This window comes from Peribacillus sp. NPDC101481, from assembly GCF_044767165.1.
Classification (GTDB): Bacteria; Bacillota; Bacilli; order Bacillales; family DSM-1321; genus Peribacillus.
In genome coordinates, this window is the sequence record NZ_JBIWNJ010000008.1 from 1 (window position 1) to 55436 (window position 55436).

A 55436-nucleotide genomic window follows, 5' to 3' on the forward strand; every position below is an offset into this window, starting at 1 on the left:
AATGTTTGACTTGCTCATTTGCTTTTTTGATAGTGTGTGCTCACTTAAAATTTAACGTTGGCGCTTTGTTTTGTTCAGTTTTCAAAGAGCAATTTGTTCGCCGCATCTCTTAGCGACTTTAATATCTTAACATCTTATTACTACTTCGTCAATAACTTTTTTAAAAAAGTTTTTTCATTCTTTTTCAAAAGCTTTTACGTTGCAGCAACTTTTATAATATACCAGCGTATAAATCAATAGTCAATAGATTTTTTGAATATAATTCACTTTTGAATCTCATGACTGATTCCACTTAGACAAATTCTTTTTTCCCCTCATATAGATTAGGCATTCCTCCTCGGTGCTCACCCTTTTAAACAGTCTGAAAAGGATGTTATATTTCTCGTTTATAGCTCTTTTGACCAAGTGATCGATTCTGTCATCCTGCAGATCGAATAGTATTTCATCCATCTCTCTTTTTAAAAGGTACTCCAATTCCATCTTTTCCTTGTCATTAATCAATAAACCGAGCATGGTTCACACCTCCATCAGACAGCATTCCCCATTGCCAGCATTTTTATGAATTTTCAACTGACTTTTTTGCATAACAATAATCCTCGCGCATAAATTTGAAGACAAGAGTACTTTGGACAAGGGGATGGATTAATGAAATTTTTCATGGTGCTTCAAGCCAAGAAGATCAAATATTATTCGTTAATATTACTTACGGCACTTTTTACCGCTTGGTTCCTTTTTGTACAAAACATTCTTCATGCTCCCGTTTTTTCTACAGATGATGGGCCGAAAGCTGTTTATAAAGGGGAAAAGAATGTTGCGATCACGTTCAATATCGGCTGGGGTGATGAGAAAGCCGCTCCGATAATAGAAACATTAAAAAGGGAAGAGATTAAATCCGCCACATTTTTCCTCTCGGGATCCTGGGCTGAACGTCATCCGGACATAGTAGCGGAAATTGTGAAAGAAGGATATGAAATCGGCATCCTTGGTTACGATTATAAGGATTATTCCGAAATGGAAGATCAGGAAATCATCCGGGATATTTCTAAAGCCCAGGAAGCATTTAAAAAACTTAATATAAAGAATATAGAACTTTTACGCGCTCCCACCGGACACTTTGATAAACGCCTCTTAAAGATCAGCGAGAAATTCGGATACACCGTTGTCCATTGGAGCATCGATTCAAAGGATTGGACCAATCCGGGTGTGGACCGGATCGTACAGAACATCACCAAGGCCCAAAAGGGTGATATCATCTTATTACATGCTTCAGACTCAGCAAAACAAACGAATAAGGCTTTACCGGAGTTAATAAGTGAACTTCGAACAAAAAATTTAAACTTCGTTAACGTTTCAGAGATGATTTCCAATTCATCAGCAAGCAGTGAGGAAATTCGCTGACTGAAAAAACTGCGTACTAATGGTCTCCTTGAACCTTTAGTACGCAGTTTTTATGTTTTGACTTCCTCAAGTATGGCCCGGCATACATATAGGTTATCTGCCTTCACCAAGTTCACCGGCTTTCATCTTTCCATTTGCCGGAGTTTGCTTACGCCCTCTTTTACTGGCCAATTCCTTTTGTGAAATTTCAATCAATTTGCTCAGGACCAATAATTGATAAGCATTGCAGACCAGCAATGGAAACAGCATGAAGTAAAGCCAGCTTTCATCATTGGCACTTAGGACAGGTATCCACTCCAACACCGTGAACACGACCATGAAAAACAAAGCCGGGATGAATGACTGTTTATTCGTTTGTTTCATTTTGAAATAAGCTGTAACAAGCCCCGAGGCCAATACAACCAATGCTAACACGATGTAGGAACTGATCCCCTCGCCTGAACCAAAGCTAAGGTATCGCAGGTAAACAAGATCGAAAACAACAAAAAGAATGAGTACAAGTTGAACGGCATTCCATAAGGAAGCGCTTTTAAATATTCCGAGACCAAAACGATGTATCGTTAAATAGGCAAAAAAGCCAGCTTGGCTTATGACACTGAAAATTAATCCAACACCGAATAACCAAATAAAAGTTGATAGGATGGCACTGGCATCAAAAGAAGAGAAATAAGGCTTAAACTCATTCCACCGGGCCAAGAAACCTACAACTCCGCCCGTTACACCACCTATAAGCAATGTTGTTAAAAACAATTTAACTAAATTACGGCTGTTCATTGTTTTCCTCCATACATTTCTATTTCATTTCCTTAATTGTACCAACCAAATTTGGAAAAATCCACTTATTCCACCAAGGAATAATATCGCCGATTGGAACCATATTAACAGTAAGAAGGATGAAAGGGGCCCTGCGTATGAGAGTGGGAGTTGCTTTGCTTTTCACGTCATTCTTACTCGTTTGTTCCGGTTGTGCTCAAAATGGAGCAGGCGCAGAAAAAATGGAGTATGAAGAGACAAAGAAGATGGTCGTAGATATCTTGAAAACAGATGATGGAAAAAAAGCCATCCAGGATATCATTACTGACGACAAAACGAAAGCTGAACTTATTATGGATTCGGATGACATTAAGAAATCCATTGAAGATATGGTCACTTCAGATAAAGGGAAGGAATTTTGGAAAAAGACATTTAATGATCCCGAATTCGCTTCCGCGTATGCTAAAGCATTAGAAGACGAACATAAAAAGGTATTGAAGGACTTAACTGCCGATCCTCAGTATCGTGGAATGCTCATGGAAATAATGAAAGAACCGGATATGGAAAAAGAAATGAATAAGTTATTAAAAACCAAGGAGATGCGGTCGGTCTACAAAGAGCTGATCATCGAAACCATGGAGAGTCCTCTCGTCCAGGCTAAAATGCAAGAGAAATTGGATAAAGCAGCCACTAAAGCGGCTGAGAAGGAGAAAAAGTAAAAAGAATGAAATAAGGCTGATTCCAATCGGAATCAGCCTTATTTTTATTGTAGTTTTTCAATGACTTTCTTAGCAATATCTTCGTAAATCCTGCCGAGCCTATGGTCCGCTGCGTAAATGGATGGAGCAAAGTCCTCTTCGTTCCAATCCGGCTGTTGCAGGGGAAGTTGACCTAAAACTTCTGTACGAAGCTCTTCTGCAAGCTTCTCTCCGCCGCCTTTTCCGAAGACATATTCTTTTTCACCCGTCGTTTTACTTTCGAAGAATGACATGTTCTCTATGACACCAATGACTTCGTGTTCTGTCTTGATGGCCATGGCACCAGCTCTTGCAGCAACGAAGGCTGCAGTCGGATGCGGTGTCGTAACGATGATTTCTTTACATGATGGGAGCATCGTATGAACGTCCAAAGCAACATCGCCTGTACCCGGCGGTAAGTCAAGGACCAAATAGTCCAAATCTCCCCATTCCACTTCATTAAAGAAACTGTTGAGCATTTTCCCCAGCATTGGCCCTCTCCATATGATCGGCGCGTTATCCTCTACAAAAAAGCCCATTGAGATAACTTGAACGCCAAACCGTTCTACAGGAATGATTTTTTCCCCGCGAACAACCGGTCTTTTTGTTATCCCCATCATATCAGGTACGCTGAATCCATAAATATCGGCATCAACCAGTCCGACCTTTTTACCTAAACGAGCAAGTGAAGTGGCGAAATTCACTGAAATCGTAGATTTTCCCACTCCGCCTTTACCGCTGGCGATCGCGATGAATTGTGTCTTGCTGTTAGGGCCAAGCAAGCCTTGGTCCGCTTCATCCTGAGGAATGCTTTCACGGTGCTTGGCTAACTCCTCTTCAGAAAGCTCCGCGAAACGGATGCCTACCGATTCCGCTCCGTTCGTTTTCAGTAAGTCCACAACTTCCGATTGCATTTGCATTTGCTCGGCGGTCCCCGTTTTCGCAATCGCAAGTTTAACACTTACATGATTCTTTTCAGGTTTTATTTTGATTTCTATAATTCCATTTGTCTCTTCAAGGTTTTTATGTAGAAAAGGGTCTTTAAGATCCTTTAATAAATTCAGTACTTTCTCTTCTGTTAGCAAGTCGAGCACCCCTTTGAATTTTATTTTCCCATTTTTCAGTATAACATATTACGGAAAGAAAGATTATTATCTGCCCCGCATGAAAAACCTGATTATTTTCCCATAATAAAGAGGCCTTGTACCTTACAAGACCCAGACATCACTTTTCTTCTGATAGTTTTCCCTCTGTAAAGTACCGTAAAATCCCCATATAAATCGAGCTGGCAACCTTTTCTTGATACTTATCACTGACAAGGCGTTCCCTTTCCTCGGTATTGGAAAGAAAGCCAATTTCCACAAGCGCTCCCGGCTTCTTAGCATAATTCATCAAATACACATGATTAATCGTTTTTGCATCACGCTTTGTATTTTCCAGGTTCCTGATGATTTCAGTCTGAATGAATTTTGCCACCTGTTCATTTTCTTCAAACCTGCTTGTATAAAAGGTCTGGGCACCTTTCGATGACGCTGATGGAAAAGAGTTCAAATGAATGCTTAAGAATAAGTCCGCTTCCGAATCATTGATCATTTCAACCCGATTCCGTAAGTCCTCCTGTTTTCGCTGGCGGATCCCCTTTGTATTTCCCTGTGCCAAATCCTCATCTTTCTCACGGGTCATGATGACAAGGGCACCCTGTTCCTGCAAATAGTCCCTGACCTTTAATGAAACGGAAAGGGCAATTTCCTTTTCCATAATCTCTTGTACATTTGCCCCGCCGTCCATTCCTCCGTGACCTGCATCCAGAATGATGACCTTACCTGCCAACGGAAGGTTCCAGGAGTCCCAAGAATCATCTTCAACAAATTTAAAAGTTACAATTAAAAAAAGGACAAACAATCCCATAGCGATTCCTGTATATTTCAGCTTTCTGCGCATGACCGTTCCCCTTCCATGATCTCTCTACTAAAAAGTATGGGACAAACCATGGAAATAGAACAAGGAATGGGAATTTGCCTTCCTAATGCAGTTTCATTTTATATCGTTTTTCACCAGTCTTAAAGCCGTCCAGCCACCAATCCCCTACAAATCCTTCACAGCAATAAAACAAACCCTCATCAAAAGCATTATTCGCCGTAACTTCCCGCCAATACAAAATGAAGTTAAAAAGAGTATCCACCAAAAATTTCTCTTCCTTCCAGCACCTGGACCTAACATCTTCTTCCGACTCACCATAATAGCCAAACTTACTATAGTTGGCTCCTAATAAATAAGCCTCGATGGCAACATCAAAGTAGCCCTCCTCCAAAACATCCATCAAGTCCTGTCCGAAGTAACGCTGAATCCTTCCCTTCATATCCTCGATAGAAAGTTCCCTGAGCAGCCTGCGTTCGAACTTCAATTGCCTTTCCCTTTGCATCTCCTGTAAACCTAATATCACAGCCATAATTCACCTCCGGGGCAATTCCCCATTTCCCAAAATTATTTCCCAAGACATAATTTAGTTTTAGCCTTCTATTTTGAACCATTCATTTATTCCATTGGCAAAAAATAATAAGGATAGGTTTGGCAAGTAATTTAATAATGCGTATCGATATGCAAAATGCTATCTTCCATGGTCAAAGGGCAAACTGAACATTTCGGATGATGTTTAATGGCAGAAAACTCGGAACTATCACCCATAACTCGCCACTCAGGCCGCTACCCGAGGCTGACCTTGTCGACTTGGGTCGCTCACTGCGTGTGTCTCTTTGAACCTTGATCAATACTATTTGAGATCTATTAAGATAAAAGGACATCCATGGTAAACGGATGTCCTTTGATATAACTTTTAAACTGTCCTAAATTCTATCGGTGGCGCCTACACAATGTTTTGAAATGGTTTCCCATGTTTTACTTTATATCTGTCCAGCTCTTTTCTTTAATCTACCAGCAAGCGGCACTACAATTATACCGGCTATTACGACCTGCATCACGTTTCCTGGGATGGAGCCAAATGGCTGTATCCAGTTACCATAAAGAATAACCTCGACAAAATAGTAGCCGACGATTTTTATAACCAATGCAACGGCAACGGCCATAGTGTATACCCATTCTCTCTTGCCCGGTACCTTTTCGGATATAAGGCCGGCTAGAAAGCCCATTGTACCTACGATGACGAATGTAAACGGTGCCCACGCTGCCCAACCAGAGAAAAGGTCGAAGAAGGCCATACCGAAGGCGCCTGCTATCGCTCCTGTTTTTTTGCCATATACCAAGGCTGCTATAAAAAGGGGAACGTTACCAAGATGGATCAGGCCGCCGTTACCCATTATTGGAAGCTTGATGTTGATGAACATTGTCGCTACAAGAGTTAATGCAATGAATAGCGCATTGATGACCAAGGCTTTTGTTTTAGTTGTTTCAATTGGTGAGTATGTTGAATTCATATGAAGTCCTCTTTCTTTTTTAAGTATTATCATACTCCTAAACAGGAACTTAATAAATATGGATTTTACAAAAAATTCTGTATTACATAAATAAACTCAAGTGTAAACAAATGGAACACACCCGTCACCAACGCCGCTGCGGCCTTTTACTTGGATCTGATGCTGAAAATGGGACAAATCTTTTTCCGGACAAAGAACACCCCCAACATCATTGCACCTTGTACATTAAATATATTTGATTGGCAATATAATCTGAACTAAAATGAAGCCCCTTTCTTAACCACCATATTATAATGCCTACCAATGAGGCTGTTTTAATGTCAATGTCAACATATTCAGCAGGTAGATCCTTTTTGGTATTCTTCCTTCTAATTTCTACTAATTGCTTTAACAATGAAAACAACTGGTCCTCAAACTGATTCGTTTTAAATAAAATAAGTAAATAATCCCGATGAATATATAAATAATCAAGCAATTGTGTTAGCTGTTGTTTTTCTGATAAATCTTTTGCATGTATTAAAGCAAAAATTTTATCGGAAAGCTCATTTAAAATCTCATCGGTGATTTGCGTTAGTAAATCTTGAATATCCTGATAATGCAGGTAAAATGTTGTCCGATTTAATCCTGCTTTGTCTGCGATTTTCTGAACCGTTAAATTTGAAATTATGGGGTCCTCGCGTAAGAGAGCAATGACAGCGTCCTTAAACATTTCCCTTGACCGAATTGTACGAGGATCTTCTTTTTTTGGTATAGACATTTTTAACTCCTTTATAGATTTTTCCCTGACTTTCTCAACAGCATATATTTCTATGTCGATTAGTGAACATTTTCAAAAAAACTGTTCATGGTAAGCAACATATTTTTTTGTTACCATCGATTTTATCGACACGGTGTTGAGAATGCAAGTCAAAAATGAAGGGGTTGTCGACAGAAGTGGACATAACGGAAGGAAATAAAAAAGTTTTATTAATTGTATTGATCGCTGGGTGTTTTTTATCAACATTAAATCAGACACTATTAAATGTTGCATTGAGTGGTTTAATGGATGTATTTCATGTAACGGCCGCAACTGTACAATGGCTATCAACAGGATTTATGCTAGTGAATGGTGTGTTAGTGCCGATTACTGCCTTTTTAATGAAACGGTTTACAACAAGGCAGCTATTTATTAGCTCGATGTTCTTTTTGCTCATCGGATCTTTACTTTGTGCATGTGCAGGGAATTTTGGTGTGCTGTTAACGGGAAGAATGATTCAGGCAATTGGTGCCGGGATTATTATGCCTCTAATGATGACAGTTATTTTATATTTATATCCTAGCGAAAAGCGTGGAAGCATTATGGGGACAATTGGCTTTGCGATGATTTTCGCTCCAGCCATAGCCCCTACATTATCTGGTTTTATCATTGAATATGTTTCATGGAGATGGCTATTTATTGGGTTAATGCCATTTATATTAATCGTCATAGTTCTAGCGTTCAAATATTTAATGAATGTTGCCGAGACAACAAAAGCAAAATTGGATATCATAAGTGTCACTTTATCGACGATTGGTTTTGGCTGTGTATTATTTGGATTTAGTAGCGCAGGAAGCAAGGGATGGGATGATCCCGTTGTCATTACTGCAATACTCGTCGGAATGATCGTGTCGACTTTATTCTGTTTACGACAAATGAAATCCAGCGATCCATTATTAAATTTATCTGTATTCAATTATAAAATTTTCACTCTCACATCTTTCATCAATGTACTAATTACGATGATCATGTATGCTGATTTAATTCTTTTACCCATTTACTTGCAAAACGGAAGAGGTTTTACAGCATTTGAAGCAGGTTTACTGTTATTACCTGGAGCTGTGATTAATGCCTTCTTATCCCCTGTCACAGGTAAAATGTATGATAAATATGGTGCTAAACCGCTCTTTATTACAGGTTTGGTATTTATCATTGTTTCGATGTGGGGAGTCATAGATATAAACGAATCCACAACCTATAGCTATTTAATGGTTCGTACCATTATATTACGAATTGGCTTGAGCTTTATTACCATGCCATTAAATACAGCAGGGTTGAATGCTTTACCAAGAGAATTGGGTTCCCATGGTTCAGCTGTAAATAATACCATTCGCCAATTGTCAGGTGCTATTGGAACGGCAGTTGTCATCACAGTGTATACAATGCAGGCAACTTCGCATGCCTCTGAGCTATCAATGAAAAATGAAAATATTTCAGCTATTCAACTAAAGGCATTAGCTTCCATCTTTGGCTCAAGTGATGCCTATGTTTTCATGTTAATCTTATCTTTTGTGGCATTAATTTTTGCATGCTTCATGCCGGGAAAGACCGTAATCAAAAAAAGCCAAGGTGAATCTCATAACTAAAATTATTAAATGGAGTATTTAAAATAAAGCATATCCGGGAGATCCCAGATATGCTTTTTAATATTTCCAGTGACACACTTTTCCGGGCATAAAAAAAGACTCCCAACCGAAATGGTTGAGAGTCTTTGAAACGGTAATAGAATTAACGTTTTGAGAACTGAGGTGCACGACGTGCGCCTTTAAGACCGTATTTTTTACGCTCTTTAATTTGTGCATATAATTAGGAATAAACACCAAAAACACTTTTATAATAGCTAAGGTTTCGTCAGACTTTATTTATGAAAAATGAAGTGAAATACTTTACCGTTCTATATGTTTGGTGGTCAGAATGTGGTCAAAAATTAATAATACCCTGCTAATTAAGGAGGGTATTATTTAATTAACTCAACTGTCAATTGTTATCTTGCTTTGACATAATGTCCGATAGATTTTGGTAATTCGATTACCTTTCATTTGTTTTCAATACAACAAATTGCGGTATCTTATTAGTCAATGAAATTTTATCCAGTTCATCTCGAGAAAGGTAAATGTTTTCATAGCTTTTAAAATTCATCATATTCAGCAGATAAATCAATATATACAGTATCTCCCTTATTAAAGATTACCTTATCAAATTCAAATTCAAATTCCTCATAATTTGTAACATCTAGTTCTATCTCGACTTGAATGCTTTCTATATCTTCAACAGTTTTACTGTCATATTCGGTAAAAAGATATTTTCCTGCTTCTCGATCATAAACAGATAATGTTTCATCAAGGTAATTTACCAAGATGGTATAAGAAATTTCCGCATTATAAACTAAAGTAACTTTATTATCTTGGATTGACATTACCAAAGGATCTTCGTCCATTTCAATGGCTTTAATTTCTTTAACTTCAACATCTCCAAAAAGATGGTAAGTATCAAATAATAGTTGATCGATGGAACTGTTCATGTAATCTATAAACTCATCGGAGTAATCGTCATATATTTTTTGTACATAAGTATATTTAACATCATCATTGTGGTAGACGATATCTAACATCTTTTCAAGAGATTCTACACTTACCAAGTTAGCTTTATCCTCACAATAATTCTTCATATCATTATCAGCACTTACTACATATAGATTTTGTTTGGTTTCTTTGGACCATTCAGCTAAGGAATCAAGAACAAATGCATCTGGAAATTCAGATTTTTTCTGTCCACTAAAAGGCGCTTTCAATTCAAAATATCTATCAAAAATTTCATAAACACCTTTTGAGTTAATAGATATATTTTGGACCTTTGCTTCTTCTAGGAAAGTTTTAAAACTTTCTTCAAGTTTTACCTGAGCATTAACAATTGTTTTTCTATCCCATATATGTTCATATTGGGGGGTATTCCTCAGTAATTTCCCTTCTTGTTTGAGGGAATTTATATATTGTCTTGAATGCTCTACACTCTTCTTAATATTATTATAAACTTCTCTCTCAGTAATTGAGGTGGTATATAAAATTATTAAACCGTCCTCAACAAGTTCCTTTAATGTCTTTATTCTTTTATTATTAAAGTCAAAATTCAAACCCATATATATTGATGTATCAAGGTAAATATTAAGTACTTCCATCATAATCCCCTTTAGTTAATTATCATTAGAACTACCACTAACCATTAAGTAACATTTTTGAAATAAATGAATTACAACATTACTTTGTTAAGCGCTGACCTTTTAACAAAAAATGTGCCACTAATTACATTGCAGCTCACTCATTTTTAAATTGTCTCTTATTAATACCTTTTAGATGTTACAAACTAAACTTAAGCTCTATTCGAAAAAATGATTGAGGGTTAAAACACTCATTTCCATTTATCTTTAATAACAACCCATGATTAACAGAATAATACCCATATATTATTAATTGTTTCTCTTAGTCGAAATTCAATGAAAGCTGATCCCTTCCGATAGTTTTGGCATCAGTTTCTACCTTAAAATCTTTTAATGGTAAATCCACCGCTTCAAGCATTCGTAAACAATATCGATAAATTTGGTCTGATGTTAGAGAATTAACATTAATAAAGTAATCATTATTTAGGTTTCGAGTTCTATGGAACTTATTGGAGTCCCTTGTTATCAGATTTGGGTATCGAACTATAAGCTTTTCAAACTTCTCCGGCTCCAGATACATAATTGAATTAAGGGTTTGAACTATAACATCTCTCCACGATGTTACTGAATATTTTTTTCCTAAAACATACAATTGTTTGGGAGACTTACCTATCACGTTTTCTTTTATACTAGCTTCAGCAATACTTTCATTGCCAAAATATGACCAGATTTTTAATGCCCTGTCCGCCAGGAAGTTTGCCCTCCTTTCGATGTCCTCTTTTCTCCAATTTTCTGTATCCCTAAAATACTTGTTAACCTCCAGGTGGCTTTTCTTATAATGCTCCTTTTTTTTATTAAAAATTGCATTAGAGAGTTCAGAATTATAGCCAGTTAAGGTTAAATTACCAAGAGTATCTTTATATAAATCATGTACAGTCTCCCACTCTTCCCCCAGGTGCTCTTTCCATTCAGATGTTATAGTTTGTGGCATAACGTGTTCCACAGAAACATTTAAGTCTGAGAATGATACTTGCTCCTTGTGATAATACGACTCTTCGATAGCTTGTAGGATAAATGTAATCTTTTTAATCTTGTCGCTACTACCGTATAATTTTGCATCCAATAATCTCTGCCTGAACACATGATCTTTTGGATAATCCTTGGACTGAAGTACAGCTTTAACGCCATCTACATAATTTTTTGAATTTGAATTAAGTACATGCGAATGTAATGGAGGGAAGATACTCTTTAGTCGATCTGTTGGTAAACTACAAATATAACGTCGAAGTAGAAAATTCTCGATAATATTTAAAACTTGTGCAAATTCGGTATCCTTAATTTTATCATCCTCATAATATCCGTACATGTTTAGTAACAACGGATATACAGTAGTTGTATCTAACTTTTTCAGCCGAGACAAGCTCTTTCTAATAGTTAAGTTTGATTCAGCCGTAGGTGACAGAATCTTAATATAATAATCAGAATAACGCTTAAGTTCATTTAAACTGTTTGTAGCGTTTTCCTCATCAACTATATCTTTTAAAGAGAAGTAAATATCACTTTGTTTTATAAAGGCCCCTTCTCTCATAAGATAGTGCCTTACAAACTCCAAAAGATCTACCCCTAGTGCATCCTCCATAGGCTTCCATAATGTTGCATGTACCTCGTCATGAAAATCTGTATGTATTTTCATGAAAAAGTAATTCCTTATGAGGTCTGCCTGGGTTAGTGCTTGACCACTTGCATTTAGACTCTCGAACACCAAGTAAGGATTCTCATCCGGATCCAACGTTATGCTAACAAGGGACAGGTTACTTGTAATAGCATCCTTTATTTTCTGACCGTCAAGCTCACTTTTGATTAATTTCTTTTCAAAAAACTCATATGCTTCAATAATACTATTTTTAGTATCATTTTCTTCCTTCGTACCACTAATCAATCTTTGAAATGGCTCCCTGTCTACTTGTGTAGGTAGTAGTTTAAAGTGGTCATTACTTTTTTTATACGGGTTTACGAGTAGTGTATTGTTAATTTCTTCCGATAGCTCTGCTTCTGCTTTATTCCGAAGTAAAGTCAAGATGATAAATATTGTGGTAAGTCGTTGTTGCCCATCAATAAGCAGAAATTTTGCAACGCCGTGAGGAACAGACGTTGTTGGAACCGTCACTATTGATCCAATAAAATGATCACGCGGGTTATCTGCTTCAGTAAGCTCATTAATATTCTGCCACATCTTCTCCCAGTCTTTCTTTTTCCAGCTATACGTACGCTGAAAGAGTGGCACCAGGTATTGTTTCGTCCCCTCAATAATAGATTGTAAATTTGTAACCTGTGCTTGCATGCTTTGGCCCCCATTTTTTTATCCGGTTGTTATTTCTATTATATATTATTTTACATATTTTTTAATATTCGGATATTGGAGACTTGATGTGCAAACAAGTAGCCCTTCTCTTCTTTTTTCGAATCTGTTTAAAATTGCGTTTATATAATTTTTACTGACTGTGCCATCAAAGTCACATCTTGTAGTTTCTATAACTGATGCTAGGACTACTTCTCCATTTTTATTTCGCTATTCTTAATTTCGCTATTCAATGGAATCTAAAACGGTCATTCATAAACGACGACTTAGTTTTCTATGCCAGTCCTTATAAAAGCATTAAAGCGATCTTCATTATCTTTATCTTGTGTTTGGTATGCTTTTGATGTGGTTATTTTTTTCTCCACTTACAACAGCCCATTTCCTGTGTATATAGATAATAGCTCCTTAAAACTTATTTTAATTTGGCGTCGGTCCAAACCGTCCTTTTTGGCCAACCATAGCTTGGTTAACAACTCAAACTTTTCTTCACCTCTTCCATAGTGCAGAAATCGGTGACAAGTAGCGCATAATACAGCGATGTTTTCTTCCACGTCAAGCCCAGCTTCAAAGTGGTTTTGTAAAGAGACTGGGATAAGATGATGACATTCCTGATAGTTTAAACCTGCTGCAGTACTAAACGTCACATGTGAAGGTTCAGCTTCACATAAATAGTTTGCAGCTTTAAGTGCATTTTTTGCTACAGTTGAACTCCTTCGATATTTAAGGTTAGAAGTAGAAATAGGAAGGCCAGCTATAGCCGCTCCAACCTCTTTTTGATATGAATCGTCTTCGTCATCAAAGTTTTGTTGAGACTTAAAAAGAAACGGATCGTAACTTTTCGATTGAAAAATATTCTCCCAAACAAATGAATCCATTACTCCAATGTGTGGAACATCATCGCCATCTCTAAAGATATACCAATATTCACCTGCTTGGGGGTCGAACCCAGTAGGCTTAGAAAAATAAAGCCTTAATTCCTGTCCTGTTTTTTTCGGGTACACAATTGCCAACTTTATTTTGCTCCTAATGTGATTCCGATCATGAAAAATAAATTCTTTGTGAGAGTCATAGCCAGTTGATTCAGCCCCACCTCTTCTTTCAAAGGAATCTGGATGATAAGCTGAGAAAATCACTTCTTTTTCATACCTATCAAGAGTTACACTTTTATCACCTGTTGCCTCACGGTCTGTAACCAAAGAGTAGGCACCTACTGTGGCAGAAAAATACCTATTCATTTCCAGAGTGAATTTAGACATATTTTACCTCCAGTTCATTTATTTGGAGTTGATAATTTCATATTATTCCTATCACTTCAATATGGCAATACGTTAATTTTTGTTTTTACTTTATATACCTATATTTCAACTGGTCGATATCTGGTAAATTAAATTAAGAAACATTTTTTTTCTAATTTAAATTTCTTTTTCCACGTAAACGGGTATTTAAACAAATTGAATGTTCTTTCACAAATTAATAAGTAATAAATTTGGTTTTAACCTAATGACTTTATAATTAAAGATTATATTAAGCGAACATATGTACAAGTTTTCATGTTTTTAATACAATAGGTATGAACTGCACATTATATTTTAGGTCATGGTATAATAGTTCATTTATGATGTTTTTATTTCACTCTAATAATTCACAAAACACTCCAGTATATATAGAGATTATTATTTTTTTACAGGAAGGGGGATTTAGATGTACAAAGTATTAGACCTATTTGCAGGCTGTGGAGGGTTAAGTGAGGGCTTTCTACAGGCAGGTTTTAATTTGGCGGTATCGGTGGAAATAGATGAGAAGGCATGTGAAACTCAACGTCTGAATCATCCCGAGACAAAAATAATTCAAGGTGATTTAACAAAATTAGGCCCCCAGGAACTTGCTGAAAATACCAATGAAAGAGAATTTGACTTAATTATAGGAGGTCCGCCTTGCCAAGGTTTCTCCTTGATAGGAACAAGATTAGGTACAAGTAAAAACCTTGGTGAATTTGGAGAGGACCCAAGGAATAAATTATATAAGGAATTTGTAAAGTACGTTCGGTATTTTCAGCCTAAGATGTTTTTAATGGAAAATGTACCTGGACTCTATTCCATGCAAAGTGGGGCTATTAAGGAAAACATTGAACAAGACTTTTATTTTAATGATCCTGACGGGAAATTTCTGGGCTATAACGTTAAATCGCAGATTGTCAAAGCGGTGGAGTTTGGAGTTCCACAAAATCGTGAACGGGTGATATTTTTTGGGGTACGTCGAGATATAGAGATAGAATTTGACCACCCTACTCCTGTTGTAAATGACGGGAAATTCTTCACAGTTCGAGATGCTATTGGAGATTTACCTGCCCTTGATATTAAGGATGGAGAATATGTTGTTCCGTATACTCCACAAAAAAAAGAATACTTGCGACTCCTGAACGCTAACACAAAAAAAATTAGACGTGATAATGATTTTAAGGAAGGGTACCTTTATAACCATAAATCACGTTTTCACAATGATAGGGACAGGGAGTTATTTAGGATACTAATGCCGTTTCAGAAGTTGAAAGAACTTGATCCAGACCTAATTCCAATTAGATTGCGGAATGGATTTGAAGATTTTTATAGAAAAATGGACTTTGATAGACCCTCTCCTACAATCATTGCACATTTGCACAAGGATGGTTTAGCATTTATTCATCCAGACGGAGATCAAGCACGATCAATTTCGGTTCGGGAAGCGGCACGGCTTCAAAGCTTTCCAGATAATTTTGTTTTTAGCGGGCCGGCAGGTCCAATGTTCAAGCAGATAGGGAATGCCGTCCCTCCACTCCTTGCGTATCATCTCGCAATGAATATAAAGGATATCCTTAACCAAATAAACAATAGTGTTAAGCAGTTTACCATGACAATTTAAAGATATTTAACTTAATGTTACATTCTTCTTTTACGTACTTGAAATAAAGGAAGTATACAGTTTCACGACCATCTTTTAAGATGGTCGTTTTATTTTACAAAGACTCATATGTTATTTAACTAAATTGGCTTCACGGAAGACACGCACCAATACACACCAAGTGGTGAACCAATTATTAAGCTAGAATGCGGAGACTTTCCGTAATGGATGTATTAGCGAAAATAGTATCGGAAGGCCTTTTTATGCTTCTGAAATATCCCATATTTGTGCAGTATGTTGTTTTATAAGCTCATTAATACGGTTAGAGTAGATATCAGCTTGTTCTCGGTAAGGTTCTTTCCACCGTTCCCAATTTTCTATGCTTTGACCTACTTTGCATTGTAAGCGGAAAAGTTGGCGAACACATTCCATAAATTCTTTACTATTTTGAACAAGCCACTCAATTACACGTCCTTGCTCTTGTAGTTCACTGCCCTGTTTTGCAGCCGGTGGTAACACCTTTTCTATTTTCAGGATTCTGTTACGTAGCCTCATGACGTTTCAACTCCTAACCGCTTTTCAACTTTTTGCAAACGTTCATCTAGTTCTCCTACTTCCATTGCTTTTATAATACTATTCGACAAAGTAGCAATTACTCTTGCTCGGTCGATACTTGTAGGTTCTTCCTGCATTAGTTCATTGATAACCCTTGCAAGTAACCTCCGAACGTCTTGTGGTCGTTTCAAGCGTATATTTCCTTTTAGTATGCTCATATTTTTCTCACACCCTTAAAATACTGTTATATCAAGGGCTCGCGCCTCTAATTTTGATACAAAAAGTGAGTCTTTCAGGCTTATTTTGATGTAGAACATGGTTGAAACAGAGTAAATTAGAATGTTCGACCACTACGTATTACTTTTTTGTATATCCCCTTTCCCAAATTAACCTCCTAAGGCTGCTGGAATAACCCTGCCTGCCTTTTTTAGCTTTTTATAGCCCAATAGTTCAAAGGAGGCCTTAAAGCCTGTGGGCTTACTATATGGTTCTGTTTGAATTTTTATCTATATTCAGCGGTACCCTCAACTACTTATTCGATTGTAAAATTTTTTCTATAATCGTCTGTAACAAGTTCGATAAACTTGTTGTTATTATATAATCGGCTGAAGGCTCGCTCTCCGATGGCAGTCGGTAAGTGCTGTTCGTTAAAGTTGCTGGTGTAGATTGTTGGCTTCCCTATTCGGAGGTTGATGATCTCAAACAGCTTGTTCTTACTCCAATCAAATTCATCTTTACTTCTTGCTTCTGACCCCAAATCATCCAATACCAAAAGGTCGGCTTTTCTTAAATAATTGAATATCCCTTCTTCTGTCTGACTAGCCCCTTTTTGATAGGTGGCTTTTATTTTTGAAAGAAGTGCACCTGTCGTCAGCAGCATAACTAGAAATTCCTGTTCTTTCAACGTTCTGGCAATAGCTGTTACCAGATGCGTCTTCCCCGTCCCTGGTGGGCCCATAATCGTAAGGTTGTATCTATTTTCTGGATATAATGCAGCAAATGTTTTTACATAATCCATTGCCGCCTTCTTCGCTTCAGAAACATTACCGTAGCCGTCAACCTTAAAATTCTTGAAGCCAGCATTTTTCAAGTCATCTGGAATATGCCAATATTCTTTTTCAAAACGACTAGTCAATTGTTCATGCAAACCAGTTTTATTTCTCTCTAAAACCTTGTCCAATTCCTTCTGATCAGCACACGCTTTACATTCAATCTCTCCTTCTTTATAAGCAGACCTCCACTCTTTTTGCCCGAAAATCCGATATTCTGGCTTGTTTGCTTTCCGTCTACAAGACGCACATTCTCCTTCAGACATCCTAGCCTCATAATCGTCACGGTCTTTAAGTTCCGCAACATAGTGTTTCATACATCGCCTGAAAGGATCAGGCAGAGATGATGTTGCATCTTTCATAACATACCCCCTAAAATGGAAACTCTTCTTCCATCGCTTGAATTTCCTGTAATTCTTCATCAGTTAACAGATTGTTAACATTTTTCGATTTATCGAACATATCCCTAAGGGCTGGAACATCACCATTTTTTTTGTTTCTAACCTTGGCATCAAATTTGGCATTGTACTCTTTAATAGCAGCCAATGAAAAAAGTTCAAGATTATGAAGGTTTTTCAGAATCGACTCAATATATGCCGCTGGTTTATTTGGCGTTTGCAATTTCGCTCTCTTAATCGTTTCACATATGATTTCTTCTGGTTCCTGAAATTGACTGTTTTCAATCCAATAAATAAAGCTCTCCGCCAAAATAGGTGAAGGCGTACCAAAAAGTTTTTCATATTCCAAATAAGGTACAGGTTTGTCTCTATTATCATCTTTTTCTTTAGATATTTTTTTATTTCTTTCTTGGTTGTCCATTTCACCAATGGTTTCATTGACATTTCCACCAGAGGTTGCATTGTTTGTTTCACCAATGGTTATTTCACCAATGTCTGTTTTACCAACCCATTCATCATGGTTTTTATTAAAAGAAATTTTCCTGTAGCTTCCTGATTTAATTCTTTGAAATATTACTTTTCTTTCTTCTAGCCTTTTTAACTCACGCTGTATCTGCCGAGAGTCACACCCAGTAGCCTGACTAAGAAAATTTAGTGACATAATATGCTCTTTTCTGTTGAAACCATAGGTGAACCGCCATACTACAAACAACAAACGGTACTGTGTCGGACTTAATTTAATTTTGGCTGCTTCCTCAAATATTTCATTAGCTATCTTTGTATAGCCGCGCTCCAACTGAACGTTAGCCAAATCACCTCACCTGCTTCATTTCTAAATTCCCTTTTTTGAGTTATTTCTTAACCATTCCTTTACATCCCAACGATTTAAGCGGATTACTTGCCCTCTTTGAAAAAAAGGAATTTCTTTTTTTGCTATCATGCCTCGAACTGTCGGCACACTTACTTTTAAATAAATTGCTGTCTCTTGAATGGTCATAATATCTTCATTTAAATTTTCTCCTTGCACTTCTACCAACATTTCTCTTATCACTTCTTTTAAAACAGTTCGAGTAGTAACTACTGTGCCTTCTGGTAATTCAAAACTAAAATTCATTTGAACTCACCTTCTTTCATTTCTTCTCTTTTTCTCATTGAGTACAAAAGTATTCAACTTTTTTTCCTAACGTTAAGGCAATTTGATGAATCGTTGAAAAACGGATTTTCTTTTTGTTGCCTTTTTCTATCGCACCTATGGTTTTTCTTGTAACCCCAGACTCATCAGATAGCTTAGTTATTGTCCAACCCTTTTCTGCTCTTGCTACCTGAATTTTTCTTCCATCAATTTTCAAGTAATGCTCTAGCTTTATGAGTTTAAAACATTCCATTTAAACACCCCCTCGAACTTCCCAATATGGGTACAAAATTGATATTAACATCCCAAAATGAGAAATTCAAGTTGTCTTTTGTATTCAAAGTGTGTAATATGAAGAGGTAATTACTCATTAGGGGGGACGTTACCTTGTATGGAGAGCGAATAAGGCAATTAAGAAAAGAGAAAGGAATGACTTTAAGGCAATTATCCGATAAGTTAGGCATTCCGTTCACAACACTAGGTAATTATGAACGTGAAGACAGACAACCCAATTTTGAAACGTTTGAAATGGTTGCGGATTTTTTTGACGTAAGTATTGATTACTTAGCCGGTAGAAATGAGCAAAGAACCTATGATGAATATGTTTTTCATAGTAATTTTAAAAGTATTGAGGAGCTTCTTGGCAAAGCCTCCCCTGAAATTAGAGAGGTGATAACAGATATAGTTGACCAACTATATTTAATAACACGCAGAGATTTAAAATTAGGGATAGCAAACATTAGCGAGTTAGAACATTTGCGTGAAGTTCTTAGATTTATTTTTAGTATGAAAAATAAATTTAGATGGGATAGCACAGGGGCAACTTTTAGCTACTCAGATTCAAATGAATTAGCAATAGCATATTTGAAAGAAAAGCACAAACTAGATAAACATCTTAATGAACTCTTTGAAATTTACGTAAAGAGGGATTTATGACTAGAGCATTTTTTACCTAATCGCAAGTTGTAAGTAGAAACGATTAACGTTGAAAGGATGATAAAAATGAATGGTATCTTAGGAGAAGTTGGGAAAGCATTAATCACATTACAAGCTGAAGGTGAAGTTGTCATTGAAAAGACTGAAGAACTTTTTGTTGATGAAATTGCTTACTATGTTGAAGAGACTTTAAAAGCCGTAAAAGCGGAATATAAAGTTGAAGAATTAGAGTCAAACATCAAATTGAAGATAACATTACAGTAGGTGTTTTTGTAGCATCAACCGAGTAGAAGAAGATCGGAAGCTCCACCGATAAAAGACAACCTCGAGATAGACTTATGCTATCAAGTGTCCTCGAGTCACTACTCGAGACACTACCCGAGGTATGAAGAACCCTCTAGGAGTAGGAGGGAGCATTTATTCCTTTGCTAGCATTTAGAATCTCGTAATAGGGGTTGTATATAGCAATGAGGGATTTAAACTTTTATAAATTAAAAGAGGAGAAAGAAATGGCATCATTCCAAAAGTACACAACGAAAAAAGGTCAATTGTGGATGTTTAAAATGGACATAGGCGTTAACCCAGAAACAGGGGGAAGAAAAACAACAACAACACGTAGAAAATTCAAAACGAAGAAAGAAGCACAAGAAGCTGCACGTAAGCTTGAACAAGAAATAGCAGATGGTATATTAATAAACAATAATAACCTAACTTTTGATGACATATTCAAACAGTGGTTTTTAAATCATTCCAAAACCATTAAGACCAGCACAAAGAAAAGTATTGAATCAAAATTTCGTAAGCATATCCTGCCCCGCTTCGGTAAATTGAAAATGAAGGATATCACCAGATCCTACTGTCAAAAAATGATAAACGAAATAGCTCATTCAATTACATCTGTTAATGATATTAAAATTCAAGCCAACCAAGTTTTTAAATACGCTATAAAAATGGACATTATATCAATGAACCCCTTGGAGCATGTCAGTATACCTAGACAGCAAAAAGAATTAATTAATAAGGAAAGTGAAAATGATGATCGGAATTACTGGAGAAAGGATGAGATAAAACAGTTCTTATCAATAACAAAATATGAATTAACTTTTCGTGACCATGTTCTTTTTCACCTACTAATTTATACTGGCGCACGTAAAGGGGAATTATTAGCAGTTACATGGGATGACATTGACTTTGAGGGTGGTTCCATTCGCTTAACCAAGACACTTTTTCACACTGAGGGTGAATTCATCTTTCAAACGTCAAAAACAAAAGAATCAAAGCGTTTAATTAGTTTAAGCACCAATACCCTTACTTTGCTTAAAAAGTGGCGTATACGGCAAAATGAGGCTAATCTAGCTAGTATTCATGACTGTGATGATAATAAAGTTATTTTCACCCGTGATGACGGTTCTCCACTCCGCTTAGCCTATCCAAATGAAAAGCTCGATATAGTGATAAAAAAACACAACCTTCATAGAATTACTATTCATGGGTTACGGCATACCCATGCTTCCCTTTTATTTGAATCTGGTGCAAGTATAAAAGAAGTTCAAGAGCGGTTAGGCCACTCTGATATACAAATGACCATGAACATCTATACACACGTAACAGACACCGTTAAAGAGCAAACAGCTGCTAAGTTCCAAAGATTCATGGAGCTATGATGTGGTCAAAAAATATTTTCGTGGTCAAAATGTGGTCAAAACGATTTTCAAGCATAAAAAAGACTCCCAACCAAAATGGTTGAGAGCCTTTCGAAACGGTAATAGAATTAACGTTTTGAGAACTGAGGTGCACGACGTGCGCCTTTAAGACCGTATTTTTTACGCTCTTTCATACGTGGGTCACGAGTTAGTAAACCAGCAGTTTTAAGAGATGGACGGTATTCTGGATCAACTTGAAGCAATGCACGAGCGATACCGTGACGGATTGCTCCAGCTTGACCAGTGTATCCACCACCGCTAACGTTTACTAGAACGTCGTAATTTCCAGTAGTTTCTGTTGCAACTAGTGGTTGGTTTACAACTTCACGTAATGCTGCGAAAGGAATATATTCATTGATGTCACGACCGTTAATAACGATGCGACCTTCGCCTGGTACTAAACGTACACGAGCTACTGAGCTCTTACGGCGACCAGTACCATAATATTGAACTTGTGCCAAGATAGTAACCTCCTTAGTAATTATCCGCGTAATTCGTATACTTCTGGTTGTTGAGCAGCGTGTGGGTGCTCAGCTCCAGCGTATACGTGTAATTTTTTGTAGATTTGACGACCAAGAGAATTCTTTGGAAGCATACCTTTGATAGCAAGTTCAAGCATTCTCTCAGGGTAGTTTGTACGCATTTCAAGAGCAGTTCTAGTTTTAAGACCGCCTGGATGCATAGTGTGACGGTAATAAATTTTGTCAGTCAATTTTTTACCAGTCAAGTGGATTTTTTCAACATTGATTAGAATTACATGATCACCAGTGTCAATGTTCGGTGTAAAAGTTGGTTTATGTTTACCACGTAAGATGGATGCTACTTCAGTAGAAAGGCGACCCAAAGTTTTGCCTTCAGCGTCAATCACATACCATTTACGTTCTACTTCATTAGCTTTCGCCATAAATGTCGTACGCATGGTTAACCTCCTAAAAAACTTTTTAATTTTTTATATTTATTTTCAATCACAATAAACTTCCGGGGCTTATCGTGGGATTAAAATACATACCATATTATATTAACTTCTCCCAGATTCATTGTCAAGGGAATGTTACACTAGGATAAGTTGTCTATAAAACACTCTCTGCAACTCCATAAAAAGGTCAGTGTAGCGTCAAACCGCTCCATTACTGAGTTCATCTCGTTTCCCAGTTGTAAAAAAACTGGTATCACTTCGAAAATAATTTTATTTGTAAAAAACTTTCCATAAATATAAGCCTTGGGCTGGTGCAGTTTTCCCTGCAAAACTGCGGTCCTTTTTGGCCAAAATCCCGCTCATATCATGGGGTGACATCTTGCCGCTGCCGACATCCAGGAGCGTCCCAACCAAGATACGCACCATGTTATACAAAAAACCTTCGCCAACGAAGCGGAAAACCATGTAACCATCGCTCTCTTCAAAATCCATCACTTGTATCGTTCGAACTTTATCGACCACTTCCGTTTTAGCCGAACAAAAACTTGTAAAGTCATGTGTCCCGATCAAGTAGGAGATTGCTTCCCTCATCGCCTCCCCATCTAATGGGTAGGGATAATGATAAGCGTAATTTCGCTGGAACGGATCCCGCAGTTTAGAGCGGGCTATGATATAACGGTACTCTTTCCCAGTCGTATGGAACCTTGCATGAAAATCGTCAGGCACGATGTCGACTTCCAGAACGATGATATCGGTCGGAAGAAGGGCGCTGAACGCCTTTACCCAATTTTCCGTAGGGAATGTAAGGGGCGATTCAAAGTGAAGTACCTGCCCCTTTGCATGGACCCCTGAATCTGTCCTGCCAGAAGCAGTCACTTTTATAATTGTGCCTTTATGCATTTGGGCCAAGACTGCCTCGAATTCACTTTGTATGGTGCGCTTCTCAGGCTGCACCTGATAACCAGCAAAATCCGTGCCGTCATAAGCGATCACACATTTATATTTTGGCATAGTTCTCTTCCTTATTATGAACGTAATAAAAATAACATGACCGTAAGAACACCGATTGAGACCATCAAAAGACTATCACTCATCTTCCAGTTCAATTGGCGATATTTCGTGCGACCTTCCCCGCCACGGTATCCTCTTGATTCCATGGCAGTTGCCAATTCCTCAGCCCGTTTGAACGAACTAACAAATAAAGGAACAAGCAGCGGTACAATCGATTTAACCCTGTCCTTTATCGGGCCAGATGAAAAGTCAACGCCCCTTGCAGTTTGAGCCTTCATGATTTTTTCCGTTTCCTCCATTAGCGTTGGAATGAAACGAAGGGCAATGGACATCATCAATGCCAGTTCATGTACAGGCATCTTCCACTTTTTCAAGGGCCCCAACAGCTCTTCCATTCCATCTGTAATGGATATCGGGGATGTCGTCAAAGTTAAAAGTGACGTAACAAGGATTAATAAAGTAAATCTTACTGATATGAAAAACCCTTGAATCAGACCGCCTTCATAGATTTCAAACCAACCGTATTCAAAAAGCAAATCCCCTTCTTTCGTAAAAAATATATGGAGAAGGAATGTAAATACGATCAAGAAAAAGATTGGTTTTAACCCATTGTAAAGATAACGAAGCGGTATTTTGGAAAGAATGATCAATAGGATGGTGAATACAGCAAGCAAACCGTAAGAAACGACATTATTCGCCAAAAAGACGACACAAACAAACAGGAACACGAGGAGCAATTTAGCCCTTGGATCCATCTTGTGAATCAGTGAATTTGCAGGGACATAACGCCCGATAATCATTTTATCCAGCATCAGCGGTTCCCCCGTTTCATGGCTTTATCTATTTCTATCGCTAAATCACCGATATTAAGACATGGGTGATCAAATCGAACACCAAGTTCCTTCTGGAGCTTTAGTTGAAAACGGACCGTATCAGGAACATCCAGGCCAAGCTCCATTAATTGTTCCGGCTCCGAGAAAATTTCCTGGGGGGTTCCTTTTTTGAACACCGTACCCTTATGCATGATAATGATGTCATCCGCGTACTTGGCTGCATCCTCCATGCTATGAGTCACCAGAATCGTTGAAATGCCTCTTGCTTTATGCAGATCATAAAACATATCCATGATTTCTTTGCGTCCTCGCGGATCCAGACCCGCTGTAGGCTCGTCAAGCACCAATACTTCCGGCTCCATGGCAAGGACCCCAGCGATGGCCACCCGTCGCATTTGTCCGCCGGATAAGTCGAATGGAGATTTTTCAAGAACTTCCTCATTCAAACCGACTTGCGCGATGGCTTTCCTGGTCAGTTTCTTCGCATCAATTTCAGAAACGCCAAAGTTCATAGGACCGAAACATATATCCTTTTCAACCGTTTCATCAAATAACTGATGTTCCGGAAACTGAAAAACAATTCCGACCTTTTGTCTTATTGGCCGCAAAGCCTTTTCTTTTCTTCCGGCTTCAATCGTCCGATCCCCAATGAAAACCCGACCCTTCGTCGGTTTTAAAAGAGCATTTAAATGCTGCAGTAGCGTGGATTTCCCGGACCCTGTATGCCCGATGATTGCGGTATAGGTTCCCGGCTCCATTGAAATATTGACATCATGCAGAGCTAGATGTTCAAAAGGAGTATTCACCTGATAGCGGTATTCTACATCATCGAGTGTAATTCGCATAAATCCTTCACCAACTCTTCCTCTGTCAAATGCCCATCAACTACACGAACACCATTTTTTTGTAACTCCTTGGTTAGTTTCACTGAAAAGGGAATATCCAGACCAAGAGCAATCAATTCTTCCTCTAATTCAAAAATATCCTGAGGCGATCCTTCACGATATAGCCGACCTTGGTTCATGACTATCATTCGATCAGCTTTCGCAGCTTCCTCAAGATCATGGGTTATTGATATGACAGTAATATCGTTTTCCTGCTTTAATTCCCTAACTGTTTCAAGCACTTCTTCACGGCCTCTTGGGTCAAGCATGGAGGTTGCTTCATCTAAGATGATTATGTCTGGCTGCAGGGCTATTACACCTGCTATTGCCACTCTTTGCTTTTGACCGCCGGATAGATGGTGCGGCTCTTGATTAAGAAAGGCATTCATTTTAACCTTATTTAACGCACCATGAACACGCTCCACCATAACCTGCTGAGAAACACCGGCGTTTTCTAAACCAAAAGCCACATCATCCTGAACTGTAGTGCCTACAAATTGATTATCTGGGTTTTGAAAAACCATGCCAATTTTCTGGCGTACATCCCAAACTGATTCTTCTGTCAAAAGTTGATCATTAATCGTAATGGTACCTGAGTTAGCGAACTGAAGACCATTCAGTAACTTCGCTAATGTCGACTTGCCAGAGCCATTATGTCCGACAATCGCAAGCCACTCCCCCTGATGAATATCAAAAGACACATCATCCAAGGCGTTTCGAGACTGACCCTCATATTTAAAAACAATATTATTTAAAGAAACCAGCTTCTTCACCATGTGGCCCTCCTCATTCTCGACTGCACTCGTCTAAACTAAACTCTGCTCACTCAATATAAATATAGTAATTTTCCTTCTGAAAATATAAAAAAACGCTGCACCCCTTCCACCGAAAGAATTTTCGGTAAATTAAGAGCAGCTAATAGCGGGCCTGTTACGAAAAACAGGTTATCTTATAATCGCTTATCAAAAGCGGGAAGGGATGCTTGAGCTAGACGTGAAGGCTCCCTGCATGATACAGGTTCCGCCAGCCATCGTAACACTCAATGCGAATTTCTAAAGTACAGAATTTCTATTTAAAAAAAAGAAAAAGGGCATAGAACAAGTGAGTATATTCATTTGTCCCGCCCTTTTTCATCGTTGTTATTAAACTAATTCAATAACCACGACTGGTGCACCGTCACCGCGGCGTGGACCAACTTTCATGATACGAGTGTATCCACCTTGACGTTCTTCATAACGTGGAGCCACGTCACTGAATAGTTTTTGAAGGGCATCTGTGCCATTCTCAGCGTCAGCGATTTCGTTACGGATGAAAGATGCAGCTTGACGGCGTGCATGCAAGTCACCACGTTTACCAAGAGTGATCATTTTATCTACTACAGAACGTAATTCCTTTGCACGTGCTTCAGTAGTTTCAATGCGCTCATGAATAATAAGATCCGTAGCTAAATCACGAAGTAATGCTTTACGTTGTGCGCTAGTGCGTCCTAACTTTCTGTAACCCATTAGAGATTCCCTCCTTTGTTGAAGTTCTATATTGTGTGTCTATAACAAGGCTCACAACATAATGGATTGATTCCGCCATGTTATCAGTCGTCTTTACGAAGACCTAAGCCTAATTCTTCTAGTTTCGCTTTCACTTCTTCAAGTGATTTACGTCCTAGATTACGTACTTTCATCATATCTTCTTCCGTTTTATGAGCTAGCTCTTGAACGGTATTGATTCCAGCACGTTTCAAGCAGTTGTAAGAACGAACAGAAAGGTCTAATTCTTCGATCGTCATCTCAAGAACTTTTTCTTTTTGATCTTCTTCTTTTTCAACCATGATTTCAGCATTTTGAGCTTCATCGGTTAAACCAACAAAGATATTTAAATGCTCTGTTAAAATCTTAGCTCCAAGTGCTACCGCTTCTTGCGGACCAGTACTGCCATCAGTCCAAACATCGAACGTTAACTTGTCAAAGTTAGACAACTGTCCAACACGTGTATTTTCAACTTGGAAAGATACGCGTGAAACTGGAGTGTAAAGAGCATCGATTGGAATTACACCAATTGGCTGGTCTTCTCTCTTGTTTTGAACAGCAGGAGTGTAGCCGCGGCCGCGACGTGCAGATAAACGCATACGCATATGACCGTTTTTACCAATTGTAGCAATATATAAATCCGGATTAAGAATTTCTACATCACTATCATGAGTGATATCAGCAGCCGTGATGACTCCGTCACCTTGAACGTCAATTTCCAGCGTCTTCTCTTCATCAGAGTAAATCTTAAGAGCTAGTTTTTTCACATTAAGAATGATAGATGTTACATCTTCCACGACGCCTTCAATTGTTGAGAACTCATGTAGCACTCCATCAATTTGTATAGCTGTGACAGCAGCACCTGGGAGTGAGGATAAAAGGATACGACGTAAGGAGTTACCCAATGTAGTACCATACCCACGCTCTAGTGGCTCTACGACGAATTTACCGTATTTGGTATCGTCGTTGATTTCAACCGTTTCGATTTTTGGTTTTTCTATTTCGATCATCAATAAACCCTCCTTCAAAACGTCAAAACCCCGGCAAGTAAACGAATTCACTTAAACCGAAATTCCCCATGTATACGTTCCCGCTGTGCGCAACAACTGAAAATTAATCCTCTGTAAGAACGCAAACTCAGTATTATATCCCATTATTGACAGGAATACAAAATCTATACAGAAAAATTAAACACGGCGACGTTTTGGTGGACGGCATCCGTTATGTGGAACTGGAGTTACATCTTTAATTGCAGTTACTTCTAGGCCAGCAGCTTGAAGTGCACGAATAGCAGCCTCACGTCCAGCACCAGGTCCTTTAACTGTAACTTCAAGAGTTTTCATACCATGTTCAATTGATGTTTTAGCAGCTGTTTCAGCAGCCATTTGTGCAGCGAACGGAGTGGATTTACGAGATCCACGGAATCCTAGAGCTCCAGCACTTGACCAAGAAATAGCATTACCATGAGAGTCAGTGATCGTAACGATAGTGTTATTGAATGTTGAACGAATATGTGCAATACCAGTTTCTATATTCTTTTTCACACGACGTTTACGTGTATTAGTTTTACGTGCCATGAAAAGTAACCTCCTTTACTAATTATTTTTTCTTGTTAGCTACAGTACGACGAGGTCCTTTACGCGTACGAGCATTGTTTTTTGTATTTTGACCGCGGACAGGAAGACCACGACGGTGACGTAAACCACGGTAAGAACCGATTTCCATTAAACGTTTGATGTTTAGGGAGATTTCACGACGAAGGTCGCCTTCTACTTTAAGCTTGTCAATGATATCACGAATTTTGTTCAATTCGTCTTCCGTTAAGTCACGAACGCGAGTTTCTTCAGAAACGCCTGCTTCTGCAAGAATCTTGATCGCTGTTTGTTTTCCAATACCATATATATATGTTAATGAGATAACAATACGTTTGTCACGGGGAATATCTACTCCAGCAATACGTGCCATGCTTGAGTGCACCTCCTTCTATTTAGCCTTGTTTTTGTTTATGTTTAGGGTTTTCGCAAATAACCATAACTTTACCTTTTCTGCGGATAACTTTACACTTTTCGCAGATTGGTTTGACTGATGGTCTGACTTTCATTGCTATCTAACCTCCTTATACAGATCGGAGCGAAACCGGATTATTTGAACCGGTATGTGATTCTGCCGCGAGTTAGATCATACGGGGAAAGCTCAACCGTAACTTTATCTCCAGGCAAAATGCGAATAAAGTGCATACGAATTTTACCGGATACATGAGCTAAAACAGTATGACCATTTTCTAATTCTACCTTAAACATTGCATTTGGCAAAGTCTCTTGTACTGTGCCTTCTACTTCAATTACATCATCTTTCGCCATTAAAGTGATTCTCCCTTCTCTATGCGTGAACCTATTAAAGGTACACATCTTTCCGTCAACATTACTACAGTCCAATCATCCTCATAAGTCTTACAATTCTGCATCAAGTATTCACCATTTTGTAGAACCAGGCTTTAACTGAGGACCTTTATCAGTTGGACCGAAATGAGGATTTTATGGGTCCTCATGTAAGTCTTGACCGATTCCGTGACCGACATACTCTCGAAATAGAGAAGCAATTAGTCTCGACATAGGTTTGAATAGCATGGGAGATGTTTGAAAGGCGCACGCCTGACATAGCTTCTTTCAACCCTCTATATCACGACTCTTTAGGAATCCCAATAGAGTCACTGCATTTCTTCATCAATTTTGCCGACCGGATATGTCCATGAAGATCACTTAAAAAGTAATCGCCCAATTCAGGGAATACCAAGTACAAGAACCTGATTAATAAATGTGCGAATGCTCTCGCGAAATCCATTATACCCTTTGTATTATAGGAATGCACCAAGTTTAACTAGTAAGTTAGAAAAATGGTATGAATTTCATAAATCAATACGAATGATTAATTTTGTAAAGCACCAAGCAACACATCGATATCTTCAAATACCTTATTAATATCTTGCTGTCCGTTAATGTTCACCAAGTATCCTTTATCTCCGTAGAAATCAAGAAGTGGCTTGGTTTGTTTCAAATTCACATCTAAGCGATTTTGAACCGTTTCTGCATTATCGTCGGCACGTTGATATAATTCTCCGCCGCAACGGTCGCATACATCATCTTTAGCAGGAGGATTGAATACAAGATGGTATGTCGAACCACAAGATTTGCAAATACGACGTCCTGTCAATCTTTCCATTAAGATGCTTTTATCAACATCGATATTAATGACAAAATTCATTTTGCGATCTAAATCAGTAAGAATGCCCTCAAGTGCTTCTGCCTGTGCCACAGTACGTGGAAATCCATCAAGCAAAAATCCTTTGAGACAGTCTTCCTTGCTTAACCGTTCGCGTACGATGCCAATGGTAACTTCATCAGGTACCAATTCGCCTTTGTCCATGAATGATTTCGCCTTTAGACCTAATTCTGTTCCATCTTTGATAGCTGTTCGGAACATATCTCCAGTAGAGATATGAGGGATATTATATTTTTCTACGATTTGTTCAGCTTGAGTGCCCTTACCAGCACCCGGCAGACCCATTAACACTAGATTCAATTTTCTTCCCCCTCAAACTCTATAATGGGTAAAGGGAACAAGCCGTTCCCAAAACTCATTACTTTATAAAGCCTTTATAGTGTCTCTTCACAAGTTGTGATTCCAGCTGCTTCATCGTATCAAGGGCAACCCCCACTACGATCAGCAAACTGGTTCCACCAATCTGTGCAGATTGAGGAAGATCAGCAAGCTTAATGAAAAATACCGGTAAAACGGCAATGATGGCTAAAAATATAGAGCCTACAAACGTCAGACGGTATAAAACACGTGTTAAATATTCTTGTGTACTCTTACCTGGACGAATCCCCGGCACATAGCCACCTTGCTTTTTCAAATTCTCAGCCATTTGTTCAGGGTTAACCTGAATGAATGCATAAAAATACGCAAAAGCAATGATAAGAGCAACATATATGATCATACCAATTGGCTTGGTGTAATCAAGATTTGTTGATATCCAACTAGTCACGCTGTTCTTTCCAAAGAAAGAAGCGATTGTAGTGGGAGTAATGATAAATGCCATTGCAAAGATTACCGGAATAACCCCCGCAGCATTTACTTTCAATGGTAAATGAGTAGACTGGCCACCCATTTGTGTACGACCTACCGCAGCACGTTTCGCATACTGAATAGGAATTTTACGTAATGCCTGCTGAATGAAGATAACAGCAACCACGATTGCTAATACTGCTAAAACAATGAGGATAATCGTTATGATTCGTAAGAATAATTGATCACCGGCATTTTCAAATTGTTGGGCGTAAATCTGATTTGCCGTAGTTGGCAAACTAGCTACGATACCAGCAAAGATAATGATGGAGATCCCATTACCCACACCCTTAGCAGTGATCAGCTCCCCTAACCACAGAAGAAAAGCTGTTCCTGCCGTTAAGACAGTCGCAATAAGCAAGTATGTTGCAATTCCAGGATTTTCAATCAACTGTCCACCTGACATATTATTGAACCCATAAGACATACCAACTGCTTGGATAAATCCTAGGATAATAGTGAAGTAACGAGTGAATTGTGCTAATTTACGGCGCCCTGCTTCTCCTTGTTTAGACCATTCAGTGAACTTAGGAACAACATCCATCTGTAACAGCTGAACGATGATGGATGCCGTGATGTAAGGCATGATACCCATCGCTAAAATCGAAAAGTTTTGCAGTGCTCCGCCGCCAAAGGTATTTAAAAGACCGATGACGCTCAGCTGGTCCTGTTCAGCGAGAAAATCGGCATTCACATGCGGTACAGGTATAAATGTACCGATGCGATAGACGATTAACATTAGAAGGGTAAAAATAATCTTATTCCTTATTTCACCCACGCGCATAAAATTGGAGATCGTGCGAAACATTAGATCACCTCTGTATTACCGCCAGCAGCTTCGATAGCTTCTTTAGCAGTAGACGAGAATTTGTGAGCTTTAACAGTAAGCTTTTTCTCAATGCTTCCTTTGGCAAGAATTTTGATTCCTGCTTTTTCTTTACTTACAACCCCAGTCTCTAGTAAAAGAGCTGGTGTTACTTCAGTACCGTCTTCGAAAAGATTTAACGTATCAAGATTCACGATAGCATAGTCTTTACGGTTGATGTTGGTAAATCCACGTTTAGGTAAACGTCTGAATAGAGGAGTTTGACCCCCTTCAAATCCAAGACGCACACCGCCGCCGGAGCGAGCGTTTTGTCCTTTGTGTCCTTTACCTGCTGTTTTACCGTTACCAGATCCAATACCGCGACCTTTACGTTTACGTTCTTTACGAGAACCTTCTGCAGCTTTTAACTCATGAAGTTTCATGTTGGCACCTCCTTGTTAAGTTAAAAATTATTTTATTGTTCTTTTACAGTAACAAGATGAGCAACTTTGGTAATCATACCGCGAATCGCAGGGTTATCTTCTTGAACAACCGTTTGATGCATTTTGCGTAAACCCAAAGTGTTAACTGTAACACGTTGATCTTCAGGACGACCAATCAAGCTGCGAGTGAGGGTGATTTCTAATTTATTAGCCATAATTCGATTTCCCTCCTTATCCTAACAGTTCTTGTACTGATTTTCCACGTAACTTAGCTACGTCTTCAGCACGTTTCAATTGCTTCAATCCTTCAATTGTTGCGCGAACCATATTAATAGGTGTATTAGTACCTAGTGATTTAGACAAGATATCGCTAACTCCGCCTAATTCAAGTACCGCACGAACAGGACCACCAGCAATTACTCCTGTACCTTCAGAAGCTGGTTTCAATAGAATGTGACCTGCGCCATAGCGACCGTTCACAAGGTGAGGAATAGTAGTACCAACCATCGGTACAGTAATTAGATTTTTCTTAGCATCCTCAATAGCTTTACGGATAGCATCCGGAACTTCTTGAGCTTTACCAGTACCAAATCCAACATGACCATTTTTATCACCAACTACAACTAGTGCAGTGAAACGGAAACGACGTCCGCCTTTAACAACTTTAGCTACACGATTAACTGTAACTACGCGTTCTTCAAGTTCTAATTTATTAGGATCAATGCTACGCATCTGTTATGTCCCTCCTTATCCATTAAAATTCTAAGCCGTTTTCACGAGCAGCGTCAGCCAATGCTTTTACACGACCATGGAAGAGGTAACCACCGCGGTCAAATACCACAGCTTTGAAACCTTTTTCAACAGCACGTTTCGCAATAAGTTCGCCAACTTTTTGAGCTGCTTCAGCATTGCTACCTGCTTCGATATTGATCTCTTTATCAAGAGTTGAAGCACTTGCCAATGTTACGCCTTTTGCATCGTCAATTAATTGTGCGTAAATGTGTTTGTTTGAACGAAACACATTTAAACGAGGACGAGCTTCTGTTCCAGAAAGTTTAGCACGTACACGCGCATGTCTTTTCTGACGAGTAGCATTTTTATCAAGCTTCGTAATCATTTACGTCACTCCTTTCGTTTACTTATGCGGCATTACTTACCAGTTTTACCTTCTTTACGACGAACGAATTCGCCTTCGTAACGGATACCTTTACCTTTATACGGTTCAGGCGGGCGAACATCACGGATATTAGCTGCTAGAGCTCCTACACGTTCTTTGCTTGCACCTTTTACGATTACTTTTGTATTAGAAGGAACTTCGACTTCAACGCCAGCTTCTGGCTCTATTTCTACAGGGTGGGAATATCCTACGTTAAGGACAAGCTTGTTACCTTGCTTTTGTGCACGGTACCCAACCCCAATAAGTTCAAGTGATTTTACGAAACCTGTTGATACACCTTCAACCATGTTAGAGATAAGCGCGCGAGTAGTACCGTGTAAAGAACGGTGAGTCTTCTCGTCAGACGGACGTGTAACAGTTAACACGTTCTCTTCAACAACGATTGAAAGGTCAGGACTGAATGATCTAGTTAATTCACCTTTAGGACCTTTAACAGTTACTTCACTTCCAGTAACAGTAACTGTTACGCCTGCAGGGATTTCAATAGGTTTTTTACCTATACGAGACATAATGTGCACCTCCATTCTTGTGAAAATGTATTACCAAACGTATGCTAAAACTTCTCCGCCAACTTGTTTAGAGCGAGCTTCCTTGTCTGTTAAAACTCCGTGAGAAGTAGAAACAATTGCGATACCTAAACCGTTAAGAACGCGTGGTACCTCTCCAGTTTTTGCATATACACGCAAACCAGGTTTGCTGATACGTTTTAGACCAGTGATAACACGTTCGTTGTTTGCACCGTATTTTAAGAAGATACGGATGATACCTTGTTTGTTGTCTTCGATTAATTCAAAGTCACGTACGAAGCCTTCACTTTTTAAGATCTCAGCAATTTCCTTTTTGATCTTTGAAGCAGGAACTTCCAGTTTTTCGTGACGAACCATATTCGCATTACGGATGCGAGTAAGCATATCTGCAATAGGATCTGTCATGACCATTATATTTTACCTCCTTCCCAAACTCGGGTTTTACCAGCTAGCTTTTTTAACGCCAGGAATTTGTCCTTTATATGCAAGTTCGCGGAAACAAATACGACAAAGTTTAAATTTACGTAGTACTGAATGTGGACGTCCGCAACGTTCGCAACGTGTATATTCTTGTACTTTAAACTTCTGTTCGCGTTTTTGCTTTACGATCATAGACTTTTTAGCCACGATTTCGCCTCCCTTTATTTAGAGATTACTTTTGGAACGGCATTCCAACTTGAGTAAGTAGTTCACGAGCTTCTTCGTCAGTGTTGGCAGTCGTTACAATAACGATGTCCATACCACGAACTTTGCTCACTTTATCGTAATCAATCTCAGGGAAGATAAGTTGTTCTTTAACGCCTAATGTATAGTTCCCACGTCCGTCAAAGGATTTCTTTGAAACGCCGCGGAAATCACGTACACGCGGTAAAGATACAGATACTAGCTTATCAAGGAATTGATACATACGCTCTCCACGTAATGTAACTTTCGCTCCGATAGGCATACCTTCACGCAAACGGAAACCTGCGATTGATTTTTTTGCTTTTGTTATAACTGGTTTTTGACCAGTGATCAATGTAAGTTCTTCAACAGCTGTATCTAAAGCTTTCGAGTTAGAAACTGCGTCACCCACACCCATGTTAATAACGATTTTCTCAATGTTTGGTACTTGCATTACTGATTGATAGTTGAATTTACCCATCAATGACGGTGTAATTTCACTTCTGAATTTTTCTTTAAGGCGGCTCATTGCTTAGTGTACCTCCCTTCATTTATGACTTATTTATCTAAAGATTCACCTGATATTTTAGCTACGCGTACTTTTTTACCATTTTCGATCTTATATCCAACACGAGTCGGTTTACCTGATTTAGGATCAAGTGGCATTACATTGGATACGTGAATAGCAGCTTCTTTGCTTATAATTCCACCTTGTGGATTAAGTTGAGATGGCTTGGAATGCTTTTTCACGATGTTAATTCCTTCAACAAGCACACGATTTTGTTTCGGATATGCAGAAAGAATTGTTCCTTGTTTGCCTTTGTCCTTACCAGAGATGACTACGACTTTGTCACCTTTTTTAACATGCATTAGCTTGGCACCTCCTTGAAAGGCTTTATACAAATTTTACATATTATAGAACTTCTGGAGCAAGAGAAACGATTTTCATGAAACTATTGTCACGTAATTCACGAGCAACAGGTCCAAAAATACGCGTTCCACGTGGGCTCTTATCGTCACGGATAATTACACATGCGTTTTCATCGAAACGAATGTAAGAACCGTCAGGACGACGCATACCACGTTTTGTACGGACAACAACAGCCTTAACGACTTCACCTTTTTTAACAACGCCTCCTGGTGTTGCCTGTTTGACTGTACAAACGATGATATCACCGATGTTTGCAGTTTTACGGCCAGAACCACCTAGGACTTTAATTGTTAGCACTTCACGAGCACCAGAATTGTCAGCGACTTTTAAACGAGATTCTTGTTGAATCATGTACGGTACCTCCCTTCGGAATTAGCTTAATCCGAACTATATTAAATGATTACTGCTTTTTCTACTACTTCTACAAGACGGAAGCGTTTTGTAGCTGAAAGTGGACGAGTTTCCATGATACGTACTACGTCGCCTGCTTTAGCTTCGTTTAGCTCGTCATGAGCTTTAAACTTTTTAGAGTATTTCACGCGTTTACCGTATAAAGAATGCTTTTTATAGGTTTCTACAACAACTGTAACTGTTTTATCCATTTTGTCGGATACTACGCGTCCAGTGTAGATTTTGCGTTGGTTGCGTTCGCTCATTCTGCAAACCTCCATTCATTATCGATTAGTGACACCGATCTCTCTTTGACGAACAACTGTTTTCATACGAGCAATCGATTTGCGAACTTCACGGATGCGAGCTGTATTTTCAAGTTGTCCAGTAGCTAACTGGAAACGAAGATTAAATAGTTCTTCTTTAAGAGATTTTAGTTTTTGTTCAATTTCAGCAGTGGTTAGATCTTTGATTTCATTAGCTTTCATTTGTTTCACCACCAATTTCCTCTCTTTTTACAAACTTGCATTTGATTGGAAGTTTGTGTGCTGCAAGGCGCAATGCTTCTCTTGCCACCTCTTCAGATACACCAGAGATTTCAAACATAACTTTGCCCGGTTTAACTACTGCTACCCAACCTTCAGGAGCACCTTTACCGGAACCCATCCGTACTTCAAGCGGCTTAGCTGTGTAAGGTTTGCTTGGGAAGATTTTGATCCAAACTTTCCCTCCACGTTTCATATAACGAGTCATCGCAATACGAGCTGCTTCGATTTGACGGTTCGTGATCCAGGAAGCTTCTTGAGCTTGAAGTCCAAATTCTCCGAAATGAACTTCAGTGCCGCCTTTAGCCATCCCTCTCATCTTACCGCGGTGTTCACGACGGTATTTTACGCGTTTTGGCAATAACATATTATTTTCCTCCTTCCTCAGATTTCTTCTTAGTAGGAAGAACTTCTCCACGGTAGATCCAAACTTTCACGCCTAGCTTACCGTAAGTAGTATCTGCTTCAGCATGAGCATAATCTATGTCTGCACGAAGTGTGTGAAGTGGAACTGTTCCTTCGCTGTAATGTTCAGCACGAGCAATATCAGCACCGCCAAGACGACCAGAAACTTGTGTTTTGATTCCTTTTGCTCCAGAACGCATAGTACGTTGGATAGCTTGCTTTTGAGCGCGACGGAATGAAACACGGTTTTCTAATTGACGAGCGATGTTTTCTGCAACCAATTTTGCATCAAGATCTGCTCTTTTAATTTCGATGATATTGATATGAACTCTTTTGCCAGTCAACTGGTTCAAAGCTTTACGAAGTGCTTCGACCTCAGTACCGCCTTTACCGATAACCATTCCTGGTTTAGCAGTGTGGACAGATACATTGATACGGTTAGCTGCACGCTCGATTTCAACTTTTGAAACAGAAGCATCATTTAGACGTTTCGCGATATATTCACGAACTTTGATGTCTTCATGCAAAAGAACTGCGTAGTCTTTATCAGCGTACCATTTGGATTCCCAGTCACGGATTATCCCGATACGCATACCGATTGGATTTACCTTTTGACCCACAGATTACCCCTCCTTCTTTTCTGATACAACGATTGTAATATGACTAGTACGTTTGTTAATTGCACTCGCACGACCTTGAGCGCGAGGACGGAAACGTTTTAATGTTGGTCCTTCGTTAACGTATGCCTCTGAAACGACTAGGTTATTAATATCCATTTCGTAGTTATGTTCTGCATTTGCGATAGCAGATTTCAGAATTTTTTCTACGACTGGAGAAGCAGATTTTGGTGTTAAGCGAAGAATCGCTACTGCTTCACCTACTTGTTTTCCTCGAATTAAATCTGCGACTAAACGCACTTTACGAGGAGCAATACGAACTGTTTTAGCGACAGCTTTAGCTTGCATGAGATGCCCTCCTCTCATTAACGTCTTGTTTTCTTGTCATCACTTGCGTGACCTTTATAAGTGCGTGTAGGCGCGAATTCGCCTAGTTTGTGACCTACCATATCTTCTGTTACATAAACCGGCACATGCTTACGACCGTCATAAACGGCGATTGTGTGTCCGATGAATTGCGGGAAGATTGTTGAGCGACGAGACCAAGTTTTTACTACCTGTTTCTTGTCAGCTTCATTTAATTTTTCAACTTTTACCAATAAATGATCATCAACAAAAGGCCCTTTTTTTAAGCTACGACCCATGCGAGTACCTCCCTTCGTGACTGTTCTACGGTTCTATATATGAACCGTAGCTCAATCCCGTTATTTTTTACGACGACGTACGATAAATTTATCGGATTTATTTTTCTTCTTACGAGTTTTGAATCCAAGAGTAGGTTTACCCCATGGAGACATTGGTGATTTACGTCCGATTGGCGCTTTACCTTCACCACCACCGTGTGGGTGATCATTCGGGTTCATTACAGATCCACGAACTGTTGGGCGTTTACCTAACCAACGGTTACGGCCAGCTTTACCAATGTTGATAAGTTCATGTTGTTCATTACCAACTTGACCGATTGAAGCACGGCAAGTAGCAAGAATCATACGAACCTCACCTGAGTTTAAACGTACAAGTACATAACGACCTTCTTTACCAAGTACTTGAGCAGAAGTTCCTGCTGAACGGACTAATTGTCCACCTTTTCCTGGTTTAAGTTCGATGTTATGAATTACTGTACCAACTGGGATGTTAATAAGAGGAAGTGCGTTACCCACTTTGATGTCAGCTTCTGGACCTGACATAACTTCCAAACCTACTTCTAGGTTTTTCGGAGCTAGGATATAACGTTTTTCTCCATCAACGTAATTAATTAATGCAATGTTTGCAGAACGATTTGGATCGTACTCAATAGTAGCAACGCGTCCTGGTATACCATCTTTATTCCGTTTGAAATCGATGATACGGTATTGACGCTTGTGGCCGCCACCTTGATGACGAACTGTTAACTTACCTTGGTTATTACGGCCGCCTTTGCTGTGTAAAGGAGCAAGTAATGATTTTTCCGGTTTGTCTGTAGTGATCTCAGCAAAATCGGAAGTTGTCATATTACGTCGACCGTTAGAGGTAGGTTTATACTTCTTAATCGCCATTTGTATTTCCCTCCTTCTCTAATGAATTAAGCCTCGAATAGCTCGATTTCTTTGCTGTCAGCAGTTAATTTAACAATAGCTTTACGGCGCTTGTTAGTATAGCCTGCATGTTTGCCCATGCGTTTGAATTTACCTTTGTAGTTCATGATGTTTACTTTCTCAACTTTAACGCCGAAAATTTCTTGAACAGCATCTTTAACTTGAGTTTTATTAGCTCTAACATCAACTTCAAAAGTATATTTCTTTTCAGCCATTACGTCTGAAGAGCGTTCAGTGATTACGGGGCGCTTAATGATATCGCGTGCATCCATTATGCAAGCACCTCCTCTACTTTTTCGACAGCTGATTTAGTCAAGATCAATTTGTTGTGTGAAACAACATCAAGAACATTAAGACCATCAGCTTCAACTACAGTAACACCAGGGATGTTACGTGCAGAAAGAGCAACTTTCTCATCTAAACCGTCAGTAACTACTAACGTTTTAGTATCAACAGAAAGGTTTTTAAGTACAGCTACAAATTCTTTTGTTTTTGGAGCTTCGAAAGACAAGCTTTCAAGTACCAAAATGTTCTCTTCCAATGCCTTTGCAGACAATGCAGATTTAATAGCTAAACGACGTACCTTTTTAGGTAGCTTGTAAGCGTAAGATCTTGGAGTTGGTCCAAAAACAACGCCACCGCCACGCCATTGTGGAGAACGGATAGAACCTTGACGCGCACGTCCAGTTCCTTTTTGTTTCCAAGGTTTACGTCCACCGCCTGCAACTTCAGAACGGTTTTTAACTTTATGAGTTCCTTGACGTAAGGAAGCTCGTTGCATGATGATTGCTTCAAATAATACGTGATTATTAGGTTCGATACCAAAGATGGATTCATTTAGTTCGATGTCGCCAACTTGTGAACCTGTTTGGTTGAACAATGTAACTTTTGGCATTCTATTGCTCCTCCTTTCTCAGAAATTACTTTGCTTTAACAGCAGTTTTAACTTTGATCAATGCTTTTCTAGCACCAGGTACATTACCTTTGATCAATAGTAGGTTACGTTCAACATCAACTTTAACGATAGCTAAGTTTTGAACAGTGATTTGCTCTCCACCCATACGTCCTGGTAAAAGTTTACCTTTGAATACGCGGTTTGGAGCTACAGGACCCATTGAACCTGGGCGACGGTGGTAACGAGAACCATGAGACATAGGTCCGCGAGATTGTCCATGACGCTTGATAGAGCCTTGGAATCCTTTACCTTTTGAAATTCCTGATACATCTACTAAATCGCCTTCAGCGAAAATACTTACATTGACTTCTTGACCGATCTCATATTCAGTAAGATCCGTTCCGCGGAATTCGCGAATGAAGCGCTTAGGAGTAGTATTTGCTTTTTCAACATGGCCCTTTTCAGGTTTGTTAGAAAGCTTTTCACGTTTGTTTTCAAAACCAACTTGAACTGCTTCATAGCCATCAGTTTCAACAGTTTTCTTTTGAAGAACCACGTTATTAGCAGCTTCGATAACTGTTACCGGAATAAGTTCACCGTTTTCAGCAAAAACTTGAGTCATACCGATTTTTCTTCCTAAGATTCCTTTGGTCATAAGTCACACCTCCTAGAGTAATTGTTCATATTTATATGAATTATAATTTGATTTCAATGTCAACGCCTGATGGTAAATCTAAACGCATCAATGAATCAACTGTTTGTGGAGTTGGATTAACGATGTCGATTAGACGTTTATGCGTACGCATTTCGAATTGTTCACGAGAATCTTTGTATTTATGAACCGCACGTAGGATCGTATATACCGATCTTTCAGTAGGTAATGGAATTGGACCAGATACAGCCGCACCAGAACGTTTTGCAGTTTCCACAATTTTCTCAGCAGATTGATCAAGAATTCTGTGATCATATGCTTTTAAACGGATACGAATTTTTTGTTTTGCCATAATTTTCCCTCCTTTTCGCCTATTTTGAAATAGACCTTCTCAATGGAAATTTCCCACACACTCGCCATGGCAAAGCGGCCGGGTGTGTCAGCAACCTTCCATATCATCGCAGTCAAAGACCAACATTGTCTATTATACATAAAACACAAGCTGAATGCAAGTTAAACTTGAATATTTCTTGTGCAGCACACTTTTATTATTATACATACTATCACAAGTATTTACAAGTACATTCTACGAGGTCTTTCATATCCATTTTCTTCAATTCAATAATCCTCATGATACCCATTAAATACACTTCATTATTTACAGGTATTATAGAAGAAAGATTCAATATTAATAAGAAAAAAAAAGAAGCAGATGGCGTCCCATCTGCTTCTCCCGGAAGGCGTCCCTTCCAATATTGTTTTATGAATCAATTATTCTTGGATTGTAGCAACTACGCCAGCGCCTACAGTACGTCCACCCTCACGGATAGAGAATTTAGTACCTTCTTCGATAGCGATTGGAGCGATAAGTTCTACAGTCATTTCGATGTTGTCTCCAGGCATAACCATTTCTACGCCTTCAGGAAGGTTACAAATACCAGTTACGTCAGTTGTACGGAAGTAGAACTGAGGACGGTAGTTTGTAAAGAATGGAGTGTGACGTCCACCTTCTTCTTTAGAAAGAACATAAACTTCAGCTTTGAACTTTGTGTGTGGAGTGATTGTGCTTGGTTTAGCAAGAACTTGTCCACGTTGGATATCTTCACGGGATACACCACGAAGAAGTGCACCGATGTTGTCACCAGCTTCAGCATAGTCAAGAAGTTTACGGAACATTTCAACACCAGTTACAGTTGTTGGTTTAGACTCTTCGTTGAAACCGATGATGTCAACAACGTCACCGACTTTAACTTGTCCACGCTCAACACGACCAGTAGCAACTGTTCCACGACCAGTGATTGAGAATACATCCTCAACTGGCATCATGAATGGTTTGTCAGTGTCACGAGTTGGTTCTGGGATGTACTCGTCAACAGCTGTCATTAATTCATGGATTTTTTCTTCCCAAGCAGCATCTCCTTGAAGAGCTTTTAAAGCAGATCCTTTGATAACTGGAATGTCATCGCCAGGGAATTCGTATTCAGATAAAAGATCACGGATTTCCATTTCTACTAATTCAAGAAGTTCTTCGTCATCTACCATGTCGCATTTGTTCATGAATACTACTAGGTATGGTACACCAACTTGACGAGAAAGAAGGATGTGCTCACGAGTTTGTGGCATTGGGCCATCAGCAGCAGATACTACTAGGATTCCGCCGTCCATTTGTGCAGCACCAGTGATCATGTTTTTAACATAGTCAGCATGTCCTGGGCAGTCAACGTGTGCATAGTGACGAGTAGCTGTTTCATACTCAACGTGTGCAGTAGAGATTGTGATACCACGTTCTCTTTCTTCTGGAGCACCATCGATTTGGTCATAAGCGCGAGCTTCTGCGCCACCAGATTTAGCAAGTACAGTTGTGATTGCAGCAGTTAGAGTTGTTTTACCATGGTCAACGTGACCAATTGTTCCAACGTTAACGTGCGGTTTTGAACGATCAAATTTAGCTTTTCCCATTAGGAATTCCTCCTTAAAATTATAAATAAAAGATTAAGTATATAGGGGCTGTGAAAGAAGACTAATTCTTCCATCACAGCTTACATAAGATAGTTATACTTTAATAAGAGATGAAAATCAATTATTCACCTTTATTTTTTTTGATGATTTCTTCAGAAATGCTCTTAGGTACTTCTTCATAATGATCGAAGTGCATAGAGAATGTTCCGCGTCCTTGAGTGTTAGAACGTAAAGATGTAGCATATCCGAACATTTCAGATAGAGGAACCATCGCTTTAACCATTTGCGTGTTACCGCGAGCTTCCATACCTTCTACACGACCACGACGAGATGTGATATCTCCCATGATGTCGCCTAGGTAATCTTCTGGAATAACTACTTCTACTTTCATGATTGGTTCAAGGATGACAGGACTACATTTAGATGCTGCATTTTTAAGTGCCATAGAGGCAGCGATTTTAAATGCCATTTCATTGGAGTCAACGTCATGGTAAGATCCGTCAAATAATTTTGCTTTGATGTCGACTAGCGGGTAACCAGCAAGTACACCACGGTCAAGTGAATCAACTAATCCAGCTTGTACAGCAGGGATATATTCACGTGGTACTACACCACCGACGATAGCATTTTCAAATTCGAATCCTTTACCTTCTTCGTTTGGACCGAATTCGATCCATACGTGTCCGAATTGTCCACGACCACCAGATTGGCGAACGAATTTACCTTCAACTTTAGCTGAACCACGGAAAGTTTCACGGTATGCTACTTGAGGAGCACCAACGTTTGCTTCCACTTTGAATTCGCGACGCATACGGTCAACAAGGATGTCCAAGTGAAGTTCACCCATACCAGCGATGATTGTTTGACCAGTTTCTTGGTCAGTATGCGCACGGAATGTTGGATCTTCATCTTGAAGCTTTTGTAAAGCTTGAGACATTTTGTCTTGGTCTGCTTTTGATTTCGGTTCAACTGATAGTGAGATAACTGGCTCTGGGAATACCATGGACTCAAGAATTACTTGATTCTTGTCATCACATAGAGTATCTCCAGTTGTAGTATCTTTCAATCCGACAGCAGCTGCGATATCTCCTGCATATACAGTTGAGATTTCTTCACGGCTGTTTGCGTGCATTTGAAGGATACGTCCAATACGTTCACGTTTTCCTTTAGTTGAGTTGATTACATATGATCCTGATTCTAATGTACCTGAGTACACACGGAAGAATGTAAGTTTACCAACGTAAGGGTCAGTCATAACTTTAAACGCTAAAGCAGAGAACGGTTCAGAATCGTCTGAATGACGTTCCACTTCTTCTTCTGAATCCGGTAATGTACCTTTGATAGCTGGTACATCCAATGGAGATGGAAGGAAGTCGATAACGTTATCAAGCATTAATTGAACACCTTTGTTTTTGAAAGCTGATCCGCAAATAACAGGGAAGAATTCAACATTAACGGTTGCTGTACGAATAGCTGCTTTTAATTCAGCAATGCTGATTTCTTCGCCGCCAAGGTATTTTTCCATTAAGTCTTCATTAACTTCCGCTACTGCTTCAATTAGCTTTTCACGGTATTCTTCAGCTAATTCCCGGTGTTCTTCAGGAATTTCACCGATAGTGATGTCAGTTCCTAGGTCATTACCATAGAAATGAGTTTTCATTTCAATAAGGTCAATGATTGCAGAGAATTGATCCTCTGCTCCGATTGGTAACTGAACTGGGTGAGCGTTAGCTTGTAAACGATCGTGGATTGTTCCAACTGAATACAAGAAATCTGCACCGATTTTGTCCATTTTGTTTACGAATACGACACGTGGTACACCGTAAGTTGTAGCTTGGCGCCAAACTGTTTCAGTTTGAGGCTCAACACCTGATTGGGCATCAAGTACAGCTACAGCTCCATCAAGTACGCGCAAAGAACGTTCAACTTCAACTGTGAAGTCTACGTGTCCTGGTGTATCGATGATGTTTACACGGTGACCTTTCCACTGTGCAGTTGTTGCAGCGGAAGTGATCGTGATTCCGCGTTCTTGTTCCTGTTCCATCCAGTCCATTTGAGATGCACCTTCGTGCGTTTCACCAATTTTATGGATTTTACCAGTGTAATATAGAACACGTTCTGTTGTTGTCGTTTTACCAGCATCGATGTGAGCCATGATACCGATATTACGAGTGTTTGCTAAGGAGAACTCTCTTGCCATTTGTCTTTCTCCTTCCTTCTATAAGGATTTTATAGTGATTAATCTTACCAGCGATAATGTGCGAAAGCTTTGTTGGCTTCAGCCATTTTGTGTGTATCTTCACGTTTCTTAACTGCTGCTCCAGTATTGTTTGCAGCATCCATGATTTCATAAGCTAAACGCTCTTCCATCGTTTTTTCTCCACGAAGGCGAGAGTAGTTTACTAACCAACGAAGTCCTAGAGTCGATTTGCGGTCTGGACGCACCTCAACTGGTACTTGGTAGTTAGCTCCACCCACACGGCGTGCTTTTACTTCTAGTACAGGCATGATGTTTTTAAGTGCTTGATCGAAAACTTCGATCGGCTCATTGCCAGTACGTTCTTTGATTAAATCAAATGCAGAGTAAAGAATTTTTTGTGATTTACCTCTTTGTCCATCAACCATTAATTTGTTGATTAAGCGAGTCACAAGTTTTGAATTATATATTGGATCTGGTAATACGTCTCTTTTCGTTACAGGTCCTTTACGAGGCATTGTATTTCCTCCTTTCAAGAAAGTTCAATTTTTGTTTAAGATTATTTTTTTGCTGCTTTCGGACGCTTAGTACCGTATTTAGAACGGCCTTGCATACGATTGTTAACTCCAGCTGTATCAAGAGCACCACGTACGATATGGTAACGTACCCCTGGTAAATCTTTTACACGACCGCCACGGATAAGAACCACACTGTGTTCTTGTAGGTTGTGACCGATACCTGGGATATAAGCTGTTACCTCGATACCGTTTGTTAAACGTACACGCGCATATTTACGTAACGCGGAGTTTGGTTTTTTCGGTGTCATAGTACCCACACGAGTGCAAACACCACGTTTTTGCGGAGATGATACGTTAGTTTGTGCTTTTTTAAAGCTGTTGTAGCCTTTGTTAAGTGCTGGAGATTTTGAATTAACCTCTTTAGACTCGCGTCCTTTACGCACTAATTGATTAATAGTAGGCATTACATTTTTCCTCCCTTCACGTTTTCATTTCTAGTACCACACATCCAGGTGGTTCATAAATGGGTAAAAACAAAGTTTTTGCAAATACATTTGCAAAAACATCTTTACTTTTTGATGGCAACAGTTGCTGCTCCGACATCAATACCACATGCTTTGCCAAGCATTCTCATCGAATCAACATATGTGATAGGAACATCCAATTCTTTGGCAGTCTCAACGACACGCCCAGTCAAGTATATATCTGCATCATCAGCGATGATAACTTCTTGAATTAAATTGTTTTTAAGAGCTCTAACTGCTTGCTTCGTCCCTATAATCACTGACTTTGCCTGTATTACTTTTTCATAAGACATGGTCCATATCCTCCAAAGTTACAGGGTAACATAGGAGCACCTTTGCTATAGTATCATTATTAGTCGGATACTGTCAACTTCTTTCAAAAAAATAATTCAAGCAAAAGGTTTTCCTTACAAAATTCTATTAAGATTATCAATTTGCCTAAACGGAATATATCAAATTCTCATAGTGCCTTTCAGCTGGTCATGAGTAATAAGAGAGACCAGCTCAATAACCTTCTGATCCATCAGCTCCTATAGGAAACAGGAGCGCGGTTTTCAGTTTAAATTATTGAGCTGGTCCTTTTCCCTTTAATCCACTGTTACTGCATCAGCATTTTCGTCTCCAACAACGACAGGGTTTGCTTTTCTGTATCTAAGCATTCCCGTTCCTGCAGGGACAAGTTTACCGATGATGACATTTTCTTTAAGTCCAAGCAATTCATCACGTTTTCCTTTTATTGCTGCATCAGTCAAGACCCTAGTTGTTTCTTGGAATGACGCGGCGGACAAGAAGGAATCCGTTTCTAGAGATGCTTTTGTGATACCTAGCAATACAGGGCGGCCTGTTGCTGGTAATTTATTGGTCAGCAATGCATCAGTGTTTGCAGTAGTGAACTGGTTAACATCCAATAATGTTCCTGGAAGCACTTCAGTTTCTCCTGCATCAAGCACACGGACTTTACGCATCATTTGTCTAACCATTACCTCGATATGTTTATCTCCGATTTCAACACCTTGCATCCGGTATACTTTTTGAACTTCATGAAGCAGGTATTCCTGAACAGTAAGCACGTCTGTAACCTTCAGCAATTCTTTCGGATCGATGGAACCCTCTGTCAACTCTTCACCACGACGGACAGGTGTATCAACAGTTACTCTTAGACGCGCTGTGTACGGCGCAGTATACGTGCGTGATTCAACAGCACCCTGAACGACGATTTCCTGTTGTTTATCGCGAATTTCATTGATCGAAACAATCGTTCCTTCAATTTCAGAAATGACAGCTTGACCTTTAGGATTTCTCGCTTCAAATATTTCTTGGATACGAGGAAGACCTTGAGTGATATCGTCCCCGGCAACCCCACCTGTATGGAATGTACGCATCGTCAACTGTGTACCAGGTTCTCCGATGGATTGAGCGGCAATAATACCGACTGCTTCGCCCACTTCAACTTCTTGACCGGTAGCCAAGTTGCGTCCATAACATTTTTTACATACACCATGGCTGGTGTTACATGTAAAGGCAGAACGGATCCATGCTGTTTCAATTCCAAGTGATTCAATATAATTAGCAAGATCTTCAGTAATAAGATCGTTTTCAGCCACGATTACTTCATTTGTTTCTGGATGTTTGATCGCTTTTCTTGCATAACGGCCCACTAGGCGCTCTTCAAGATGCTCGATTATTTCAGTACCTTCTCTTAAGGCAGAAATTTTCAAGCCGCGGTCCGTTCCACAATCGTCATCACGGATGATGACATCTTGGGCAACGTCAACAAGTCGACGCGTAAGGTAACCGGAATCGGCTGTTTTAAGGGCTGTATCGGCAAGACCTTTACGCGCACCATGTGTAGAGATGAAGTACTCCAACACTGTTAAACCTTCACGGAAACTTGATTTGATCGGTAATTCAATGATTCGTCCAGCCGGGTTGGCCATCAAACCACGCATACCCGCAAGCTGCGTAAAGTTGGAAGCATTACCACGGGCACCGGAGTCACTCATCATGAAGATCGGGTTGCGTCGGTCCAGTGAGTCCATAAGTTTGGACTGGATGGTATCCTTGGCAGCACTCCAGATGGAAATGACGCGATCATAACGCTCATCCTCTGTAATTAGACCACGTCTGAACTGTTTCAAGACGTTATCCACTTTGGTTTGAGCCTCAGTAATGATTTCTTGTTTTTCTTTTAAAACGACAATATCAGCCACACCAACGGTAATACCGGCTTTTGTCGAATATTTGAATCCAAGATCTTTCATCCGGTCAAGCATTTTGGATGTTTCGGTAATTTTAAAGCGTTTAAAGACTTCTGCGATGATATTTCCAAGGATTTTTTTCTTGAAAGGATCGATAGCAGGTTGAGCCTTAATCAATTCAGGGATATTAGCGCCTTTTTCCACAAAATATTTCTCTGGAGTTTTGGTTTCCAAATTATATCGTGTCGGCTCGTTAATATACGGGAATGATTTTGGTAAAATTTCATTGAAGATCAATTTACCGACAGTGGTAATAAGCAGCTGGCGGTTTTGTTCTTCCGTGAATGTTTCATTATTCAGTGATGATGCATGTACGGCACAACGGGAATGTAAGTGTACATATCCGTTTTGGTATGCAAGCAATGCTTCACTTGTATCTTTAAAGATCATACCTTCGCCGATTGCGCCTTCTCTTTCCAATGTTAAGTAATAGTTACCTAATACCATATCTTGAGAAGGTGTAACGACAGGTTTACCATCTTTAGGGTTCAAAATGTTCTGTGCTGCAAGCATAAGCATGCGTGCTTCGGCTTGGGCTTCAGAAGATAGAGGAACGTGGACCGCCATTTGGTCACCGTCAAAGTCAGCGTTGTAAGCTGTACATACGAGCGGATGCAAACGAATTGCGCGACCTTCAACCAACGTCGGTTCAAACGCCTGGATACCAAGTCTATGAAGAGTCGGTGCACGGTTCAATAGTACTGGGTGTTCTCTAATAACTTCTTCAAGCACATCCCATATTTCAGGAGATAAACGTTCAATTTTGCGCTTAGCGGATTTGATGTTATGCGCTAGGCCTCTTTGAACAAGCTCCTTCATAACGAATGGTTTGAATAATTCAATCGCCATTTCTTTAGGAAGACCACATTGGTACATCTTTAAGTTTGGTCCTACTACGATAACGGAACGGCCAGAGTAATCAACACGTTTACCAAGAAGGTTTTGACGGAAACGACCTTGTTTACCTTTTAACATGTGAGATAAAGATTTTAACGGACGGTTACCAGGTCCAGTTACCGGACGGCCGCGACGGCCATTATCGATAAGAGCATCGACAGCTTCTTGCAGCATACGCTTCTCATTTTGAACGATAATGCTTGGTGCTCCAAGATCCAGTAATCTTTTCAAACGATTATTACGGTTGATAACACGGCGATATAAATCATTTAGATCAGATGTGGCAAAACGTCCTCCATCAAGTTGAACCATAGGACGAAGTTCCGGTGGAATGACCGGAAGCACGTCAAGGATCATCCATGAAGGCTCATTTCCGGAGTTACGGAATGCTTCAAGCACTTCCAAGCGTTTGATTGCACGGGTTCTGCGTTGTCCTTGAGCTGTTTTAAGCTCCTCTTTCAACGACTCTACTTCCTTTTCCGTATCAATATCTTGTAAAAGTTTTTTAATAGCTTCCGCACCCATGGCAGCTTGGAATTTCTTACCGTATTTTTCACGGTATGTACGATATTCTTTTTCAGAAAGAAGCTGTTTCTTTTCTAAAGTTGTATCGCCCGTTTCAGTTACGACGTAAGATGCAAAGTAAATAACTTCTTCCAAAGCCCGTGGAGACATGTCAAGTACAAGTCCCATACGGCTAGGAATTCCTTTAAAATACCATATGTGTGAAACTGGAGCTGCCAGCTCAATATGACCCATACGCTCACGACGCACCTTAGCACGAGTGACTTCAACGCCACAACGGTCACAGACTACGCCTTTATAACGAACACGTTTATATTTTCCGCAATGACATTCCCAGTCCTTTTGAGGTCCAAAAATTCTCTCACAGAATAAACCGTCTTTTTCTGGCTTTAGCGTACGATAGTTGATTGTTTCTGGTTTTTTAACTTCTCCATGTGACCAAGAACGAATCTTGTCTGGTGAAGCAAGACCAATTTTCATATACTCAAAATTATTAACGTCTAACAAGGGGCCTACCTCCCTTTTAATCTCCAGGTTTAACCCTTGATTGCCGTCAAATATCAGGCAATCTTACACCGGATGATGGTTGATTGAATCAATAAGGCTCTAACAAGGCAGCATGATCTTCAAATGAACATCTTGCTGCCAGTCAGAGCGGGTGATATATAACTAGATATGTTTATATTTAATTTTATTCTTTGACAGGTGCCCCTACTTCGGAAGCAACCATATCTTTAGTTTCTGAATCAAGGCTTAATTTGTCTGCTTGGTTGGCTTCATCTTCATCTTCCAAATCACGCATTTCGATTTCACGATCTTCGGCATTGAGGATTTTAACATCCAATCCTAAACTTTGAAGCTCCTTAATCAATACTTTGAAGGACTCAGGAACGCCTGGTTCAGGGACATTTTCACCTTTGACAATCGCTTCGTACGTTTTCACACGACCCACGACATCATCTGATTTAACGGTTAGGATTTCTTGTAATGTATAAGCAGCACCATAAGCTTCAAGTGCCCATACTTCCATCTCACCGAAACGCTGACCACCAAATTGCGCTTTACCACCAAGTGGTTGCTGCGTAACAAGGGAGTAAGGACCAGTTGAACGTGCATGAAGTTTATCATCGACCATATGTGCCAGTTTGATCATATACATGACACCAACTGATACACGGTTATCGAATGCTTCACCTGAACGGCCATCATAAAGGACGGTTTTTGCATCACGGGACATCCCGGCTTCTTCAATCGTACCCCAAACATCTTCCTCAGTAGCGCCATCGAATACAGGAGATGCCACATGGATGCCAAGTGCGCGTGCAGCCATACCTAAGTGAAGCTCCAGCACCTGACCGATGTTCATACGTGATGGTACACCCAATGGGTTTAACATGATGTCGACTGGAGTGCCATCCGGTAAATAAGGCATATCTTCTTCAGGAAGAATCCTGGAGATTACCCCTTTATTACCATGTCGTCCAGCCATTTTATCGCCTTCATGGATTTTACGTTTTTGAACGATATATACACGCGCGAGTTGGTTTACACCAGGAGGCAGTTCATCGCCGTCTTCTCTGTTGAATACTTTAACATCAAGAACGATTCCTCCGCCGCCGTGAGGTACACGAAGTGATGTATCCCTTACTTCACGTGCTTTTTCACCGAAGATTGCATGTAATAGACGTTCCTCGGCAGTCAGTTCCGTTACACCTTTAGGCGTTACTTTACCAACGAGGAGGTCTCCGTCTTTCACTTCAGCACCCACACGGATAATTCCGCGCTCATCAAGATTACGAAGCGCATCTTCCCCTACGTTAGGGATATCGCGGGTGATTTCTTCAGGCCCTAATTTTGTATCGCGTGATTCAGATTCATATTCTTCAATATGAATGGAAGTGTACACATCATCTTTAACCAATCGTTCACTCATGATGATGGCATCTTCATAGTTATATCCATCCCATGTCATGAAGGCAACCAATACGTTACGTCCAAGTGCCAACTCACCTTTTTCCATTGAAGGACCATCAGCAAGAATTTCACCTTTTACGACGTTGTCGCCAACACTGACGATAGGGCGTTGATTATAGCACGTTCCTTGGTTGGAACGGATGAATTTTAATAGACGATATTTATCAAGATTTCCTTTTACTTGCTGTCCATCTACTTCACTTACCCTACGTACCCATACTTCACGTGATTCAACGTGCTCTACGATACCAGGGTGTTTACAGATTACAGCAGCACCGGAGTCTTTCGCTGAAACATACTCCATACCCGTTCCGACTCGAGGGGCTTCCGGTTGAAGCAAAGGAACTGCTTGACGTTGCATGTTCGCTCCCATAAGGGCACGGTTGGAGTCATCGTTTTCCAAGAAAGGAATACATGCAGTCGCAGCTGATACAACTTGTTTAGGAGATACATCCATGTAATCTACGCGGTCACGCGGAACAACGGTGTTTTCACCGCGGAAACGTGCAACAACATCATTATCAAGGAATGAGCCGTCATCTGACAGTCGTACATTCGCTTGGGCAACTACATAATTATCTTCCTCATCAGCTGTTAAGTAATCGATTTGGCTTGTAATTTTACCTGTTTCAGGGTCCACACGACGGTATGGTGTTTCAATGAAGCCATATGGGTTAACCTTTGCAAAACTGGATAACGAGTTAATCAATCCAATATTCGGTCCCTCAGGCGTTTCAATCGGACACATGCGGCCATAGTGGGAATAATGAACGTCACGTACTTCAAAGCCAGCACGCTCACGTGTCAGACCACCAGGTCCCAATGCAGATAGACGACGTTTATGCGTCAATTCAGCCAACGGGTTCGTTTGATCCATGAATTGGGAAAGCTGCGAGCTTCCAAAGAACTCTTTAATTGATGCAATGACCGGGCGAATGTTGATTAGTTGCTGCGGAGTGATTGTATTCGTATCCTGAATGGACATTCTTTCACGAACAACACGCTCCATACGGGATAAACCAATTCTAAATTGGTTTTGCAGCAATTCACCAACGGAACGCAGACGACGGTTACCTAAATGGTCAATGTCATCCGTGATTCCCACACCATGCAATAAGTTAAAGAAATAACTTATGGAAGAAATGATATCAGCCGGTGTAATGTTTTTGACCTGGTCGGTCACATAGGCATTACCGATGATATTGATCACTTTTTCGCCTTCAGCATCGTTTGGTGCAAACACTTTAATAGGTTGAAGAAGAGTTTCCTCCTCCACTACACCGCCTGATGGATGGAATGTCTTGAAGCCGATTCCAGCTTCGATATGAGGCAGAATCCTATCAAGGGTCCGACGATCAAGCATTGTACCTTTTTCAACGATGATTTCACCTGTTTCAGGATCAATCAAAGTCTCTGCAATACGTTGTCCGAATAAACGGTTCTTGATATGCAGTTTTTTGTTTATTTTATAACGGCCTACATTAGCTAAATCATAACGTTTTGGATCAAAAAAGCGTGATACTAAAAGACTTTTCGCGTTTTCGACAGTAGGCGGTTCACCTGGGCGTAGACGCTCATAGATTTCCAGTAATGCTTTTTCCACACTCTCGGTGTTATCCTTTTCAAGAGTGTTGCGAAGGTATTCGTTGTCTCCGATCAAATCGATGATTTCTTGATCTGTTCCGAATCCAAGGGCACGCATCAATACCGTGATCGGTAATTTCCTGGTGCGGTCGATTCGAACATACACAACATCCTTGGCGTCTGTTTCATATTCGAGCCATGCGCCACGGTTAGGAATAACGGTCGCAGAGAATCCAAGCTTACCGTTTTTATCCATTTTCCCATTGTAGTAAACACTCGGTGAGCGAACTAATTGGGATACAATTACCCGTTCAGCACCATTGATGACGAATGTACCTGTTTCAGTCATCAGCGGGAAGTCACCCATAAATACATCCTGGTCTTTCACTTCCCCTGTTTCTTTGTTAACAAGGCGCACTTTCACACGAAGTGGTGCAGAATACGTAACATCGCGTTCTTTTGTTTCTTCCACAGAATACTTCGGCTCAGCTAAGCTGTAATCGATGAATTCTAACGATAAATTACCTGTAAAATCCTCAATAGGAGAAATATCCTGGAACATTTCCTTTAAACCTACATCTAGAAACCATTGATAAGAAGCTGTTTGAATTTCAATCAGATTCGGAAGGTCCAAAACCTCACTGATTCTTGCATAACTTCTACGTTGGCGGTGTCGTCCATACTGAACAAGTTGACCTGTCAACTGATTCACCCCTTAAATCAAGCGTTATAAGGATCCATTTGCCTCGGAAAAGGAATCATTTCCATAGACAAAAAGAAAATGGTTTTTATTTTAAAAACCACTATTTCTCATAAAACGAACTATTATTTATATATTTTTCCCATATTATCCATTGATTATACACCAATGGTATAAAAATTGCATAGTTACGGAATTATATATATGCATTTTATAATACTAACATAGCGAAAATTTAGAGTCAAACCTTTTTGGATAATAGTATATAGTATCCCTTTTTCTTAACAGGCACTTCAACATTTCCAAATAATTGCTCCATTTTATCCATTGCGGATGGAGCTCCTTGTTTTTTTTGAATGACAACCCATAATTCTCCACCAGCTACCAAACTGCGATAGCTTTCTTCTAAAATTTCGTGGACTACACTTTTACCTGCGCGAATGGGAGGGTTCGTAAGAATCGCAGCGAATTGATTGGAGGCAACTTTGTCAAAACGATCACTTTCGTAAATCTTCACATTTGCGATCCCATTGGATGCAGCATTCTCTTTTGACAATTCAACTGCCCGGCTATTTATATCAATCATTTCTATCGCTCTATCGGGATAAGCTGCCGCAATCGATATTCCAATTGGTCCATAACCGCAACCAACATCGAGAATATTTCCTTCCACAGCCTCATTAAGGTTAAAACTCTCAACCAAAAGACGCGATCCGAAATCAACTTCCTTTTTCGAAAAAACACCATTATCACTTTTGAAGCGAAATGTACGTCCCTTTAATGTGAAATCCCAAAATTTCGGATTGCTTACGACATCCGGTTTTTGTGAGTAGTAATGCTCTGTCAGAGTCATCTCCCCCTATCAGAAAGGAATATTGAAGATTTAATGAGAGAAGAGAATTGAAGAATGGATGCTTGCATGCCGGAATGTCGGAATAACGAAGTCCTCGTTATCAAACCATTAACGGCTAATTTCCGTCATTTCTTTAAAAATGAAGAAAAAAAGCCCGCCAGTGATAGCGAGCTTTTTGTTTATGCAAGATTACTTAACTTCAACGCCAGCTCCAACTTCTTCAAGTTTAGCTTTGATTTCTTCAGCTTCTTCTTTAGAAGCAGCTTCTTTGATTGCTTTTGGAGTGTTGTCAACAAGTTCTTTTGCTTCTTTAAGTCCAAGACCTGTAACTTCACGTACAGCTTTGATAACTTTGATTTTTTGATCTCCAGCAGATGTAAGGATTACATCAAACTCAGTTTTTTCTTCAGCAGCAGCGCCACCAGCAGCAGCTACAGCTACAGGTGCAGCAGCAGTTACGCCGAATTCTTCTTCGATTGCTTTTACAAGGTCGTTTAATTCTAAAACAGTCATGTTTTTAACTGCTTCAATGATTTGATCTTTAGTCATTTTTATTTCCTCCTCGAAATGGTTGGTTTTTTTTGAATCATCAGGCTAAATAAGCGGTCAGCTTACGCGCCTTGTTCTTCTTTTTGCTCTGCAACAGCTTTTGTAGCAAGAGCCAGTCCGCGCATAGGTGCTTGTAGCACGCTGAGTAGCATTGAAAGTAGGCCTTCGCGTGAAGGTAGTTCTGCAAGAGCTTTAATTTCTTCAGCAGTTGCAACATTTCCTTCGATAACTCCAGCTTTGATTTCTAAAGCTTCATGTTTTTTCGCAAAATCGTTAAGGATTTTTGCTGGCGCAATAACATCTTCAGTTGAGAATGCAATTGCGTTTGGACCTGTTAATGCTTCGTTTAAAGCGCTAAGTTCAGCACTTTCAGCAGCACGGCGAGTCATAGAGTTTTTGTAAACTTTAAACTCAACGCCAGCTTCACGAAGTTGCTTACGAAGTTCTGTTACTTCAGCAACAGTCAATCCACGGTAGTCAACAACTACTGTTGATTGGCTTGAAGTTAACTTATCAGAAATCTCAGCAACGATTTTTTGCTTTTGTTCAATAATTGCGTTCATCCTTACACCTCCTGTAGATTTGCTTGAAAACATTTATACCGTTTCAAAGAAAAAGCCTTCATCTCTATTGCAGACATGAAGGCAGTAATTTCAAAAGTCATAGTCCAGGACTATTATTATCGAATTACCTCGGCAGGGAAT

At 39.6% G+C, this 55436-nt stretch carries 68 protein-coding genes, 2 pseudogenes and 1 other annotated feature (1 of these 71 running past the window's edge); of the genes and pseudogenes, 7 read left to right on the top strand and 63 right to left on the bottom strand.

The genetic code is table 11. The annotated features are described in order from the left end of the window. Positions 1 to 276: 276 nt before the first annotated feature. On the bottom strand, positions 277 to 513 hold the full coding sequence (locus ACIROD_RS25080; protein ID WP_101225888.1) for a hypothetical protein: 237 nt from the start codon (positions 511 to 513) through the stop codon (positions 277 to 279). Positions 514 to 645: 132 nt separating this feature from the next. Between ACIROD_RS25080 and pdaB the strand changes: the two genes are divergently transcribed. Next, positions 646 to 1398, top strand: a complete 753-nt coding sequence (gene pdaB, locus ACIROD_RS25085; protein WP_101225887.1) for a polysaccharide deacetylase family sporulation protein PdaB — start codon at positions 646 to 648, stop codon at positions 1396 to 1398. A 93-nt stretch (positions 1399 to 1491) separates the two neighbouring features. Here pdaB and ACIROD_RS25090 read toward each other — a convergent pair whose 3' ends face one another. Continuing rightward, positions 1492 to 2172, bottom strand: coding sequence for a KinB-signaling pathway activation protein (locus ACIROD_RS25090; RefSeq protein WP_230178751.1), 681 nt, complete (start codon positions 2170 to 2172; stop codon positions 1492 to 1494). Between the two features lie 137 nt (positions 2173 to 2309). On the opposite strand from ACIROD_RS25090, the gene gerD reads away from it, so the two are divergent. Then, positions 2310 to 2870 carry a spore germination lipoprotein GerD gene (gene gerD, locus ACIROD_RS25095; RefSeq protein ID WP_101225885.1) on the top strand — a complete coding sequence of 187 codons (561 nt, stop codon included), beginning with the start codon at positions 2310 to 2312 and terminating at the stop codon, positions 2868 to 2870. Positions 2871 to 2914: 44 nt separating this feature from the next. On the opposite strand, the gene ACIROD_RS25100 is transcribed toward gerD, so the two are convergent. The 5 genes from ACIROD_RS25100 to ACIROD_RS25120 form a co-directional block, all read right to left on the bottom strand. Continuing rightward, positions 2915 to 3973, bottom strand: a complete 1059-nt coding sequence (locus tag ACIROD_RS25100; RefSeq protein WP_101225884.1) for an Mrp/NBP35 family ATP-binding protein — start codon at positions 3971 to 3973, stop codon at positions 2915 to 2917. Between the two features lie 139 nt (positions 3974 to 4112). After that, positions 4113 to 4829: an N-acetylmuramoyl-L-alanine amidase CwlD gene (gene cwlD / locus ACIROD_RS25105; RefSeq protein ID WP_101225883.1), complete on the bottom strand. Its 717-nt coding sequence runs from the start codon at positions 4827 to 4829 to the stop codon at positions 4113 to 4115. 82 nt (positions 4830 to 4911) lie between these two features. Then, a complete protein-coding gene (locus ACIROD_RS25110) occupies positions 4912 to 5337 on the bottom strand; it encodes a DUF2521 family protein (protein ID WP_101225882.1) in 426 nt (141 codons plus the stop codon). Positions 5338 to 5788: 451 nt separating this feature from the next. Further along, entirely contained in the window at positions 5789 to 6319 is a 531-nt protein-coding gene (locus ACIROD_RS25115; RefSeq protein WP_101225881.1) for an ECF transporter S component, read from the bottom strand. A 208-nt stretch (positions 6320 to 6527) separates the two neighbouring features. Beyond that, on the bottom strand, positions 6528 to 7076 hold the full coding sequence (locus tag ACIROD_RS25120) for a TetR/AcrR family transcriptional regulator (RefSeq protein WP_101225880.1): 549 nt from the start codon (positions 7074 to 7076) through the stop codon (positions 6528 to 6530). A gap of 155 nt (positions 7077 to 7231) precedes the next feature. Here ACIROD_RS25120 and ACIROD_RS25125 point away from each other — a divergent pair, with 155 nt between their 5' ends. After that, positions 7232 to 8701: a DHA2 family efflux MFS transporter permease subunit gene (locus ACIROD_RS25125; protein ID WP_402945435.1), complete on the top strand. Its 1470-nt coding sequence runs from the start codon at positions 7232 to 7234 to the stop codon at positions 8699 to 8701. A 142-nt stretch (positions 8702 to 8843) separates the two neighbouring features. Here ACIROD_RS25125 and rpsI (ACIROD_RS25130) read toward each other — a convergent pair. The 4 genes and pseudogenes from rpsI (ACIROD_RS25130) to ACIROD_RS25145 all read right to left on the bottom strand — a co-directional run. Next, positions 8844 to 8915: pseudogene (gene rpsI / locus ACIROD_RS25130) on the bottom strand (30S ribosomal protein S9); the annotation flags it as partial. Positions 8916 to 9243: 328 nt separating this feature from the next. Next, the gene (locus ACIROD_RS25135) at positions 9244 to 10290 is read right to left on the bottom strand and encodes a PIN domain-containing protein (protein WP_402945438.1); all 1047 of its coding nucleotides are present in this window, start codon (positions 10288 to 10290) and stop codon (positions 9244 to 9246) included. A gap of 301 nt (positions 10291 to 10591) precedes the next feature. Next, positions 10592 to 12610, bottom strand: a complete 2019-nt coding sequence (locus ACIROD_RS25140; RefSeq protein WP_402945441.1) for a DUF262 domain-containing protein — start codon at positions 12608 to 12610, stop codon at positions 10592 to 10594. A gap of 383 nt (positions 12611 to 12993) precedes the next feature. Further along, positions 12994 to 13884 (bottom strand): HNH endonuclease, encoded by an 891-nt coding sequence (locus ACIROD_RS25145; protein ID WP_402945446.1) that lies wholly within the window; start codon positions 13882 to 13884, stop codon positions 12994 to 12996. A 445-nt stretch (positions 13885 to 14329) separates the two neighbouring features. On the opposite strand from ACIROD_RS25145, the gene ACIROD_RS25150 reads away from it, so the two are divergent. Next, positions 14330 to 15526: a DNA cytosine methyltransferase gene (locus tag ACIROD_RS25150; RefSeq protein WP_402945449.1), complete on the top strand. Its 1197-nt coding sequence runs from the start codon at positions 14330 to 14332 to the stop codon at positions 15524 to 15526. Between the two features lie 240 nt (positions 15527 to 15766). On the opposite strand, the gene ACIROD_RS25155 is transcribed toward ACIROD_RS25150, so the two are convergent. From ACIROD_RS25155 to ACIROD_RS25180, 6 genes are all read right to left on the bottom strand, one after another. Further along, positions 15767 to 16060: a hypothetical protein gene (locus ACIROD_RS25155; RefSeq protein ID WP_402945452.1), complete on the bottom strand. Its 294-nt coding sequence runs from the start codon at positions 16058 to 16060 to the stop codon at positions 15767 to 15769. Next, a complete protein-coding gene (locus ACIROD_RS25160; RefSeq protein ID WP_402945455.1) occupies positions 16057 to 16278 on the bottom strand; it encodes a hypothetical protein in 222 nt (73 codons plus the stop codon). Before ACIROD_RS25160 ends, ACIROD_RS25155 begins: the two co-directional genes overlap by 4 nt. Positions 16279 to 16592: 314 nt before the next feature. Continuing rightward, positions 16593 to 17471, bottom strand: coding sequence for an ATP-binding protein (locus ACIROD_RS25165; protein WP_402945458.1), 879 nt, complete (start codon positions 17469 to 17471; stop codon positions 16593 to 16595). A gap of 10 nt (positions 17472 to 17481) precedes the next feature. After that, the gene (locus ACIROD_RS25170) at positions 17482 to 18318 is read right to left on the bottom strand and encodes a replication protein (RefSeq protein WP_402945461.1); all 837 of its coding nucleotides are present in this window, start codon (positions 18316 to 18318) and stop codon (positions 17482 to 17484) included. A gap of 21 nt (positions 18319 to 18339) precedes the next feature. Then, entirely contained in the window at positions 18340 to 18621 is a 282-nt protein-coding gene (locus ACIROD_RS25175) for a helix-turn-helix domain-containing protein (protein WP_402945465.1), read from the bottom strand. 34 nt (positions 18622 to 18655) lie between these two features. After that, positions 18656 to 18892 (bottom strand): helix-turn-helix transcriptional regulator, encoded by a 237-nt coding sequence (locus tag ACIROD_RS25180; RefSeq protein ID WP_402945468.1) that lies wholly within the window; start codon positions 18890 to 18892, stop codon positions 18656 to 18658. Positions 18893 to 19026: 134 nt separating this feature from the next. Between ACIROD_RS25180 and ACIROD_RS25185 the strand changes: the two genes are divergently transcribed. From ACIROD_RS25185 to ACIROD_RS25195, 3 genes are all read left to right on the top strand, one after another. After that, positions 19027 to 19575 (top strand): helix-turn-helix domain-containing protein, encoded by a 549-nt coding sequence (locus tag ACIROD_RS25185; protein WP_402945471.1) that lies wholly within the window; start codon positions 19027 to 19029, stop codon positions 19573 to 19575. Positions 19576 to 19641: 66 nt separating this feature from the next. Beyond that, complete coding sequence (locus tag ACIROD_RS25190) at positions 19642 to 19839, top strand: hypothetical protein (protein ID WP_402945474.1); 198 nt, start codon at positions 19642 to 19644, stop codon at positions 19837 to 19839. A 203-nt stretch (positions 19840 to 20042) separates the two neighbouring features. Further along, a complete protein-coding gene (locus ACIROD_RS25195) occupies positions 20043 to 21239 on the top strand; it encodes a tyrosine-type recombinase/integrase (RefSeq protein WP_402945477.1) in 1197 nt (398 codons plus the stop codon). Positions 21240 to 21346: 107 nt separating this feature from the next. Here the strand turns inward: ACIROD_RS25195 and rpsI (ACIROD_RS25200) are convergent, their stop codons facing one another. The 46 genes and pseudogenes from rpsI (ACIROD_RS25200) to rplJ form a co-directional block, all read right to left on the bottom strand. Next, positions 21347 to 21739 (bottom strand): 30S ribosomal protein S9, encoded by a 393-nt coding sequence (gene rpsI, locus ACIROD_RS25200; protein WP_034304957.1) that lies wholly within the window; start codon positions 21737 to 21739, stop codon positions 21347 to 21349. A 20-nt stretch (positions 21740 to 21759) separates the two neighbouring features. Then, positions 21760 to 22197, bottom strand: coding sequence for a 50S ribosomal protein L13 (gene rplM, locus ACIROD_RS25205; RefSeq protein ID WP_034304960.1), 438 nt, complete (start codon positions 22195 to 22197; stop codon positions 21760 to 21762). A gap of 267 nt (positions 22198 to 22464) precedes the next feature. Continuing rightward, a complete protein-coding gene (gene truA / locus ACIROD_RS25210; RefSeq protein ID WP_230178747.1) occupies positions 22465 to 23205 on the bottom strand; it encodes a tRNA pseudouridine(38-40) synthase TruA in 741 nt (246 codons plus the stop codon). 14 nt (positions 23206 to 23219) lie between these two features. After that, complete coding sequence (locus ACIROD_RS25215) at positions 23220 to 24017, bottom strand: energy-coupling factor transporter transmembrane component T family protein (protein ID WP_101225877.1); 798 nt, start codon at positions 24015 to 24017, stop codon at positions 23220 to 23222. Further along, positions 24017 to 24883 carry an energy-coupling factor ABC transporter ATP-binding protein gene (locus ACIROD_RS25220; protein ID WP_328178427.1) on the bottom strand — a complete coding sequence of 289 codons (867 nt, stop codon included), beginning with the start codon at positions 24881 to 24883 and terminating at the stop codon, positions 24017 to 24019. The genes ACIROD_RS25215 and ACIROD_RS25220 overlap by 1 nt, the downstream gene beginning before the upstream one ends. Continuing rightward, positions 24859 to 25698, bottom strand: coding sequence for an energy-coupling factor ABC transporter ATP-binding protein (locus tag ACIROD_RS25225; RefSeq protein ID WP_101225875.1), 840 nt, complete (start codon positions 25696 to 25698; stop codon positions 24859 to 24861). Before ACIROD_RS25225 ends, ACIROD_RS25220 begins: the two co-directional genes overlap by 25 nt. 366 nt (positions 25699 to 26064) lie before the next feature. Next, positions 26065 to 26427: a 50S ribosomal protein L17 gene (gene rplQ / locus ACIROD_RS25230; RefSeq protein WP_034304973.1), complete on the bottom strand. Its 363-nt coding sequence runs from the start codon at positions 26425 to 26427 to the stop codon at positions 26065 to 26067. Positions 26428 to 26510: 83 nt separating this feature from the next. Continuing rightward, positions 26511 to 27455 (bottom strand): DNA-directed RNA polymerase subunit alpha, encoded by a 945-nt coding sequence (locus ACIROD_RS25235; protein WP_034304976.1) that lies wholly within the window; start codon positions 27453 to 27455, stop codon positions 26511 to 26513. A gap of 177 nt (positions 27456 to 27632) precedes the next feature. Then, positions 27633 to 28022 carry a 30S ribosomal protein S11 gene (gene rpsK / locus ACIROD_RS25240; RefSeq protein ID WP_028390438.1) on the bottom strand — a complete coding sequence of 130 codons (390 nt, stop codon included), beginning with the start codon at positions 28020 to 28022 and terminating at the stop codon, positions 27633 to 27635. Between the two features lie 22 nt (positions 28023 to 28044). Then, a complete protein-coding gene (rpsM, locus tag ACIROD_RS25245; RefSeq protein ID WP_034304978.1) occupies positions 28045 to 28410 on the bottom strand; it encodes a 30S ribosomal protein S13 in 366 nt (121 codons plus the stop codon). Positions 28411 to 28432: 22 nt separating this feature from the next. Beyond that, positions 28433 to 28546, bottom strand: a complete 114-nt coding sequence (rpmJ, locus tag ACIROD_RS25250; RefSeq protein WP_003156543.1) for a 50S ribosomal protein L36 — start codon at positions 28544 to 28546, stop codon at positions 28433 to 28435. Positions 28547 to 28586: 40 nt separating this feature from the next. Beyond that, a complete protein-coding gene (gene infA / locus ACIROD_RS25255) occupies positions 28587 to 28805 on the bottom strand; it encodes a translation initiation factor IF-1 (RefSeq protein WP_028390440.1) in 219 nt (72 codons plus the stop codon). Positions 28806 to 28847: 42 nt separating this feature from the next. Continuing rightward, positions 28848 to 29200 (bottom strand): annotated as a pseudogene (locus ACIROD_RS25260) (M24 family metallopeptidase); the annotation flags it as partial. Positions 29201 to 29370: 170 nt separating this feature from the next. Then, positions 29371 to 30024: an adenylate kinase gene (locus tag ACIROD_RS25265; protein WP_101225874.1), complete on the bottom strand. Its 654-nt coding sequence runs from the start codon at positions 30022 to 30024 to the stop codon at positions 29371 to 29373. Positions 30025 to 30082: 58 nt separating this feature from the next. Further along, complete coding sequence (secY, locus tag ACIROD_RS25270; protein ID WP_034304981.1) at positions 30083 to 31378, bottom strand: preprotein translocase subunit SecY; 1296 nt, start codon at positions 31376 to 31378, stop codon at positions 30083 to 30085. Beyond that, on the bottom strand, positions 31378 to 31818 hold the full coding sequence (gene rplO, locus ACIROD_RS25275) for a 50S ribosomal protein L15 (protein ID WP_034304982.1): 441 nt from the start codon (positions 31816 to 31818) through the stop codon (positions 31378 to 31380). Before rplO ends, secY begins: the two co-directional genes overlap by 1 nt. A gap of 32 nt (positions 31819 to 31850) precedes the next feature. After that, complete coding sequence (rpmD, locus tag ACIROD_RS25280) at positions 31851 to 32033, bottom strand: 50S ribosomal protein L30 (protein WP_034304984.1); 183 nt, start codon at positions 32031 to 32033, stop codon at positions 31851 to 31853. Between the two features lie 16 nt (positions 32034 to 32049). After that, the gene (gene rpsE / locus ACIROD_RS25285) at positions 32050 to 32550 is read right to left on the bottom strand and encodes a 30S ribosomal protein S5 (protein WP_034304987.1); all 501 of its coding nucleotides are present in this window, start codon (positions 32548 to 32550) and stop codon (positions 32050 to 32052) included. A 22-nt stretch (positions 32551 to 32572) separates the two neighbouring features. After that, positions 32573 to 32935, bottom strand: a complete 363-nt coding sequence (rplR, locus tag ACIROD_RS25290) for a 50S ribosomal protein L18 (protein ID WP_101225873.1) — start codon at positions 32933 to 32935, stop codon at positions 32573 to 32575. 32 nt (positions 32936 to 32967) lie between these two features. Continuing rightward, positions 32968 to 33504, bottom strand: coding sequence for a 50S ribosomal protein L6 (gene rplF, locus ACIROD_RS25295; RefSeq protein ID WP_137016892.1), 537 nt, complete (start codon positions 33502 to 33504; stop codon positions 32968 to 32970). Between the two features lie 30 nt (positions 33505 to 33534). Then, positions 33535 to 33933: a 30S ribosomal protein S8 gene (gene rpsH / locus ACIROD_RS25300; protein WP_034304995.1), complete on the bottom strand. Its 399-nt coding sequence runs from the start codon at positions 33931 to 33933 to the stop codon at positions 33535 to 33537. Positions 33934 to 33963: 30 nt separating this feature from the next. Beyond that, positions 33964 to 34149 (bottom strand): type Z 30S ribosomal protein S14, encoded by a 186-nt coding sequence (locus tag ACIROD_RS25305; protein ID WP_034304998.1) that lies wholly within the window; start codon positions 34147 to 34149, stop codon positions 33964 to 33966. Positions 34150 to 34174: 25 nt separating this feature from the next. After that, the gene (gene rplE / locus ACIROD_RS25310) at positions 34175 to 34714 is read right to left on the bottom strand and encodes a 50S ribosomal protein L5 (protein ID WP_034305000.1); all 540 of its coding nucleotides are present in this window, start codon (positions 34712 to 34714) and stop codon (positions 34175 to 34177) included. A 29-nt stretch (positions 34715 to 34743) separates the two neighbouring features. After that, entirely contained in the window at positions 34744 to 35055 is a 312-nt protein-coding gene (gene rplX / locus ACIROD_RS25315; protein ID WP_034305002.1) for a 50S ribosomal protein L24, read from the bottom strand. 43 nt (positions 35056 to 35098) lie between these two features. After that, positions 35099 to 35467 carry a 50S ribosomal protein L14 gene (gene rplN / locus ACIROD_RS25320; RefSeq protein ID WP_034305005.1) on the bottom strand — a complete coding sequence of 123 codons (369 nt, stop codon included), beginning with the start codon at positions 35465 to 35467 and terminating at the stop codon, positions 35099 to 35101. A gap of 41 nt (positions 35468 to 35508) precedes the next feature. Then, entirely contained in the window at positions 35509 to 35772 is a 264-nt protein-coding gene (gene rpsQ, locus ACIROD_RS25325) for a 30S ribosomal protein S17 (protein WP_048677887.1), read from the bottom strand. An 18-nt stretch (positions 35773 to 35790) separates the two neighbouring features. Beyond that, entirely contained in the window at positions 35791 to 35994 is a 204-nt protein-coding gene (rpmC, locus tag ACIROD_RS25330; protein WP_034305010.1) for a 50S ribosomal protein L29, read from the bottom strand. Then, complete coding sequence (gene rplP, locus ACIROD_RS25335) at positions 35984 to 36418, bottom strand: 50S ribosomal protein L16 (protein ID WP_034305012.1); 435 nt, start codon at positions 36416 to 36418, stop codon at positions 35984 to 35986. The genes rpmC and rplP overlap by 11 nt, the downstream gene beginning before the upstream one ends. A 1-nt stretch (position 36419) precedes the next feature. Further along, complete coding sequence (rpsC, locus tag ACIROD_RS25340; protein ID WP_034305014.1) at positions 36420 to 37076, bottom strand: 30S ribosomal protein S3; 657 nt, start codon at positions 37074 to 37076, stop codon at positions 36420 to 36422. Positions 37077 to 37079: 3 nt separating this feature from the next. Continuing rightward, a complete protein-coding gene (rplV, locus tag ACIROD_RS25345) occupies positions 37080 to 37421 on the bottom strand; it encodes a 50S ribosomal protein L22 (RefSeq protein ID WP_034305017.1) in 342 nt (113 codons plus the stop codon). Between the two features lie 17 nt (positions 37422 to 37438). Beyond that, on the bottom strand, positions 37439 to 37717 hold the full coding sequence (rpsS, locus tag ACIROD_RS25350) for a 30S ribosomal protein S19 (RefSeq protein ID WP_034305018.1): 279 nt from the start codon (positions 37715 to 37717) through the stop codon (positions 37439 to 37441). 60 nt (positions 37718 to 37777) lie between these two features. Beyond that, complete coding sequence (gene rplB / locus ACIROD_RS25355) at positions 37778 to 38608, bottom strand: 50S ribosomal protein L2 (protein ID WP_034305021.1); 831 nt, start codon at positions 38606 to 38608, stop codon at positions 37778 to 37780. 26 nt (positions 38609 to 38634) lie between these two features. Then, positions 38635 to 38919: a 50S ribosomal protein L23 gene (gene rplW, locus ACIROD_RS25360; RefSeq protein ID WP_057915217.1), complete on the bottom strand. Its 285-nt coding sequence runs from the start codon at positions 38917 to 38919 to the stop codon at positions 38635 to 38637. After that, complete coding sequence (gene rplD / locus ACIROD_RS25365) at positions 38919 to 39542, bottom strand: 50S ribosomal protein L4 (protein WP_034305025.1); 624 nt, start codon at positions 39540 to 39542, stop codon at positions 38919 to 38921. The genes rplW and rplD overlap by 1 nt, the downstream gene beginning before the upstream one ends. 25 nt (positions 39543 to 39567) lie before the next feature. Next, the gene (rplC, locus tag ACIROD_RS25370; protein WP_034305028.1) at positions 39568 to 40197 is read right to left on the bottom strand and encodes a 50S ribosomal protein L3; all 630 of its coding nucleotides are present in this window, start codon (positions 40195 to 40197) and stop codon (positions 39568 to 39570) included. A gap of 40 nt (positions 40198 to 40237) precedes the next feature. Next, complete coding sequence (gene rpsJ / locus ACIROD_RS25375) at positions 40238 to 40546, bottom strand: 30S ribosomal protein S10 (RefSeq protein WP_019244375.1); 309 nt, start codon at positions 40544 to 40546, stop codon at positions 40238 to 40240. A gap of 419 nt (positions 40547 to 40965) precedes the next feature. After that, positions 40966 to 42153 carry an elongation factor Tu gene (gene tuf, locus ACIROD_RS25380; protein ID WP_048677883.1) on the bottom strand — a complete coding sequence of 396 codons (1188 nt, stop codon included), beginning with the start codon at positions 42151 to 42153 and terminating at the stop codon, positions 40966 to 40968. A 121-nt stretch (positions 42154 to 42274) separates the two neighbouring features. Further along, positions 42275 to 44353, bottom strand: coding sequence for an elongation factor G (gene fusA / locus ACIROD_RS25385; protein ID WP_101225871.1), 2079 nt, complete (start codon positions 44351 to 44353; stop codon positions 42275 to 42277). Between the two features lie 44 nt (positions 44354 to 44397). After that, positions 44398 to 44868, bottom strand: coding sequence for a 30S ribosomal protein S7 (rpsG, locus tag ACIROD_RS25390; RefSeq protein ID WP_048677878.1), 471 nt, complete (start codon positions 44866 to 44868; stop codon positions 44398 to 44400). Between the two features lie 41 nt (positions 44869 to 44909). Further along, a complete protein-coding gene (gene rpsL, locus ACIROD_RS25395; RefSeq protein WP_034305038.1) occupies positions 44910 to 45332 on the bottom strand; it encodes a 30S ribosomal protein S12 in 423 nt (140 codons plus the stop codon). 104 nt (positions 45333 to 45436) lie between these two features. Then, positions 45437 to 45685 carry a 50S ribosomal protein L7ae-like protein gene (locus ACIROD_RS25400; protein ID WP_034305040.1) on the bottom strand — a complete coding sequence of 83 codons (249 nt, stop codon included), beginning with the start codon at positions 45683 to 45685 and terminating at the stop codon, positions 45437 to 45439. A gap of 294 nt (positions 45686 to 45979) precedes the next feature. Next, the gene (rpoC, locus tag ACIROD_RS25405) at positions 45980 to 49579 is read right to left on the bottom strand and encodes a DNA-directed RNA polymerase subunit beta' (RefSeq protein WP_230178746.1); all 3600 of its coding nucleotides are present in this window, start codon (positions 49577 to 49579) and stop codon (positions 45980 to 45982) included. 184 nt (positions 49580 to 49763) lie between these two features. Further along, positions 49764 to 53333 carry a DNA-directed RNA polymerase subunit beta gene (rpoB, locus tag ACIROD_RS25410; protein ID WP_230178745.1) on the bottom strand — a complete coding sequence of 1190 codons (3570 nt, stop codon included), beginning with the start codon at positions 53331 to 53333 and terminating at the stop codon, positions 49764 to 49766. 238 nt (positions 53334 to 53571) lie between these two features. Further along, positions 53572 to 54177, bottom strand: a complete 606-nt coding sequence (locus tag ACIROD_RS25415) for a class I SAM-dependent methyltransferase (RefSeq protein ID WP_101225889.1) — start codon at positions 54175 to 54177, stop codon at positions 53572 to 53574. 195 nt (positions 54178 to 54372) lie between these two features. Beyond that, positions 54373 to 54732, bottom strand: a complete 360-nt coding sequence (rplL, locus tag ACIROD_RS25420) for a 50S ribosomal protein L7/L12 (protein ID WP_034305050.1) — start codon at positions 54730 to 54732, stop codon at positions 54373 to 54375. A gap of 62 nt (positions 54733 to 54794) precedes the next feature. Then, positions 54795 to 55295 (bottom strand): 50S ribosomal protein L10, encoded by a 501-nt coding sequence (rplJ, locus tag ACIROD_RS25425; RefSeq protein ID WP_101225868.1) that lies wholly within the window; start codon positions 55293 to 55295, stop codon positions 54795 to 54797. A gap of 39 nt (positions 55296 to 55334) precedes the next feature. Next, positions 55335 to 55436 (bottom strand) — a sequence feature (ribosomal protein L10 leader region); it runs 49 nt beyond the window's last position.

What these genes read in the sequence shown, in the direction of transcription:
- tuf (WP_048677883.1), bottom strand. Translation starts at nt 42,153, where the DNA reads ATGGGAAAAGCTAAATTTGATCGTTCAAAACCGCACGTTAACGTTGGA.
- ACIROD_RS25140 (WP_402945441.1), bottom strand. Translation starts at nt 12,610, where the DNA reads ATGCAAGCACAGGTTACAAATTTACAATCTATTATTGAGGGGACGAAA.
- ACIROD_RS25215 (WP_101225877.1), bottom strand. Translation starts at nt 24,017, where the DNA reads ATGCTGGATAAAATGATTATCGGGCGTTATGTCCCTGCAAATTCACTG.
- infA (WP_028390440.1), bottom strand. Translation starts at nt 28,805, where the DNA reads ATGGCGAAAGATGATGTAATTGAAGTAGAAGGCACAGTACAAGAGACT.
- rpmD (WP_034304984.1), bottom strand. Translation starts at nt 32,033, where the DNA reads ATGGCTAATAAATTAGAAATCACCCTCACTCGCAGCTTGATTGGTCGT.
- rpsK (WP_028390438.1), bottom strand. Translation starts at nt 28,022, where the DNA reads ATGGCACGTAAAACTAATACACGTAAACGTCGTGTGAAAAAGAATATA.
- gerD (WP_101225885.1), top strand. Translation starts at nt 2,310, where the DNA reads ATGAGAGTGGGAGTTGCTTTGCTTTTCACGTCATTCTTACTCGTTTGT.
- secY (WP_034304981.1), bottom strand. Translation starts at nt 31,378, where the DNA reads ATGTTTCGCACGATCTCCAATTTTATGCGCGTGGGTGAAATAAGGAAT.
- rplL (WP_034305050.1), bottom strand. Translation starts at nt 54,732, where the DNA reads ATGACTAAAGATCAAATCATTGAAGCAGTTAAAAACATGACTGTTTTA.
- ACIROD_RS25145 (WP_402945446.1), bottom strand. Translation starts at nt 13,884, where the DNA reads ATGTCTAAATTCACTCTGGAAATGAATAGGTATTTTTCTGCCACAGTA.
- pdaB (WP_101225887.1), top strand. Translation starts at nt 646, where the DNA reads ATGAAATTTTTCATGGTGCTTCAAGCCAAGAAGATCAAATATTATTCG.
- ACIROD_RS25400 (WP_034305040.1), bottom strand. Translation starts at nt 45,685, where the DNA reads ATGTCTTATGAAAAAGTAATACAGGCAAAGTCAGTGATTATAGGGACG.
- rpsG (WP_048677878.1), bottom strand. Translation starts at nt 44,868, where the DNA reads ATGCCTCGTAAAGGACCTGTAACGAAAAGAGACGTATTACCAGATCCA.
- rplO (WP_034304982.1), bottom strand. Translation starts at nt 31,818, where the DNA reads ATGAAACTTCATGAGTTAAAAGCTGCAGAAGGTTCTCGTAAAGAACGT.
- ACIROD_RS25115 (WP_101225881.1), bottom strand. Translation starts at nt 6,319, where the DNA reads ATGAATTCAACATACTCACCAATTGAAACAACTAAAACAAAAGCCTTG.
- ACIROD_RS25180 (WP_402945468.1), bottom strand. Translation starts at nt 18,892, where the DNA reads ATGGAATGTTTTAAACTCATAAAGCTAGAGCATTACTTGAAAATTGAT.
- rplV (WP_034305017.1), bottom strand. Translation starts at nt 37,421, where the DNA reads ATGCAAGCTAAAGCTGTCGCTAAAACAGTTCGTATTGCTCCTCGTAAA.
- ACIROD_RS25175 (WP_402945465.1), bottom strand. Translation starts at nt 18,621, where the DNA reads ATGAATTTTAGTTTTGAATTACCAGAAGGCACAGTAGTTACTACTCGA.
- ACIROD_RS25150 (WP_402945449.1), top strand. Translation starts at nt 14,330, where the DNA reads ATGTACAAAGTATTAGACCTATTTGCAGGCTGTGGAGGGTTAAGTGAG.
- rpmC (WP_034305010.1), bottom strand. Translation starts at nt 35,994, where the DNA reads ATGAAAGCTAATGAAATCAAAGATCTAACCACTGCTGAAATTGAACAA.
- ACIROD_RS25090 (WP_230178751.1), bottom strand. Translation starts at nt 2,172, where the DNA reads ATGAACAGCCGTAATTTAGTTAAATTGTTTTTAACAACATTGCTTATA.
- truA (WP_230178747.1), bottom strand. Translation starts at nt 23,205, where the DNA reads ATGCCAAAATATAAATGTGTGATCGCTTATGACGGCACGGATTTTGCT.
- ACIROD_RS25135 (WP_402945438.1), bottom strand. Translation starts at nt 10,290, where the DNA reads ATGGAAGTACTTAATATTTACCTTGATACATCAATATATATGGGTTTG.
- rplB (WP_034305021.1), bottom strand. Translation starts at nt 38,608, where the DNA reads ATGGCGATTAAGAAGTATAAACCTACCTCTAACGGTCGACGTAATATG.
- ACIROD_RS25235 (WP_034304976.1), bottom strand. Translation starts at nt 27,455, where the DNA reads ATGATCGAAATAGAAAAACCAAAAATCGAAACGGTTGAAATCAACGAC.
- rplR (WP_101225873.1), bottom strand. Translation starts at nt 32,935, where the DNA reads ATGATTACGAAGCTTGATAAAAATGCTACTCGTCAGAAAAGACATGCG.
- rpsH (WP_034304995.1), bottom strand. Translation starts at nt 33,933, where the DNA reads ATGGTCATGACAGATCCTATTGCAGATATGCTTACTCGCATCCGTAAT.
- ACIROD_RS25120 (WP_101225880.1), bottom strand. Translation starts at nt 7,076, where the DNA reads ATGTCTATACCAAAAAAAGAAGATCCTCGTACAATTCGGTCAAGGGAA.
- rpsQ (WP_048677887.1), bottom strand. Translation starts at nt 35,772, where the DNA reads ATGAGCGAACGCAACCAACGCAAAATCTACACTGGACGCGTAGTATCC.
- ACIROD_RS25155 (WP_402945452.1), bottom strand. Translation starts at nt 16,060, where the DNA reads ATGAGGCTACGTAACAGAATCCTGAAAATAGAAAAGGTGTTACCACCG.
- ACIROD_RS25220 (WP_328178427.1), bottom strand. Translation starts at nt 24,883, where the DNA reads ATGCGAATTACACTCGATGATGTAGAATACCGCTATCAGGTGAATACT.
- ACIROD_RS25080 (WP_101225888.1), bottom strand. Translation starts at nt 513, where the DNA reads ATGCTCGGTTTATTGATTAATGACAAGGAAAAGATGGAATTGGAGTAC.
- fusA (WP_101225871.1), bottom strand. Translation starts at nt 44,353, where the DNA reads ATGGCAAGAGAGTTCTCCTTAGCAAACACTCGTAATATCGGTATCATG.
- rplM (WP_034304960.1), bottom strand. Translation starts at nt 22,197, where the DNA reads ATGCGTACGACATTTATGGCGAAAGCTAATGAAGTAGAACGTAAATGG.
- ACIROD_RS25165 (WP_402945458.1), bottom strand. Translation starts at nt 17,471, where the DNA reads ATGAAAGATGCAACATCATCTCTGCCTGATCCTTTCAGGCGATGTATG.
- rplQ (WP_034304973.1), bottom strand. Translation starts at nt 26,427, where the DNA reads ATGGGTTACAGAAAGTTAGGACGCACTAGCGCACAACGTAAAGCATTA.
- rplN (WP_034305005.1), bottom strand. Translation starts at nt 35,467, where the DNA reads ATGATTCAACAAGAATCTCGTTTAAAAGTCGCTGACAATTCTGGTGCT.
- rpsS (WP_034305018.1), bottom strand. Translation starts at nt 37,717, where the DNA reads ATGGGTCGTAGCTTAAAAAAAGGGCCTTTTGTTGATGATCATTTATTG.
- rplC (WP_034305028.1), bottom strand. Translation starts at nt 40,197, where the DNA reads ATGACCAAAGGAATCTTAGGAAGAAAAATCGGTATGACTCAAGTTTTT.
- rplW (WP_057915217.1), bottom strand. Translation starts at nt 38,919, where the DNA reads ATGGATGCACGCGATATCATTAAGCGCCCCGTAATCACTGAACGCTCT.
- cwlD (WP_101225883.1), bottom strand. Translation starts at nt 4,829, where the DNA reads ATGCGCAGAAAGCTGAAATATACAGGAATCGCTATGGGATTGTTTGTC.
- ACIROD_RS25110 (WP_101225882.1), bottom strand. Translation starts at nt 5,337, where the DNA reads ATGGCTGTGATATTAGGTTTACAGGAGATGCAAAGGGAAAGGCAATTG.
- rpsE (WP_034304987.1), bottom strand. Translation starts at nt 32,550, where the DNA reads ATGCGTAGCATTGATCCTAATAAATTAGAACTTGAAGAACGCGTAGTT.
- rplJ (WP_101225868.1), bottom strand. Translation starts at nt 55,295, where the DNA reads ATGAACGCAATTATTGAACAAAAGCAAAAAATCGTTGCTGAGATTTCT.
- rplE (WP_034305000.1), bottom strand. Translation starts at nt 34,714, where the DNA reads ATGAGCCGCCTTAAAGAAAAATTCAGAAGTGAAATTACACCGTCATTG.
- ACIROD_RS25190 (WP_402945474.1), top strand. Translation starts at nt 19,642, where the DNA reads ATGAATGGTATCTTAGGAGAAGTTGGGAAAGCATTAATCACATTACAA.
- rplD (WP_034305025.1), bottom strand. Translation starts at nt 39,542, where the DNA reads ATGCCAAAAGTTACATTGTTCAACCAAACAGGTTCACAAGTTGGCGAC.
- ACIROD_RS25160 (WP_402945455.1), bottom strand. Translation starts at nt 16,278, where the DNA reads ATGAGCATACTAAAAGGAAATATACGCTTGAAACGACCACAAGACGTT.
- rpsL (WP_034305038.1), bottom strand. Translation starts at nt 45,332, where the DNA reads ATGCCTACTATTAATCAATTAGTGCGTAAAGGACGCGAGTCTAAAGAG.
- rplX (WP_034305002.1), bottom strand. Translation starts at nt 35,055, where the DNA reads ATGCATGTTAAAAAAGGTGACAAAGTCGTAGTCATCTCTGGTAAGGAC.
- rplF (WP_137016892.1), bottom strand. Translation starts at nt 33,504, where the DNA reads ATGTCTCGTATAGGTAAAAAACCTATTGAAATCCCTGCAGGCGTAACA.
- ACIROD_RS25225 (WP_101225875.1), bottom strand. Translation starts at nt 25,698, where the DNA reads ATGGTGAAGAAGCTGGTTTCTTTAAATAATATTGTTTTTAAATATGAG.
- rpmJ (WP_003156543.1), bottom strand. Translation starts at nt 28,546, where the DNA reads ATGAAAGTCAGACCATCAGTCAAACCAATCTGCGAAAAGTGTAAAGTT.
- rpsM (WP_034304978.1), bottom strand. Translation starts at nt 28,410, where the DNA reads ATGGCACGTATTGCTGGAGTAGATATTCCCCGTGACAAACGTATTGTT.
- ACIROD_RS25125 (WP_402945435.1), top strand. Translation starts at nt 7,232, where the DNA reads ATGAAGGGGTTGTCGACAGAAGTGGACATAACGGAAGGAAATAAAAAA.
- rpsJ (WP_019244375.1), bottom strand. Translation starts at nt 40,546, where the DNA reads ATGGCAAAACAAAAAATTCGTATCCGTTTAAAAGCATATGATCACAGA.
- ACIROD_RS25195 (WP_402945477.1), top strand. Translation starts at nt 20,043, where the DNA reads ATGAGGGATTTAAACTTTTATAAATTAAAAGAGGAGAAAGAAATGGCA.
- rplP (WP_034305012.1), bottom strand. Translation starts at nt 36,418, where the DNA reads ATGTTATTGCCAAAACGCGTAAAATACCGTCGTGAACACCGCGGTAAG.